Below are 57,671 nucleotides of genomic sequence, written 5' to 3'. Positions count from 1 at the left end.
GAAGACGCCTGCGTACAGGTCGAGCCTTTCGCACCGCCCGACCTGATTTTGCAAGACGAACTGCATCTCATCGAAGGTCCACTGGGTAGCATGGTGGGGATTTACGAGACAGCGGTAGACTATCTCTGTCAGCGTGTAGTGAATGGTAGCGTGGTGCGCCCTAAATACATCGCTTCCACCGCCACTGTCCGTCGGGCTGATCCCCAGGTTAAAGCACTGTTCAACCGTTCACTGGCGCAATTCCCACCCCCGGCACTCTCCGCCGATGATAGATTTTTCGCTGTTACTGGGGAAACGCATCCGCTTGACGCCACTCGACCGGGGCGGTTATACGTTGGTGTCTGTGCTCCGGGCAAAGGTGCGCAAACACCAATTGTGCGCATCTGGTCGGCTCTCTTGCAGTGTGCCGAAGATTTGCGCCTCAATGGAAGACCCGATAATGAGCTGGATCCATTCTGGACGCTGGTGGGATACTTTAACGCCTTGCGTGAACTAGCAGGTACTCTCTCTCTTTACCGGCAAGACATCCCTGAATGGCTGAAGCATCGGTCTTCCAATCGCCGAAATCTGGATGAATATCAGCGTGTGGAACTCTCCAGCCGCTCGAAGTCGACCGAATTACCTAATCTGCTGCGCAGACTGGAAACTGCACTACCTTCACCGTCCACACCGGATGCTGTTTTTGCGACATCGATGTTTGGAACCGGAGTGGATGTTGATCGGCTGAGCCTGATGGTAGTACACGGTCAGCCCAAAACAACCTCCGCATACATCCAGGCGACTGGACGGGTAGGACGCAGAACCTGTGGCCTGGTGATTACCTCCTTTCGCGCCACCCGTCCACGTGACCTCGATCACTATGAATTTTTTACGGGCTACCATCGTGGTCTGTACCGGCATGTCGAGCCGGTTACAGTTGCCCCTTTCTCGCCACGGGCCCGCGAACGTGCCCTGGGACCGGTAGCTGTCATTCTCCTGCGTCTGGCACGTCAGATTGGCGGGGTTGATCTGGATGAACTATGGCGCGTGGAACAGCGTATCAGCAGCAAATTTTTCTCAGGCGCACACCATATGCGAGACAAACGCTATGCTCCAGAGGTCAAAACTATTCCAGGTCTATTTGAAGAACGTGCGCAAAATCAGCCATCAGGCCGCCGACCTGCGCCTGGGGACACTGAACGGGAAGCAAATTCAGAACTCGACCGCTGGCGAATGATTGCCGAACAACACTCCGATCCAGACGAATTCGTTTACAGTGAACCGGCTGTGATTCGGGCACCACGACGCCATGTTGTTCTTGGCGACTCACAACATCTGGGACGGTTTGAAGTTGCTTTTGAGAATGCCCCTCAATCTTTGCGCGATATTGAAGAAACAACCATGTTCGAGGATTAAGCCATGCCACAAATTCGCCGTTCTCAGTTTTTGACCACATACGGACCCGGCGCAATCCTGGAAGGGATTAACGGCCCGCGTATCATCCTTTCAACAGAACTCTCTGATGTCTTTTCAGATATAGATAACCCGACACGCTTTGAAATCACCGATCAACGTCTTTCTCAGGGCTTGCTGGGAGGGGCAGGGATTTTGCGACTGCCTTCCAACGCGGAACTGGGCAAGCCAGAAACTAAAGCGTTGTATAAAACAAAAAGGTTTCCCGCATGGTCACTGTGCCCGATCCATAACATTCTTTACCGAAAAACACAGGACGACGATCGAATCTGTCCCCGGTGTCCCCGAGCGAAGAACAAATGGGAAGCATGGCGAATTGCCAGCCGGCAGGCCATTCGCTTTGTACGGGCATGTCCCGCCGGACATCTGGACGATGTTGACTGGATAGGAATTATCACACACACACAGGAAAACTGCTCTCCCTCTTTTCTGTTATGGCATGGCAGTGGTGCATTGAAAAATATCACGGTCGAATGTCCCGATTGCAAGGGGAAGATCAATCTAGGCGTCGCATACAGCCAGCCCTGGCCCTGTTCTGGGCGCTTCCCGGAAAAGGAGCCAGAAGGAGGCGGCGCATTCCGTCCCGGCTGCCAGTACGAATCCCGTATCATTCAGCGCGGAGCTGCCAATTTGCGCATCCCCGAAATTGTCTCTGCACTGGTTATACCACGGTGCGACACCAGCCTGCATCGCCTGTTACAAATCAGCGATATTTACGCCATCGTGTTAATGCATGAGACCCGTCCATTTGGGAGTAAGCAGGAGTTTATCAGAACGCTGGAAAGTCTGGTCAATCGTCAAAAACTGGAACCAGAAATACTTCGCCAGATCGAATCTTATTCTGAAGAAGAGATCTTCAGCGCTATTGGAGACATTCTCGGGCTGGCAATTTCCAAAACACCATATGAATTTCGTCGGGATGAATTTCATGCTTTGCTCCAGGCGGCAGAGCGTGGACATCCCCCTGCACCGCCGAAACGCCCTGGTGAAGTGCCTAATTTTGAGGTGCAGCTCAGTCAGGTACGTCGTAATGTAGTATGGAACCGGCTGCACTTTCGCGTCACCCCCGTCAGTCGCTTACGGGTCGTAATGGTGCAGCGAGGTTATCGGCGCATTCCGGCCGGTCAGTCAGCAGGAGCGCAAACTGTTGACACCGTTTTTGAATTATCTTCTACCCCTGGTCGTCGCTGGTACATCGGAGCAGAACTCTCCGGCGAAGGGATTTTCATTGACCTTGATCTAAAGACCAAACCTTACAACATGCCGGCTCTGAATGATGATGATGGTTGCGTGGCACAGTTATGGTGGCAGGCGTGGCAAAACCCGGATGAATACCTGGGAAACAGTTTGCTTGCCGGCGACAGCCATCAGCTTCATCCCACCTTCGTCTGGTGGCATACTCTAGCACATCGATTGATCAATGCCCTTTCAGTCGATTCGGGCTATTCCTCAGCCGCTATTCGTGAACGGATCTTTCTTGACGTGGATGAGCGAACAGGTCAGGCGAACGGAGGCATCCTGCTGTATACTGCTCAACCCGGTGGAGATGGCACACTGGGTGGATTGATTGCCCTGGTACCAGAATTCGAGCGAGTCCTGGAACGTGCTCTGCGCACACTGGACATCTGCTCGAACGATCCACTTTGTGGTGAGGAAAGGTTTGGCAGGGATCGCTACAATGGTGCAGCCTGTTATGCCTGCTCGCTGGTGTCTGAAACTTCCTGTGAACATCGGAATATGTCGCTTGACCGTAAATTACTTCTGGAAGGGTTACAATGAGCAAGATTCAGGTTGTTGTCAGTGGTCTGGGATGGATGGGAAGTGGAATCGGTTCAATAGAGTCGGCAATTGAGGAGCTGCTGGAAGAAGCTCGGGATGAAATTCTGCTGACAGCGTATGCTATCGGCAAAACTGATCGGATTTTCAAGCTGCTAGAAGTAGCGTTGTTACGGGGAGTACGTGTACGCATGATTGTCAATCGTCTGCCTGAACAACACGAATCAATTCAACACATCCTGAATGAGTTACAGAAGAAATACCGCCACTTTCAACTCTATCCGTTCAACCCTGGTAACGAACGCGGCGATCTGCACGCTAAAGTACTGGTAGTTGACCGGAAACGTGCCCTGGTTGGTTCTTCAAACCTTTCATACAACGGGCTGATTCTCAACCATGAAATGGCTGTTTTGATTGATGGTCAGGAAGCAGCGACAATTGGGGTAGCAATTGACAGACTGACTGGACATGCAGGGATCTAACTATCATCTCATGACATCCTGTAGAAAGAGGCGATGCCCGGTTGATCGTGTGAGTCAATCGGACACCTAAAACCGCTTCTGTCAGTGACCTGCCGTTCGGTATATTTCAAACGTTTCCGGTACGAAGTACAGTGGCAGCATAAACAGGGCACTCACCCACAATACAGGCACTCCATCCTGATCGCCCGAAGCAAGCCATCCAGCAACGTGCTCGCATATCTTCCCACCCCTTCCGACCACAATGTCCCACTTACCACATCACCACCCTACTCCCACACCGCACTTAGCCCTTTTTTCCTATTTCCCCCCTCTTCCCGCAATGATACGATCACATTGCCTGCGCCGACACCATTGCAACGGCCGGTGCCTGCACGATGACAATTTAGAATCTCGATGTTCAGACCTTTACCCACAAAGGATTAGAAACACCGCTATGAACATCACAACTCGTGCCCTCATCCTGCTCATCTCCCTGGTGACGCTAAGTGGAACAATAACTGCACATCTCCCGTACCTCAGCGCCCAAAGTTCACCAACGCAGATACACATACCACTAGTAATGAATCCAGGTTCTACCGGCAGCTCTTCCGGGGAGTGGAGTCAGCACGCTCACAATGCCCAGCACACCAGCTATACCGCGCAGGTTATGCCACCGCCCTGGCGGTTGCGCTGGATCTGGAATGGCGTCGATGCCAATGGTCGCGTGCGCAAAGTGACCAGCACCGGCTCGCTGCCGCGCAATGTGCAGCCGGTAACCGGCGGTGGACGGGTCTACATCGCTGCCGGCACTGATGGCGTCTTTGCCCTCAGTGAAAGCAGTGGGCAGCAACTCTGGCAGCGCAGCGGCATTGGGACTATCAACTCGACGGTCGCTTACGATCACGACACCCAATCAGTCTTTGTCGTCTCGGCCAATGGCACCCTCTACAAACTGCGTGCCAGTGATGGGGTGGTGCTGGGTCAATTTGCCACCGGTCAGAGCAGCACGCTATCGTTGCCGCCAGCTCTTCTGCCTGATCGAGTGCTCTTCGCGATGGGCAATTCGGTCTACGCAATCAACAAGCAGAAGATGCAGCAAATTTGGGTCTACAACGCCGGCGCGACCGTGGCCGTGCCTCCCGCCTACTCCCCTTCACGCGGTCTGGTCATTGTCGCTACCGAGCCAGACCTGTATGTACACGCTATTCGTAACAGCGACGGTGGACGGCAATGGCGTGTGCGCCCCGTGCATGCGAGTCGTTCCTTCGCCGACCCCACCAGATACCGGTACGGCTGGCCGGTCATCGCCGACGGCAGCGGGTATGTCTTGGTGAAAGTGCAACTGGACTGGCACACCCTCTGGCGCGAATGGCCGCAGACCAATAGCGCCATGCGGCAGATGCTGAGCCAGAATCCAGGTGATCAGGCGCTCTTCGTGCTTGATCTGGACGATGGAACTGTTCCTTTTATTGCTAATGTTGGTCACGGTGGCTACGGTGATAATGATTATATGCCGATGGGGCCACAACCCGTTGTCAAGCGGTTACCCAACGGCAAAGAGGTCGTCTATACTATCATTCGCGCCCGTCATGCCCACGACGCCCGCTGGGACTCCCACTTCGGCGAGATGGTGCTGGATAACACGACCGTGAGTGGGCTTAGCGGTGGTGATGTACGCTTTATCGCCTTCGACTGGCCGCCCGGTGAGGCCAATCCGTACCTGCTCACCGACGAACAGCCCAATGTTTCGATGGCGGGAGATATTCTCTTCGGTGGGCATTGGGAGGCCGGCTTTGCCCTGCGCATCCTGGATCGCTCGGACGCACGCGGTAGTTTCACCAACAAGATCACCAGCCAGCGCCTGCCCACGGTAGCCACCTCGCACGATAACCCGGGCACATGCTCTTTCAGCACTTCCCACTATTGCGCCAGTGGTCTCTACAACACCCGGCCCTACGACTTCGGCTTCTACATTTACTACAACCAGGGTACGGTATACGATAGGTACTGGAGTGAATACGCGACCTGGGTTGTCAGTAACGAGAATCTCTATTTCCGTAGCGCCGATGGCGCAATTGTAGCGCTGACCGCCGGGAATCCGACGAGTGGATGGAACAATACGCCGATGCCGACTGTTGCCGACGCCCCCCAAACCATCCCGGTGACCCACGAAGAGATCGTCATTCCACATACCGCCACGCGCGAATGGGCAGGACATACGGCCACGGTCACCGGTACGCTTCAGTATGTTGTCAACAACGGCAAGCAGGTGCTGCTCGGCTTCAGCAATCCCCACCAGGGAACCTTCAAAGCCATCATCCGCAAGGCGTACTGGTCACAATTCAGCGTCCCGCCGGAGCAGATGTACCACGTCGGCCAGCAGGTTGCCATCATGGGGCAAATATCCTGGTATCAGGGCGATCCGGCGATCTTTGTCACAACGCCAACCCAGATTCAGGTGTTGGATGCGGAGTGAGGGGGTAGCAGGTACAGATCGCGTATGACACTGCTAGGGGTCGGTGAAGGCAAAGCCTTCGCTGACCCCTTAGTAAAATCTGTGGAGGTTTTTCGGGCTGATAAGCAGGTGTCATCCATAACAGCAAGCACGGCACTGGATGAAATCGCCTCCAACCACCAGTTGCTGATACTCTGTACAACCTATGCACCACGACAAAGCATTGCGACGCTTGACACAATAACCTCAGATAGCTAATCACCCTGATCATTCTCTGGGTGATAGTCCTGCATTGGACAGCACCAACTGATAGATAGCACCTAACCGATGCTGCTTTTCATGGCAGATCATGCTACGCACAGCCACACATAAGTACAGCGAGCACTCGCCAGGTTGAAAAGTTATGTCAATACACAACCTCGATATATGTTTGTCAATCCTGGGAGTGACCAAAGCCGGGCGGTTGAAAAGGTGTAAAAGGCACTTTTCCAACTTCTATGCAACGATGCGCAATCGTCAGCGCCCTGGTAATGGCTGGTGTTATCACTATCACCAACGCCTGAGAAGACCCGTTCCGTACCGTCATAGGACAAGATTTTTCACCATCCCTGGTACTAAAAAGTGATTGACAAATGGTTGCACAACGCCCGGTAGTAGCAACGGCCCTGCAAGGTTATGCCGACGGGCACGAAAGAGTGCATTTTGATCCTGCTGCGCTTGCGATCTTTGCCAGCTATATGCGAGAACGGCCGGTACAAGCATAAACATTCGCAATCAGGGATACACGGCCAACGTCCGCCCGGCATTGGCCATATCACGAGCAGCAGTGTCACCGGTTCTATGGTAACTGTGCATCAATCACTCAGGTATGATCTTCTTTATAGTGCCTTGCATAACGGAAAGAGTGCATCAAGCGGATAGCGATGACTGCCCAGGCTGACGATCATCCTCCCAGATCACGGCAGGATACCAGGGAACGGAGCACACCTCGCCCTACCTGCTGTTGCGCATGGTTGAAACAGATTTCAGGTGGCTACCACCTCACTGTGCCACCTCCCCGCCACTACCACCGAATGTATGTTAAAGTAAAGCAGATCGCACCTGTTAACTCAAACGCACGTCAGGCAAATACCGTATCAACGGAGCAAACTCATGTCGTACCCATCGATACGCGAAATGCGTGAGGCACTCGAAGCCCAAACCCTCTCGCCATATGCCGCCAGAAGTGCTGATGCCGTGCGCGATGTTCCCGAACCCCCATGCCCCATCCGCACGGCATACCAACGCGACCGTGATCGGATTTTGCATTCCAAGCCATTCCGGCGCCTTAAGCATAAAACGCAGGTCTTTATCGCACCACTCGGCGATCATTACCGCACCCGGCTAACCCATACGCTTGAGGTGACGCAGATTTCACGAACGGTCGCCCGTGCGTTGCGGCTGAACGAAGATTTGACGGAAGCCATCGGTCTGGGGCATGACATTGGTCACGCTCCGTTCGGTCACGCTGGCGAAACGGCGTTGAGCCGCATCTGTCCCGGTCATTTTCGTCACAACGAGCAATCACGTCGCATTGTTGAAGTGCTCGAACAGAATGGCGCCGGCCTCAATCTGACGTTCGCTGTGCGCGAGGGGATACATTTCCACTCCAAAGCCCGGCGTGATATTACGGCAACTGCCTGGGGCACCGCCAGTACCCTCGAAGGCCAGATTATTAAGCTGTGTGATAGCGTGGCCTACATCAATCACGATATTGATGATGCGATCCGGGCCGGATTGCTGCGCAACGAAGACCTACCGGCTGAATGCGTGGCTGTGCTGGGCGACAGCCATAGTAAACGGATTGCGACTATGGTCAGCGATTTGATCTATCATAACTGGTGGGCCACCGGCGAAGGGTCGCCACCTGATCCGCCTGTGCTGACGATGAGTCAGCCCATTTTGACCGCAACCAATACGTTGCGCGAGTTTCTGTATCAGCACGTCTATCTTCGTCCTGAAGCCAAAGCCGAAGATGAGAAGGTGCGCTTTATTATTGAAACGCTTTACCAGCATTTCAGCCGCCATCCCGAAGAGATTCCCGCTGAACTACGCACTATTGTCGAGCAACGCGGTGAGCCTATCGAACGAGCGGTGGTTGATTATATCGCCGGGATGACAGATCGCTATGCGCTCGATACATTCAACCGCATTTTTGTCCCGCGTCTGTGGCACGTGCTGTAACGCCTCTGTGCAGTAATCTGCCGGGTTGAGGAAGGTTATGAGCGTTATTGATGATATTAAAGCCAATATCGACATCGTTGACCTGATCAACTCGATGGGGGTTGGCCTGCGACGCAGCGGGCGCAGTTTTGTCGGTTTCTGTCCGTTCCATCCCAATACGCGCACACCGGCCTTTCACGTCTACCCCGACACCCAGAGTTTCTATTGCTTCGGCTGCCACGCCTCCGGTACCGCCTTCGATTTTGTGATGCGTAAGCAGGGGTTGGACTTCAAGGGGGCGTTGGAGCTGCTGGCTGCAAGGGCCGGGATCAGGCTTGAACCGAAGAATGATGCCCAGCGCCAGGAAGATGCGCGGCGGGCACGGCTGCTTGAGATTAATGGTATCGCCGCTCGCTACTTCAACTATGTGCTGCTCAATCTCAGTCGCGGTGAACCTGGCCGTGATTACATCGCCAGGCGCGGGATTAACCAGGACGCAATTGATGCCTTTCAGATCGGCTATAGCCTCGATGACTGGAATCATCTCTTTTCCTATCTGCACGAAAAGAAGGGCTACAGTGTCGAAGACCTGATCACTGCCGGGTTGGTTATTCCCGGTGAACGTGGCCCCTACGACCGCTTTCGCAACCGGATTATCTTTCCGATCCGTAATATTCGCGGTGAGGTGATTGGCTTTGGCGGTCGGGCACTGGGTGACGCTCAACCCAAATATCTCAACACTCCAGAAACCCCGCTGTTCAAGAAGAGTGAGGTGCTATACGGGTTAGACCTGGCCCGCGACGCGATTCGGACGGCCAACCGGGCGATTGTGGTTGAGGGATATGTTGATGTGATTACCGCCCACCAGCACGGCTTTCGTAATGTGGTGGCACCCCTGGGAACAGCCCTGAGCAAAGCTCACATCAACCAGCTTAAACGGCTCACCGATCAGGTCTACCTGGCGCTTGACGCCGATGCTGCCGGTCAGAAAGCAACCCTTCGCGGTCTGGAAACCATCCGCACGACGAGCGAAGAGGAAGGCGAAGGTCGCATGGTGACCACGGCGCAGGGGATCGTTCGCCTGGAGAACGATGTGACCATCCGGATCATTCGCTTGCCGGCGGGACGTGATCCCGACGAGGTGATTGCTGCCGATCCCCAGCTCTGGCAAACCCTGGTCGATCAGGCCGCACCGGTGATGGATTTCTACCTTGAGGCATACACCGCCGGTCTCGACATGCACGATCCGACCCAACAACGGCAGGCGCTTGAGCGAATCATTCCCCTCCTGAGTGAGCTTGACGGCGCTGCCCAGCGGGTCTACGTTGCCCGGGTCGAACAGCTTACCGGTGTCCGCAGCGAGTTAATCGTTGATCTCATTCGGACCCGTCTGCAACCAACGCGACGGAGCGAGCGGAACCGCACATCACGGCCATCAGCACCACCGTTACCGGCAACATCTCCGGTAAGCACCACACCGCTCGATGAACACCGTCGCCATACCGAAGCCTACTTGCTGGCCCTGGCCCTGCGCTATCCCTCGGTGAATCTGGCCATCGAAAATCTGCTGGAGAACCTCAAAAAACAGCACCGCGACGCCGGTGCGCTCTTCGGGGCCGGTTTGGAAGACCTGCTTGAAGAACCGCTGCATCAGGCGATCTGGCAGGCGTATCTGGCCACACCGCTTGAGTTGCGGCCAACCGACCCAGAGAGTTTGCAATTCTGGGTAGACACGCTCGGCGAGCCATTAAGCAGCGAGGCCAAAGCCCTGCTCGAGGTTCTGAACCGTCGCCCTGACGATGTGCGTTTCAGGCACGAAGCCGAACAATGTGCCCGTCTGATCCGCAAGGCGCAAATTATGGCCCGCATCCGTCGCTACAAAGAGCGACTGGATGAATTGACTGATGAAGAAGAAATCCAACAGGTTTTGCAGCACATTCGCGATCTGAGCAGCTACGCCGAACAGATCACACGTCCACGCCAATCGAGCACGTTTCCCGATTTACGCAATCTGCTCGGCCAGTGAGGAGGGAGAAGATAGGAGGGAGAAGATAGGAGCGAGAAAATAGGAACGAGAAAATAGGAGCGAGAAAATAGGAGCGAGAAAATAGGAGCGAGAAAATAGGAGCGAGAAAATAGGAACGAGAAGAGAGGAACGAGAAGAGAGGAACGAGAAGAGAGGAACGAGAAGAGAGTCTCCCCACATGCAGTGGGATCACGTTTCGGAGAGGATACCATTTCCAGACAGAGGTGCCCGTGCCGCGTAGTTTGGCGTGCGGCAGCCACGCTGCCGCGCCAGCCGTACTCACCATCAGGGGTGAGATACAGCATTTACCCCCAGTCACGGGGACAGGGCGACAGTCACACTTCCACAGGATTATTGGTAATAAAAAGCGCACGCGGGAAAGGGGAGAGACACGCCCCCCAGCCCAACCCCGCTTGGGGCGGGGGTAGGCTCCTCCCCCCCAGCGGGGATACGCTCTTATCTCCTCCCCCCAGCGGCTATGCATTACCCACAACGCTATAGGTACCATCTGCGCTTCTCATCAGGGACTCTCGCCGCCTGCGCTCTCCCGGGCATCACTGCTCGGTACCAGCCCCGTCGTGATGCCGAAGCTATCCGGTTCATCCGCCCGTCGCCCCAGGGATCACCGACGGCACCTGGATGGACACCGTGGTGGCACACGGAGGTATCTTGCGGGATAGGTCAGGACTGGTGCTTCCCAGACAGGCGCTCATCCCCGCCGTGGGCGCTGCTGCACCCTGATCGGGCATCACCGGGTGCCAGCCAGCGACGATTGTCGTGCCGTGGATGACGGCAGCATCCCGTACCGGCAGTGGTAGGGGCGCACGGCCGTGCGCCCCTACCGGACACGGCCAAGGCGATCCCTGGTGGCCCGTGATACACCGATGCATCGTATCGGCTACCAGGTGACTTGTGGGTAATGCATAGCCCCAGCGGGGGGAGGCCGCTATGCATTACCCACAACGCTATAGGTACCATCTGCGCTTCTCATCAGGGACTATCGCCGCCTGTGCTCCCCCGGGCATCACTGCTCGGTACCAGCCCTGTCGTGATGCCGAAGCTATCCGGTTCATCCGCCCGTCGCCACAGGGATCACCGACGGCACCCGGATGGCCACCGTGGTGGCACACGGAGGTATCTTGCGGGATAGGTCAGGACTGGTGCTTTCCAGACAGGCGCTCATCCCCGCCGTGGGCGCTGCTGCACCCTGATCGGGCATCACCGGGTGCCAGCCAGCGACGATTGTCGTGCCGTGGATGACGGCAGCATCCCGTACCGGCAGTGGTAGGGGCGCACGGCCGTGCGCCCCTACCGGACACGGCCAAGGCGATCCCTGGTGGCCCGTGATACACCGATGCATCGTATCGGCTACTAGGTGACTTGTGGGTAATGCATAGCCGTTGGGGGGAGGAGAGAAGAGGGTATCCCCGCTGGGGGGAGGAGAGAAGAGGGTATCCCCGCTGGGGGGAGGAGACAAGAGCGTATCCCCGCTGGGGGGAGGAGACAAGAGCGTATCCCCGCTGGGGCTATGCATTACCCACATGTCACGCTGCGTTAGGTCGGGCTGCAAGCGCTCCCTGTGGAGGCATTCCATCCACCGTCGGCAGGGTCTGGCCATGACCGCTGGTACGCAGGCACGAACCTGGTGTAACAATACGTCTACGCGCAGGGATCGCATGCATGCCTGACCGACTCGATGACCATCACGAATACATCCACCATCCTCGTGACCAGCAGGGTCAACGGTATGCCACGAGCCGAATCGTGAGTACGGCTGGCGCGGCAGCATGGCTGCCGCACTCCAAACTGCGCGACACGCGCATGACGAGCGGATACGGCAATCAATCCAGCACGCGCCGGCACGGCTTGAGCAGCGAACTGCCCCGGGCCAGTCGCTCAAACCAGCACCAATAGCGATCATACCCGCTGATACGCACGTGGTTGACACCAGTTGTGGGTAATGTATAGCGGGGAGGGCAGACGTGTGAGCCAGGGCTTCCTGATAGGGTATACGTTGGGTTCGTTCATCTGTCCTGGCCGTTTGTGAATGCCGCCAGGGGTGGGAGCTTGCGCCTGGCTCCTCCCTCCAGCAATGGTACCGGCACCATGCGCGCCGGAGGCGCGCGCTCCTGGCTCTCGGCTGGGGAGCACGCCCGTCATCACGCCCCCGACCCGCTCCGGCACGCGGGCAATGCAGTATTCGAGTTATGGGTAATGCATAGCCGCTGGGGGGGAGGAGATATGAGTGTATCCCCGCTGGGGGGAGGAGAGAAGAGCGTCTCCCCGCTGGGGCTATGCATTGCCCACATGTCGCGCTGCGTTAGGTCGGGCTGCAAGCGCTCCCTGTGGAGGCATCCCCTCCACCGCCGGCAGATGCTGGCCGTGGCCGCTGGTGCGCAGGCTGGGCGTCTTCCCCATGGTCTGATCCAACGGCTACCTCCGCTGCTATCATCCGCTTTCCGTTCGTAACGTACGACCCACGCGACAGCAGGGTGACGCGATAGTGCCCAGGATCGCGCACAATGAGACAGGTTTGACTGATGAGCGAAGCGGTTGACAACCTGGGTATGGGTAAGGCATAGCGCTGCGCGGGAGCGGGGAGCGTAGCGGCTGCGATCACCTCTGAACAACTATCCATGGCACGCGATGCAAGACATTCCCGTCCACCGCATCCCGTGGATGGTCAGGTGAACGGCACAGGCACCGTCCGTAGGGGCGGGTTGAGAACCCGCCCCTCCACACTACCGGCACCAGCACGCTGTGGGGCAGGCGGTTGGCCTGTGCTCAGCCATCCCCATCATCAGGGGTACGTACCGGCACGGGTGTCCGCTGCAATCCGCGCCAGATCGTGAGTACGGCTGGTGCGGCAGCCACGCTGCCGCACGCCAAACTGCGCGACACGCACATGATGGGTGTGTAAGGCAACCCATCCGGCACGTGCCGACACGGCTGGCGCGGCGCGCTGCCATCGTGCCAGTCACCCACAACAGCACCTATGGCGATCATACCCGCTGATACACACGTGGTTGACACCAGGTATGGGTAATGCCTAGCGCCGGGGGCGGGAGAGGGGAGGGCAGACGTGTGAGCCAGGGCTTCCTGATAGGGTAGACGTTGGGTTCGTTCATCTGTCCTGGCCGTTTGTGAATGCCGCCAGGGGTGGGAGCTTGCGCCTGGCTCCTCCCTCCAGCACTGGTACCGGCACCGTGCGCGCCGGAGGCGCGCGTTCCCAGCTCCCGGCTGGGGATCACGCCCGTCATCACGCCCCCGACCCGCTCCGGCACGCGGGCAAGGCAGTATGCGAGGTATGGGTAATGCATAGCCCCAGCGGGGGGAGGCCGGGAGGGGGGCCGGAATTGCGGTGCGCGACAACCAGTATGGAACACGCCCACCATCCTCCCTCGCTCCTCTCCCACGAGGGAGAGGAGCGGGGGCAGGGGGGTGAGGTGAGGGGGGACCGGAATTGCGGTGCGCGACAACCAGTATGGAGCACGCCCATCCCCACTCCCCACTCCCCACTCCAACTTATCGTGCTGCTACGACCAGTGCAATCCCACTCGCCCGATAGTCCGGCCATTCCGCCTGCGGTGCGAAGCTGACAATAATCGCAGTGGATGTCAGCCGCACAACCCCGGCAATCGCGCTGCCATCAGAACGTTGACCGCTAAAGGCAATAAGCTGACTCCCATCGGGAAGCTGATAAGGCGACTCGGCATCAACCACCGTCACCCAATCGGCAACCGTCTGCGCCCAACCCGCCGCACTCAGCAACGAGGCATCGGCAACGGTTCGCCGCCCAATAAATCGCCCGTTGGCCGTCGCCATCAGATCAGATTCCTGCGCCAGCGGCAACAGTTCCCAATCAGCCGGAAACCGGATCGTCCCGCTTGCCGTCTGCGCGGTCACCAGATCGGCCGGTGCCCATACCAACGAACTGGCATAATCCACCGCGGTCGTCAGACGCCGTTGCGGGGTACCCTGGGGCAAGAGCTGCCAGATCTCTCCCATTCCCTCGTTCGCATACAGGGGATTGTTGGCATCGGCGGTTGGATTCCAGGCTGCCGGTGCCAGTACCGCCAGCGAACTGCCGTCAGGCGACCAGGCTGCGGCGACAATCCGCGGAATCCGGGCGATCAACTGACCGCGCAACGTCAGATCACCACCCGGCAAAAACTCAGTGCGCTCACCACGCAGTTCAACCAGATACAGCTTCCAGATGTCGTACCCGGTGAATCCGCGCGCATCACTAAAGTTGTACTCGATAATTGCTACCCGTTCTCCATCAGGCGCAAATGCCGGTGGCCGATGCCAGCCCGCCCCGGCCAGAACCGGCTCACCCCCACCTGCGCTACTATCGGCAATCATTGTCAGATTTATGTCAACCAGAGCCTGATAACCGAGAAACCGCTGATAAGCCAACTCTCGTGCATCGGGTGACCAGGCCGGCGCGTAGACGAGATAGCCCTGATCGGGCGATCCGTCTGCCGTCGCCGGATTCCATGCGTTAGCACCGGCCCGGTTCACCAACTGAATCGCGTTCGTCTGACCGGGGAAGGGAAGGAAGGCAGGTTGCATCGTTGGCGGCGTTGCATACGCCAGCCGCCGGCCATCCGAGGCAAAGACAGGATCACAGCCAGGGCCAATCGTGCGCTCGGTTGCGGAAGGAAGATCAACGATGTACACCGTAGCGGCTGCGCACCAGCGACTCCAACGCTCCCAATCAAACGGTAACACCGGTGCTTCAGATGCTGCCGCATAAGCAAACGACAACCCATCAGATGTCCAGCTCAGCCCGTAGGCAGTGCGGTTATTCACGACACTGCGCACGACACCACTCGCCCGATCCACAATACTGATACCCTGATCATTGGCGATGGCAATCTGCCGACCAGATGCATCAACCGCCCAATCACGCACCCCGCTTGCCAGAACTCGCTCCTGACCACTCGCCGGGTCAAGCGCAACCAGCGAGCCGTTACGCAGAAACATGATTTCGGCGGGATAGGCCGGCACGACCACATCCGGTTGCGCAATTGTCGTTGGCGTTGGCGGAACAGCCGTCGCAACCGGCGAGGCAGCCGCTACCGTTGGGGTGAGGGTTGGTACAGCGGTGGGCAGACTATTGGTTGGCGTGGTTACAACAATAGTTGGTGACGCGGATGGCAGCGGTGATGACTCTGGCGAAGGTGGCACCGTCGCCGCTGCACATCCGGCCAGGATAAACAAGCACAACAACCAGAGACGGTGCTGCATGAGCGATCTCCCTTCTACCCTGCAGAATACGCAACGTGTCTATCATCATCCATCCCGATCAGCAGACAGCCATCAGGAGTTCTTCTGCTATCCTGCATCGGGAGCAGATATGTCTTCACTTATCATGATGAACGAGAATGCGCAGCAGTTCCCACAACAACAAAGGGTATCGCGAGATGACTGCATCGCGATACCCCAGGTCTTCAGTGTCAAGCCCCAGCAGCTACTGTTGCGTCAACGTGGCGACATCAACCAGAATCTCAATCTTGCCTGCCGCCTCAGCCGAACTGCGCAGCTCTGCCACCCAGGGCAGGAAGGTCGCGCTAAATGCCTCCTGACCGGCCTGGGTCTCCAGGAGCGCCCGATCAGTAAACGAGCGCACTTCCGGGCCTTCGGTTACTTCAATGATATGCCAGCCAAAATCGGTTTGCACGAGGCGCAATTCACCGGGCTGCATGCTGAACACCGCTTCTTCAAACGGTTCCACGTAGACACCCCGCGGTGCCCATCCCAGATCACCACCCTGCGCTGCCGATCCCGGATCATCAGAACGTGCCCGGGCCAACGCGGCGAAATCAGCGCCACCCTGCAATTCGGCCAGGATCGCCTCGGCAGTTGCCTTCCGGCTCTCGGCCTCCTCCGGAGTCGCCGCTACCAGAATATGACGGGCGCGCACCTGCTCAGCCGTAGTGTGCTTGAGCAACATCTGCTCGATCAGATAATCACGGCGCAGCAGCCGACGCAATTCCTCTTCGTCAGCGATATTGTTATCCTGGAGAAAGGTCAGAAATTGCGCTTCATCACCTCCAGCCTGGGCGAGACGCAACTGCTCAACCTGACTGTCAATAGTCGCCTCATCAACCGTTGCCCCTTCGGCCAGGGCTGCCTGCACAACCAGCTCGACATCGATCATTTGGTCGATCAGGTTCTGTGGGTCAGCACCGGGCAAATAGAGCCGGTCAAAATCGCGCCGCAAGATAAACTCCTCACCGACTCGGGCAATTGCATCGTCGGGTGCCGGCACAGTACCACTCGTACCTCCAGCTTCCGGCGACGGCGGCGTTTGGGGATTACCCGTCGTCGGCGAACCGGCAACAGTCGGCCCAGATGGCGCACCACAGGCGGTTAACAGCAGACTGGCAACCAACCCCAACCACACCAGCCGACGAAAAAACGCATCAACACTCACAAATAGACTCCTCTCCACACCGGGTATCTGGCACATCACAATTGATATGCCGTCATACGGTCATCGTACCATATTTTGGGAGAGGGTATATGAAGAACTGTCAACAGTAGAAATCCACACCGTCAATCGACTGCGGAACGAGAGACGCCTGCACGATGAGCATATTCACGCTTTGGTAACTGTCTCAGATCGGTTTTGCGGACCACACCACAATAATCCCGCTTGAATCCAGGCAGCCACAACAGCCAGCCCTGTCATATGGCGAGAGTGGCCTGGCGCATTGCTGCATCCACCCGTACCCGGCCTTGCGGGAAGTCATCTCCAGACGTTAGAACAGATTCGTACGGGCAAAGCGGAAATAACAAACGGCAGGCATTGATCAACCGCAGATATACCCTGCCAGCCTGCGCAGTGACATTCCAGCTTCTACACCCTCCGCACCTATGCCTTTGATAACCCCTGCGGTAGCGTAGGGGCGACGCATGCGTCACCCCTGCAACCCGGCGGCGTGTACGCTATTCGCAAAGATCGGTACCGTTGATAGACGAATGGTGTCGCAAATAATGAACCCAGACGTCAACCTCCTTCCCTCACGACAGTTGTTACAACCCGACCACGATGGCAGCGCGAATGTGGCGTAATGCCTTAGACCCACCTGCGTATTTTTGCAACTTTATTAAGTGCGCAGCTCCAGCCGTGCTATCACGTGCTGGATGGGTTGCCTTACGTGCGCATCATGTGGGTGTCGCAGGGTTTGGATTGTGGCAGCCATGCTGCCGCGCCAGCCGTACACACGATCCGGCGCGTGGTACGGCGTTCCCCATCCTGGTCACGGGGATGCTGGATGTGTTCGTGACGACCATCGAGTCGGTCAGGTGTGAATGCGATACCTGCGCGTAGACGTGTTGTTGCACCAGATTCGTGCCTGTACACCAACCACCGGCCAGCACTTGACGGCGGTGGAGAGGATGCCTCCACGCAGGCTGGAAGCCTGCGCCACGGGGTGCCGACACGAGGAGCACTTGTAGCCCAGCCTAACGCAACGCGATATGTGGGTAATGTATAGCAGTTATGGGCAGGGATGACGCAACAACACACGTAGCCATTGTTCAGGTATGCCACCAGCGAGTCGCTGACGAGTTGCCGTCGGCGTAGGGGCGCCGTGCTATCACGTGCTGGATGGGTTGCCTTACGCGCACATCATGTGCGTGTCGCAGGGTTTGGCGTGCGGCAGCCATGCTGCCGCGCCAGCCGTGCTCACGATCCGGCGCGTGGTACGCCGTTCCCCATCCTGGTCACGGGGATGCTGGATGTGTTCGTGACGACCATCGAGTCGGTCAGGTGTGAATGCGATACCTGCGCGTAGACGTGTTGTTGCACCAGATTCGTGCCTGTACACCAACGGCCACAGCCAGCACTTGACGGCGGTGGAGAGGATGCCTCCACGCAGGCTGGAAGCCTGCGCCACGGGGTACCGACACGAGGAGCACTTGTAGCCCAGCCTAACGCAACGCGACATGTGGGTAATGTATAGCAGTTATGGGCAGGGATGACGCAACAACACACGTAGCCATTGTTCAGGTATGCCACCAGCGCGTCGCTGACGAGTTGCCGTCGGCGTAGGGGCACGGCATGCCATGCCCCTACTGGCGTCCTACGGTGCAGCATCTGGGTATAGCGGGAATGTGCATTGTTCCGGTATGATCCTCCTGCTGAAACGTTGGCGGGTGTGCCACGGGCGAGTCGCTAGTGGGTTGTCATCGGCGCAGGGCACGGCATGGCGTGTCGGCGTGCGTGTGGAGGTGTACCCCACGCATGTGGTCATCGGCGTAGGGGCGACGCATGCGTCGCCCCAACTGGCGTCCGGCAGTGTATCGTTCAGGTGCAGAGTCAGGGCATACTGGCCGGTGTGTCATGACTTTTGCCAGATTTGATATTACCTGCTATGTATCGGCGATAGGTTGATCATCGTACCCTCACCCACACAGCACCGAACCGGCCTGGCGCAAAAGCCACACTCGCACCTGCCAGATGGTGCTAACCGTGACCGGGGTTTCGGGTGAGGGATGGCGAAGGACAGGCCAACCAAAACATCTCACCCATTCCCCTCACCCCGCCACAGTGCTATCCGCCAAAGTATGGTAAGATGGCGCGCTAGTGAGGCAACGCAACGTTTGCTCAGGAAAGCATGCTGCCAGACAGCACAATAATGGAGGATGTACCATGGGCCTGATGGAGGGAAAAAAGGGCCTGATCCTTGGCGTAGCCAATGATCGCTCGATTGCCTGGGGGATTGCGCAGGCACTACACCGCGAGGGAGCTACTATCGGTTTCACGTACCTTGGTGAAGCACTTGAACGGCGGGTCCGTCCGCTGGCGGAAAGCCTCAACTCGCCGTTGATCGTGCCCTGTGACGTGTCCAAAGATGAAGACATTACCGCCTTGATCGAACAGGCACGTGAAACATTCGGACAGATTGATTTTCTCGTCCACGCTATTGCCTTCGCCAACAAAGAAGAGCTGAGTGGCACAATCCTGAACACAACCCGCGAAGGATTCCGCATCGCCCTTGAGATCAGCGCATACTCACTGATCGCGCTGGTCAAGGCCGCCGAACCGATCTTTGCCCCTGACGCCAGCGTCCTGACATTAACCTACCACGGTGCACGCCAGGTGATCGGCAGCTACAATGTGATGGGTGTCGCCAAAGCTGCGCTGGAAGCCAGCGTGCGCTATCTCGCTGCCGGTCTTGGCCCCCGTGGGATCAGAGTCAACGCGATCAGCGCCGGCCCGATTCGCACCCTGGCTGCCAGTGGCATTGCCAATTTCCGCAGCCTGCACAAACATTTCGCCGAATATGCTCCCCTGCGGCGCAATGTCACGATTGAAGATGTAGGAAATGCCGCCCTGTATCTCTGCTCACCGCTCGCAGCCGGCGTAACCGGCGAAATCCATTATGTTGATGCCGGCTTTAATGTGGTCGTGCCCGGTAGCGGTGAAGAGTAGCAGATCACCCGCCGGTATGCTACAATGAACGCAATGCGCGCACGACAATGCGGAGGAGAGCATGGTTGAGGTTGCAGTGGTATCGTCCGATAATACGACCGCTAGCCGGTTGGCCGATCTGATCTCGGCGCACGACTTCCGCGTGACGATTTGTACCCCAGATACGCTGCCCGCAGCGCTGCCGGCGCTGTTTGTTGTTGCAATGCCAGCATTGGCCTCACCCGAAGAACAGGTGATTGAACGCCTGCGGGCAGATGAAACAACCGCAAATGTGCCGATTGTGATTGTCAGTGGCTTGCCGATGAATGAGTTGCAGTCGGTACCTTACGCCAGTGATTGGACGATTGCCATCGTTCCTGAGCCGGTAGAGGCACCGGTTTTAATCGATACGATTAATTTCTTGTTGGGGCAGGGACAGTAGAACCTGTTTCAAAAACATTGGCTCATGTTCAAACTCGGTGCAATAGGGTACACTCATACTTGTCCTTGTGCCGCAATAAACCCCGATGATTGACCGTTTGCACCACTTTTGAACATGAGCCAAAACATTTACTATAAAGGTATCTCATTCATTGCCGACCGATTCCATGCATGATCGAGACGAGCACACCTGGCATTCGCGTGACCAGCCGGGTCAACGACCTGACACGTGCCAGATCGGGAGCATGGTTGGCGCGGCAGCATGGCTGCCGCACTCCAAACTTCGCGGCACGCGCATGATGAGCGAGCAAGGCAACCAATCCAGCGCATGATGGCACCGGAGATGGTTGTTAGAGCATGACAGTACAGCGTTTTATGAAATGAGTTCTAAGTAACTCACGTTGCCATCTATGCTGTGAGCAGGCCACGGCGGTTGACTGACAGGATGAACAGCACGATGTTGCATGTAACACTGTGTGGCGTAACCGCATGAACGGTTTGGGGAGCAGCCGGTTTTCACGGACGCGCTATGTTACGCTTCACGGTAGCAACTCAGGTTATGCCCATCCTCTGTGTCCTCCGCGTCTCTGTGGTGACAAGGGCAGCAACCTGATTTATGTAAAGTAACGACATAAGTAAAGAGGGGCAACCACTGCGGTTGCCCCTCGCTGCTATCACTGTCCTTTGCGTTATCCCCCAAGTGCAACCATTGATTGCTCGACCAGGGCAAACACCGGTGCCGGGATGAGACCAATCGCAATTGTGCCAATTGCTGCCACTACAATATCAATGGTTAGACCACGGTTGAGTTCGGGAGCCGGCTCACCCTCTGGCTCGGTCATGAACATGCGAATAATGACCCGCAGATAGAAGAACGCCGCAATCGCACTTGTCAAGACACCGACCAGAGCCAGCCAGGGCAGGCCACCTTCCCAGGCTGCGGTAAGGGCATAGAATTTTGCCATGAAGCCGGCAGTCGGTGGTACACCGGCCAGCGAGAACATAAAGATGGCCATGGCAACTGCCAGCAGCGGCTGCCGTTGATAGAGACCGGCAAAATCGTCAAGCCGCCACGCCTCTTCACCCTGGTGCTCAAGTGCGACCAGTACAGCGAACGCGCCCAAATTACTCAATGCATACACGAGAATGTAGAAGATGAAGGCTTCTGGTCCGCGCTGTTCGCCGGCAACCATCACACCGAGCATGACGTAGCCGGCATGCCCGATGCTGGAGTAGGCCAGCATGCGCTTGACGTTGGTCTGGGCAACTGCTCCCAGGTTACCCACCACCATCGTCAGCGCAGTCAGACCGGCCAGTACCGGTAGCCAGTATTCGTTCAGCGTCGGTAAGCCCTCGAACAACAGACGTACCAGCGCTGCCAGCGCACCACCTTTCGTGCCCACGCTCATAAATGCCGCCACCGGCGTTGGTGAACCCTGATACACATCCGGTGTCCACATGTGAAACGGCGCCAATGCCACTTTGAACGAGAAGGCAATCAGCACCATTGCTGCTCCACCCAGGAGCAGGGTCAAATTCAGATCACCCAACCCTCGTGAGGCTGCGTAGGCACCAATCTCGCTCAGGCGAGTTGAACCGGTAGCGCCAAAAATCAGGGCAATCCCGTACACAAAAAAACCGGCAGCGAACGCACCCAGCACCAGGTACTTCATCGCCGCCTCTTCCGAGGTCAGGCGCGGGTAGGCAAAACCGGTCAGAATGTAGAGCGTGATCGAGAGCGTCTCGATCCCCAAAAAGAGTACTATCAGATCGGTACCCTGGGCCAGGAGAATCATGCCACTGACCGCAAACATGATCAATGGATAGTATTCACCCTGCTCAATATCCTGGCGCGGCAGGTATTCGAGCGACATCGCGATACTGAGGATACCGATCAGCAAAAAGATCCAGGTCAGTGTCAGGGCGAAGGGGTCGAGCCGCAGCATTCCCCCGAATGTATTGCCCGTTACTCCCCAGAGCGGTAATCCTGCCAGACCCGCGACAATCAACCCGGCAATAGCCAGATAGCCGGTTAGCTTCTTGCGCCCGGTTGGGATAAAAAACACATCAACCAGCAATAAAGCGGTCGCCCACGTCACTACAATCAAGAGCGGCGCCATCAATGTAAGATCCACCGGCGGGATCGTCAATGAATCCATTCTTTCTCCTCCTCGCCTGGGCTACTGACATGAACACCTGCCAGCCTTATCGCCCGGCCACCTGCGCCATTAAATCGGCTACCAGCGCTGCTACACTGTGCTGCATTCCTGCAAAGAAGAGCGCCGGATAGATTCCGATCACCACAATCGGAATACTCAACAGAGCAAAGGCCGTTAACTCGCGGCGATTCAGGTCAGGCAGGCTGGCATTAGCCGGCTGCGAGACTTCACCCATAAAGACAGACCGAAAGAGTTTGAGCAGATAGGCTGCGGCCAGCACCACACCGCCTACCGCGAAGGCAACGTAGACCCATCCCAGCAGTGGCGACCGGAAGGCACCGGTAATAATCGTAAATTCGCCAACAAAACCGTTTAATCCCGGCAAGCCGGCCGATGAAAGCGCAACCAGCAAGCTAAACGCTGCATAGACCGGCATCACCTTCCACAATCCACCAAATTCGGCCAGGTCACGGGTGTGTCGGCGCTCGTAGAGCACACCAACCATCAAGAAGAGGGCACTGGTGCTGAGGCCATGGTTAACCATCTGCAATACTGCGCCGCTTATGCCTTCTGCGTTCAGTGCAAAGATGCCCAGCACCACAAAACCCATATGACTGACCGAAGAGTAAGCGACCAGCCTTTTCATGTCCGATTGCGCAAAGGCGACCGCGGCCCCGTAAATAATGCCAATAACGGCCAGGATCGCCAGTGCCGGCGCGGCCCACTGCGCCGCTGCCGGGAAGAGGGTCAGGTTGTAACGAATTATACCGTAGCCACCCAGCTTGAGCAGAACACCGGCCAGCACCACCGAACCGGCCGTTGGCGCCTCGACGTGTGCATCAGGTAGCCAGGTATGGAATGGCCAGAGCGGCACTTTTACCGCAAAGGCCAGGAAGAAAGCACCAAATAACAGTCGCTCTGTAACGGTATCGAGGGTAAACCGACCGGCCCGCATGTCGCTCACAAACTGACTGAAACTGAATGTACCGCGGAAATTGGGATCGCTTGCCGCAATCGCATCACGATGGAGAATGTGCAATGCGATTAAAGCCAGCAGCATGAGCACCGAGCCGGCAAACGTGTAGAGAAAGAATTTGCGTGCGGCATAAATGCGATTCTGGCTTCCCCAGATACCGATGAGGAACGTCATCGGAATGAGCGTAAACTCCCAGAAGAGGTAGAACAACAACAGATCCTGAGCAATAAAGACGCCGATCATGGCCGTCTGGAGAACGAGCAGCAGAATCTGGAAGTTACGCACATCTTTATGCACCGAGTCCCAGGTCGAGAGCACTACAATCGGGCCGAGGAAGGTGGTCAGCATCACCAGCCAGAGGCTAATGCCATCAATCCCCAGGCTGTACGTCGCGCCAACAATCGGGAGCCAGGGAAGTTCTTCGACAAATTGCATCACCGGTGGCGCACCAACGGCCGCAATCTGCATGGGATTTGTCTCGAAGCGCAACGGCAGCAGCAACGAGAGCAAGAAACCGATGATCATTGTTACCAGTGATACCCGGCGGGCCAGCTCGTCATTCGTGCGTGGTACAAACAAGAGCACCAACGCGCCGACGGTCGGTAGCCACAAAATGAGCGAGAGGAGTGGAAAGCCTAGCTGATTCATAATCCTCCCTCAATCGAGTCATATCGCAGAGCTGGCGTTAGCTGAGTGCTGCTATCGGCGACAACTATGGATACACAGTGCCGCCGATAACCATCACTGCCCATCAGATATGACTCATCGACAGTTCACAACCCACCGTTACTCTGCATTGTGTACCGGCACCAGGCGATCACACCGATACCGGATTCCACACTATCCCCGACTTCAGCCTGCCCCGCGTCCCTAGCGAGCAATCCAGAGCATAAATCCAAGCACGATCAGCACACCAACCGTAAAGACCAGTGCATAGGTGCGAACATAGCCGGTTTGGAAGGTACGCATCGCATTGGCCAGGCCACCAAAGAAGCGTCCAACTCCCATCACCAGACCATCAACACCCTGGGGATCAAACACACGGGCCAGAAAATCGGCCAATCGCTCAAAACCGGCAACCACTGTGCGCTGGTACAGCCGGTCGAGGTACCACGCCTCTTCCATGCCTTCCCAAATATCGCCACTGTAGCGATACGCCGGGTCTTTGCCACCAATCTTGATTTTGGCTGCATTGGTCGTGTAAATCCACCAGCCCAGATAGCCCATCCCGACTGCTCCCAGCGTCGCGATCAACGCCAGCCAGAGATTGAATTCACCGGCCTCCTCGTGCAACACCGGTTCGAGCCAGTCGGTGAGCCAGTGCAAGACCGGCAGGTTCATTGCCCCACCGATAACAGCACCTACCGCCAGTACAATCAGGGGCACCGTCATCACCTGGGGACTCTCGTGTGGGTGGTAGCCGGGATCACGCTGTTTGCCGAAGAAGATGAGCGCAACCTGACGCCCCATATAGAAAGCGGTGAGCAGCGAGGTGATAAACAGGATGATAAAGATCGGCGTATGACCGTGGGCAACTGCGTGGGCCAGAATCTCATCTTTACTCCAGAAGCCGGCCAACGGGAAGATACCGGCCAGCGCCAGCGCACCAATCAGATAGGTGCGGAAGGTGGTCGGCATGGCATCCTTCAAACCACCCATGCGTCGCATATCCTGAGTGTCGTGCGTGCCGTGAATAACCGAACCGGCTGCCAGGAAGAGCAGGGCCTTGAAGATGCCGTGGGTCAACAGGTGAAAAATAGCGGCGACATAGGCACCCATGCCGCAGGCAGCCACCATAAACCCCAATTGCGAGACTGTGCTGTAAGCCAGAACGCGCTTAATATCCCACTGCGCCATAGCTGCTGTACCGGCAATCAATGCCGTCAGCGCACCGATCCAGGCCACCCAACCTTGCGTCGTAAAGGAAGCGACGAAGAGTGGCTCGGTACGCGCCATTAGATAGACACCGCCGGTCACCATAGTGGCAGCGTGGATCAGGGCCGATACCGGCGTTGGGCCAGCCATCGCATCAGGCAACCAGACAAAGAGGGGAAACTGCGCACTCTTACCGGTCGCGCCGATCAGGAGCAGGAATGAGATGGCCGTACTGACAAAGATCGGTTGCCAGTCGGGGCCAATCCGCAAACCGGCAATGTCGCCAACCCGTTCGAGAAAACCCAGCCCCCCACCTTCGTCACTGTAGAAGTTGAGTGTGCCGAAGTATGTAAAGATTGCCAGCATCGCCAGAATGAAGGCAGCATCGCCAATGCGGTTAACGACAAATGCCTTCACCGCTGCCTCACCGGACGTCTTGCGCTCGAACCAGAACCCGATCAAGAGGAACGAACAGAGACCGACTCCCTCCCAACCGAGGAAGAGCAGCAGGAGGTTGTTCGCCATCACCAGGAAAAGCATCATGGTGACAAACAGATTGAGGTACGCAAAATAGCGCACCACCCGCGGATCACCATGCATATAGCCGATTGAATAAACATGAATGAGCGCTCCGACACCGGTAATCAGCAACGCCATCACCGCCGTCAGCGGATCAAACATGATTGCAAACGGCACCCGAAAGCTGCCGGTATTGATCCACTCCCAGGCAGTGCTGACAATCCGGCGCTCTTCTGGTGGCATACCGGCCAGAAATCCCACCGCGATCAACGTGATCACGAAGGCTGCCGCCACCATGCCACTCGCTACCAGTCCGGCCTGTCGTTCCTGACGAATAACAAAGACATTGAGCAGAAAACCAATAAATGGTAACAGCGGAATAAGCCAGATCAACAGTTCCATGGTTGGCTAGCCCTTCAATGTACTGACTTCATCCACGTCTGCCGTGCGTTTGGTGCGGAAGATGGATACCAGCAACGCCAGACCAACCGCCACCTCAGCAGCAGCAACTGTGATCACAAAGAAGACGATCACCTGTGCTTCCACGCCTAACCGTTCGCGGGCAAACGCCACTAAGGCCAGATTGGCAGCGTTCAGCATTAATTCAACGGCCATAAAAACGACAATCGCATTGCGCCGCAGGAGTACACCCAACACACCAATCGTAAATAAGATCGCGCTAAGCAACACGTAATACGAGGTGGGTACCATCAGATCTTCCTCCCGCGCTGATTCAATACCACCACACCAATCACGGCAATCAGCAAAATGAAGCCGGTCACCTCAAACGGAAGCAGGTAGTCGGTGAACAGCAGTGCGCCGAGCGTCTGCGGATCACTGAACTGCGCCAGAGCTTCACTCTCCGGCGGCGGGTTTGTCGCACCGCCTAAGCCCACCACCACCGAGATAACCAGGAGAGCCAGACCCAATAACAATGCCAACGGCTGCTGCCAGGGAATCTGATCAGGTGTATCTTCAACTTTTTCAGCGCCTAACAGCATCACGACGAAGAGGAACAACACCATAATCGCGCCGGCATAGACGGTGAGCTGAATAGCAAAAAGAAACGGTGCGTTTAATAACAAAAAGAGTACGGCAATTGCTGCAAAGTTTAACAGTAAGAACAATGCGCTATGTACCGCGTTGCGTGAGACCAGCATCGCAACTGCACCAATAATGGCGATCAGCGCGGTTATCAAAAACAGGATCAATTCCATACGCTACGCTCCGCTTGCCCGTAGGCGTCGAACAGTATCAGAACCGTATCGACCAGCATTTACAGATCAATCTTTGCCGGTGGACTTGGCTGGCGATTGAGTTGAGCCAGAATCGGTGGTGGATCGCCGTGTCCCTTATCTGGTGGCACCAGCAGCATCTCTTTTGTATAGATGGCAGCCCGACGGTCGTAGAAGCTCAACTCGTATTGATGCTCCAACACAATGGCATTGGTCGGGCAGGCATCCTCGCAGTAGCCACAGAAGATACAGCGCAACATATTGATCTCGTAGACGGCCGCATATCGCTCACCGGGTGAACGCGGATTCTGCGGATCGTTTTCCGCCGGTATCACCAGAATTGCGTCAGCCGGGCAAGCTGCGGCGCAGAGCGCACATCCAATACAACGCTCCTGACCGTTGGCGAAGCGCTTCAGTTCGTGACGGCCGCGAAAGCGCTCGCGTACCGGGCGTTTTACTTCCGGGTATTGTACCGTCACCGGCCGCTTGAACATGTAGCGCAGCGTCGTTCCTAAACCTTTGACCAGTTCTTTGATCATGAGCCATTCCCTTTCAGCAGGCAAACCTGTTCGACTGCCGTAACGGTTTCGCGTCAATGCAAGCAACGTACCCTTATCGCCACAAGGATGATACCGGGAACGAACAGTTGCTATTGTGAGATTGCTTTGCAGCCATCGTGCCTGTCTATCGCTGCCGGCAAACGGTACTACAGCATAGCAGGCTCATTCGATTGCTGTGATCAATTCCCCTGTGGTATCTGAATGTCGTTGACTAGTGTAACATTATCAACCGGCTTGGGTGTCCGATTGAAGCCAATGGCGATGGCAATTGTCAATGCACCTAACCCAAACAGTACCCACGAATGGACAACGCGATCCGGGATCAGCACAATAACCACAGCAGTGTAGACCAGATTGAGCAAACCAACCGGTAGGAGCCACTTCCAGCCCAAATCCATCAAGCGGTCGTAACGCAGGCGCGGCCAGGACGCACGTATCCAAACCGAGATGAACAGGAAGATGACCACTTTGAGCAGGAAAGCACCGAGCGAGACGATCCCAAACACGATGCTGCCCGCCACCGGCCCGGCCAGTGCCGTCACTCCACGACCAAGAATGTCGAGTCCGGGGAAGTGCCAGCCGCCAAAGAAGAAGGTGACGGCCAGGGCAGAAACGGCGATCAACTTGATATATTCGGCCATGAAGAAGAGCGCAAACTTCATCGAACCATACTCGGTGTTGTAACCACCGGTTAGCTCTTGCTCTGCTTCAACCAGATCAAACGGAGCCCGTACTACTTCCGCTGTAGCCGCAACCATATACAGTACAAAGCCGAGCAACTGCGGAATGATCCCCCACAACCAGCCCTGCTGTTGAGCGACGATCTCGTGGGTCGAGAAGGTGCCATACGTCATGACTACGCTGAGCACAGCACATCCCAACGCCAGTTCGTATGAAATAAGTTGCGCCGACGAGCGGATCCCGCCGAGCATTGAATATTTATTGTTTGAAGCCCAACCTGCCAGGGTAATGCCGTAAACGCCGATACTGGTCACGGCCAACACATACAGGACACCGATATTCAGATCGGTAATTTGCAGGATATTCCACAGATTGGTACGTGCCGGATCGTAACACGCCTGATAATCCCAGTTCAGATTTAGACACCCAAACGGGATGACAGCCCAGATAATCAGCGCCGGAATAACCGCCAGTGCTGGCGCGAGCAGATAAACCGGCTTGTCGGCCATTGCCGGCACAATATCCTCTTTGAAGAAGAGTTTGACCGCATCGGCAGCCGGTTGCAGAAATCCGGCCGGCCCGGCCCGGTTCGGTCCAACACGATTTTGCAGGCGCGCCAGAATCCGCCGCTCAAAAAGTGTCAGATAGGCAAAGGCAGTGGTTACAGCCAGCGTGATAATAAAACATTGGATAACGATAATCAGAATGGTGAGCCAATCCATAAGCGCTCCCTGTGTGCGTATCCGCCGAACAGGATGTTTCGGGCGGATACGCCTGTGCAGTTATTCCATCACCACCTTAGCCAGACTAACCCGTGTCCGTGGCCCGGTCTCAATGTCAGCAGCCATGACGTCGGCCAGACCAGCCGGCAACAGAACGATACCTGCCGGCAAGTCTGCCAATACCCGCGCCGGTATCACCAGTTCACCCGCTGCCGAAATCAGACGTACCCGATCACCGCTGTGAATATTCAGCTTTGCGGCATCCACGCTGCTGATCGCAGCATAGCCGGGCGGAATCAAACTCTGTAGCTTCGAGCCACGGAGATGGCGATCACCGTCATAGGCCAGTACCTGTTCGAGCAGCAGTAATGGCCGATCATCGGCAAAGCGTGTCACGGCACCGGTGAATGTCAGATGGAGTTGTCCTTTCCCTACCAGTGCAGGCAATACCAGACCAACACCCTCGGTATTGGTGTAGCTCGTCCCATCATAGTAGAAGGCATCGTCGAACTGGCGACCCCAGGTACCACCGGTACCGGTCGCAGCCAACGCAGCATGGGTAACACCGGTATAACCGGGCACCTGAGCGGCAATTTCAGCAGCGACATCAGCGGCTACGATATATGACCAGGACTCGGTTGTAACCGGAATCGGTCCATTTCGCCCGCCACCAATCGGTACCATCGCCAGTGCCTGCGCCACGGCAGCGACGATCTGCCAGTCAGGTCGAGCTTCACCAACCGGTGCACAGGCCTGCCGCGAACGTTGTACTCGCCGTTCGGCATTGGTATAGGTTCCTTCCCGTTCAGCCACGCTGGCTGCCGGCAAGACAACATCGGCAAATTCAGCACTGGCCGTCAGGAACAGGTCTTGCACAACCACAAATTCAGCCGCTTCGAGCGCTGCCCGCGCCGCAGGTAGCTTCGCTGCCGGATCGACCCCGGCCAGCCAGATTGCCCGTACCTTCCCCTCTTGAGCTGCGTTCCAGATACCGGTGGCATCAAGGCCACGCTGTTTACGCGGAGTGTAGCCGGGACCGGCATCAGGGCGGACACCCATCTCGATGGCACCACGGCTGTTACCACCCGGCAGCAGGGCGATGATGCCGTTATTGGCCGTGCCGGCACGCCCGCTCAGCAGCATCAGCGCAGCCAGCATTTCGGTGAGAGCCGAGCCAGCACTACGCGCTTCCCATCCGTAGACAATCAGGCTCTGGCCAGCGGACAGAAAATCTTTAGCCAACTGCGTCAACTCATCGCCGGTCAGATTGCAGGCTGCTGCCAGATCGCCAAGCGAAACTCGATCCAGCATTGAACGCACCTTATCCCAACCCGGTAAGCGTTCGAGCAGCGGTGAGTGCGCCCCCTGGGCAAGCGCAGCCTTGAGCAACCCCTGAGCGAAGGCCAGTTCTCCCTCTGGCGCGTAGCGCACCACCCGGCTCGCCGAGCGCTCAAGTTTCGTTGGTCGCAGACCGGCCACGACCAGCTTACCACCGCGTTGGGCAATTCCCCGCAGGCGAAGCATATAGAGTGGTGCTTCTTCTTCGGGATCAGCACCAACTACCAGCACCATCGTTCCGGCACCCAACTGACTCAGATCGGTTGCCGGACCAGGAGCAAGCCAGCCACCAATCTCATCAGGCGGCAGGGCAGTCGGCCCACCAATGCCGGTATCAATATTCTCGCTTCCCAGCTCACGGAGCAGTTTTTGGAAGAGATACAAATCTTCGTTGCTAAGCTGTGGCCCGGCCAGACCAGCCAGCGCCTGCCCACCGTGACGCGCTCGAATGATTGTCAACTGATCGGCCACAAACTCAAGCGCTTCGTCCCAGCTTACCGGCACCAGCGTACCATTGCGGCGCACCAGCGGTGTGGTAAGCCGATCAGGCGACTCAATAAAGCGATGACCGTAACGACCCTTATCACAGATCCAGATATCGTTTACCGCCACATTTTCGCGCGGCATCACCCGCATCAGCCGGTCGTGACGCATATCAAGGCTCAGGTTACAACCAACCGGGCACAGCGTACAGACCACCGGCTTGCTTTGCAATTCCCACACGCGAGCTTTAAACCGGAAATCGCTGCTGGTCAGAGCGCCGACCGGACAAATATCGGTCGTATTACCGGAAAACTTACTATTGAACGGCGGATCCGACTTCGAGATAATCATCCAGTTGCGGCCACGGTTATCGAAGCCAAGCACCGGATCGTCGGCAATTTCATCCTGGAAACGCACACAACGACCGCAGAGAATACAGCGTTCACGGTCGAGATAGATGAGATCGCCCAGCTTGACCGGCTTCTCGAAATGCACTTTATCGTTGTAGTCGAAGCGCGAGACGGCCGGACCCCAGCCCATCGTCAGATTCTGCAACGGGCATTCGCCACCCTTATCACAGACCGGACAATCGAGCGGGTGAGAGGTGAGGAGGAACTCAAGAATGCCACGCTGGGCAAATTTCACCTCTTCGGTGGTGGTCTTGACGACCATCCCCGGACTGACCGGTGTTGTGCAGGCGGTCTGCAACTTTGGCATCATCGCGATCACCGGCTGGCCATTGGCATCGACCACCGGCTGACGGGTAGCCGGATCAACCTTCGGCGTCCCAACCTGCACCAGACACATACGACACATGCCTACCGGCTTCAGGCGGGGATGGTAACAAAAGACCGGGATGGCAATCCCTGCCTGACGGGCAGCATCAACAATATTGGTACCAGCAGGTACAGTTACCTGCACTCCATCAATGGTAAGCGTCACATCTGGCATTGCACGTTACCCTGTTCTACGACGCACACCGACACACTGCGGCGTACTGACGATCTGTCTAGCGATGGACGGCGAGCGGAATATGATGACCGTTACGGCTGCTACTCCGCTTGACCAGTGCTTCAAACTCGTGGGGGAAGAGCTGCAATGCACTCTTGATCGGCATAACTGCACTCTCGCCGAGCAGGCAGAAGCAATTACCGGCCATCTGGCGATAAATGCTGTGCAGGGTATCAATATCGGCAGCGGTGGCATGCCCCTCTTCGACCATACGGTGGAGCGTGCGGACCAGCCAATGGGTACCTTCACGGCACGGCGTACACTTGCCGCAGCTCTCGTGCTTGAAGAACTCGTCCATTTTATACGCGACATGCGGTGCCGAAACGGTATCGTTCAGGACGATCACAGCACCTGAACCGAGCATCGAACCGGCAGCCGCGACACTTTCGTAATCGAGCGGCACATCGAGATGATCGGCGGTCAACCATGGCGCAGAAGCACCACCGGGAATGATAATCTTTACCGGACGGCCGCCCTTCATCCCACCGCCGTACTCCGGCGACTCGATCAGCTCGCGGAGCGGAACGCCAAACGGTAATTCATAGTTTCCCGGGCGGTTGACATGGCCGCTGAGTGAGAAGCACTTGGTACCGGGACTCTTTTCGGTGCCATGCGAACGGTACCAGGCCACCCCCTTCTCGACGATCCGCGGCACATTGGCCAGCGTCTCAACATTGTTGATAATCGTCGGTTTGCCATACAGACCGGCAACCGCTGGGAAGGGCGGTTTCAGACGCGGCTGACCAATCTTGCCCTCCAGCGACTCCATCAGAGCCGTCTCTTCGCCACAGATGTAGGCGCCGGCACCGCGATGCACGTAAATATCGAGATCAAACCCCGTGCCAAAGATATTTTTGCCTAGAAAACCGGCTTCGTAGGCCTGGGCAATGGCCCGTTCCAGGGTGCGGGCAGCAGCGGCAAATTCACCGCGCATGTAGATATAGGCAGTGTTAGCCTCAATCGCATAGGCCGACAATGCTACCCCTTCAATTAATTGATGGGGATTTTTATCAATAATCTGATGATTGTTGAACGTCCCTGGTTCAGACTCATCGCAATTGCAGAGCAGATAACGCGGGTAGACACCTTTGGGCAGGAAACCCCACTTTATCCCGGTGGGAAAGCCGGCCCCACCGCGACCACGCAGACCGGAGTCCTTCACCATCTGTACAATATCGGCTGGAGTCTTCTCGGTCAGAGCGTAGCGATAAGCTTCCCACCCACCATGACGGCGATAAACGGCAAAGTCGGAAATGTCGGGAATATCGAGTTCCCGCATCACAATATGTTCACTCAGCCCCATCGAACCCAACTTTCTAGCGCACCAAATGGCGAACATCCCGGCGCATCATCACAGCGGCGAGGCCTTCCGGGTTTCCGGGCGATCAATACCAGACTCAGCCTCTGGTACCACCGCCGGCGGTGGCGTAACCTCAGTGACCGGTGGTTCGGTCACAAACTCACGTGGCCGGTAAGGTGAAAACCGTTCAATCTGAACCAGACGACCATCACGGGTAAATTCATAATCTTCAGCGAAACGACCACTCACCCCCCGCTTGCGTGCTTCGGCGGCACGTGCGCGCAGGTTGTTGAGCAACACTTCGACCCGTTCGGGAGTGACATCGTACACATAATCAAGATTGGCCTGCAACACCGGTGCCCGATCACATGCCGCCAGACACTTGACGCGCTGGAGGGTAAACATCCCATCGGCAGTCGTCTCTTCCTCACGAATGCCGAGCGCCTGTTTCAAGGCGGAAATCAACTCCTCGGCACCACAGAAACAACAGGGAACGTCATCACAGACCTGCAACACCCAGGTACCCACCGGGCGATCATAGAAGAGGGTATAAAAGCCAACCACCTCGTAGACATCGGTTGGCGGCAGATCAAGGATGGTCGCCACTTCCCGAATTGCCTCATCGGTCAGATAGCCGTAGGTATCCTGAGCGAGATACAGCAACGGCAACACTGCACTACGCTTACTGGCGTAGCGCGCCACGATTGCCTCAATCTCAGCCTGATGTGTTTCGAGCAGAGTCACGTTTTCCTCCGCAGTATGATAGTCGGTTAGCGATCAACCTCGCCCAACACCGGATCGAGGCTGGCAATTAACGCGACCAGATCGGCAACCATCCGGCCCTTCGCCATATGAGCCAGACTCTGCAAATTGATAAACGACGGCGCCCGGAAGTGAACACGCCACGGTTTCGGGCTACCATCACTCACCACATAACAGCCCAGAATACCACGCGGCGACTCGATGCTCACGTAGGCATCACCCCGTGGCGGCTTGAAACCTTCTGTCCACAACTTGAAGTGATGGATAAGCGACTCCATGCTCTCGGTAATCTCGCGCTTTGGCGGTGGGGCAACCTTTCGATTCGAGGTCACAACCGGGCCAGGCCCCAACTCACGCAAACGCTCGGTCGCCTGCTGCACAATCTTCACACTCTGGCGCATCTCGGCGATACGCACTCGATAGCGGTCGTAAATATCGCCATTCTTGCCAACCGGTATCTCAAACGAGTAGGTCTCATAGCCGCTGTAGGGCATCGCCTTGCGCACATCATACGCAACGCCGGTAGCCCGTAGATTGGCACCGGTCAGGCCCAGCGCAATCGCCGATTGCGCATCAATGACACCAACACCAACGGTTCGTTCGAGCCAGAGCGGGTTGGCAGTGAGCAAATCCTCGTACTCATCAATCCGTGATGGCATAACAGCGAGGAACTGCTCGACCGTCGGGATAAAATCGGATGGCAGATCGTAGGCCAGGCCACCGATCCGAAAATAGCTGGTCATCATGCGCGCCCCAGAGACCAGCTCAAAAATATCGAGAATCTGCTCGCGCTCGCGGAAAGCGTAAAGGAAGACACTCATCGCCGCCAGATCGAGGGCGTGAGTGCCGAGCCAGACCAGGTGCGATGAAATACGTTGCAACTCGGTGAGCAAGACCCGTGCAATCTGAGCACGCTCTGGAATCTCAACATCGAGCAGCTTTTCAACTGCCAGAGCATAACACAGATTATTGGAAAGCGGAGCCAGATAGTCCATCCGGTCGGTCAACACAACCGCCTTCTGGTAGGTCTTGCTCTCCATCGTCTTTTCAATGCCGGTATGGAGGTAGCCAACGTCAGGCGCGACATTCACCACCACCTCACCGTCAAGTTCCAGCACAAGCCGCAGCACACCGTGGGTACTGGGATGATGCGGCCCCATATTCAGCACCATCGTCTCGGTGCGTCCAGCCACAGCCGGCTCAATGATCTGCTGCGGTGTGGGTACAGTGATCGGTTCGGTCATACGCGGCTACTCCCTCACGAACGGCTTACGAGCGTAAATACGTTCCTGATTGAACGTAAACGCAATCTCTTCATCGCCAAGCGGATGATCCTTGCGGAGCGGATGGCCGACCCAATCGTCCGGCAACAAAATGCGGGTCAGCGACGGATGGCCGTCAAACCGGATGCCAAGCAGATCGAACGTCTCGCGTTCCTGATAATTGGCCGTCGGGAAGAGTGGCGTCAGCGACGGCACCGTTGGTTCAGGCTCATCACAACCGACTTTCAAACACACACGATGACGATGGCGCATACTGGTCAGATGCGCGACCACTTCAAAGCGCGGCTTGCGTCCGAGGTAATCAACCCCGCAAAGATTTTCCAGGAACGTATAGGCAAGATCAGGGTCATCGCGCAAAAACTGAGCCGCAGCCAGATAGCCCTTGGGCGTGAAGGTCAGACTCAGATCGCCGCGAAACTCATTGACAGCCAGAATCTCGGCCGCAAACCGTTCACGTAATGCAGCAAGCACCGTTTGATTATCCATACTACTTCACCTGCACAAGCGGCTGATCAATGCGGATGGGAGATTCCTTCTTGCCACTGATCTTCTCGCGCATCACCTTTTGATGCAGCATCATAATGCCGTCGATCAACGCTTCAGGGCGGGGCGGACAACCGGCGACATAGACATCAACCGGAACCACCTCATCAACCCCCTGAACGATGGCGTAGTTGTTAAAGATACCACCACAGGCGGCGCAATCACCCATCGCAATCACCCACTTGGGTTCGGGCATCTGATCGTACAGGCGACGCACAACCGGCGCCATCTTCCGCGACACACGCCCGGCAACAATCATCAGATCGGCCTGGCGGGGCGAAGCGCGGTTCAATTCCATGCCAAAGCGCGAGAGGTCGTAATTGCTCGCCTGCGCGCCCATCATCTCGATGGCACAGCAAGCTAGACCAAAAAGCAAGGGCCACATCGCATTTGTCCGGCCCCAATTAACAACCGTCTCGAGCGTTGTAGTCACAATCCCAAGATTACCAGCCTTCTCCTCTATTCCCATCGCAACGCCCCTTTCTTCCATTCATAGACAAAGCCGACGAGCAGCACCAGGAAAAAGACTCCCATGGCGGCAAGACCGGCAGGGCCGAGCTGACGAAACACCAGTGCGAACGGGTAAAAGAACACCACTTCAATATCGAAGACGATGAAGAGCATCGCTACCACATAAAATTTCACCGGAATGCGTCGGATTGCCGGCCCAACCGGATCCATACCCGACTCGTAGGGCGCCAGCTTGCGTGGCGTGCTGCGACGCGGGCCGAGCAGGGCAGACAACGTGATCACGAACGCAGCAATGAAAACAGCGATGAGAAACAAGATCAGTACCGGAACATATGACTCAAGCATAGACGGCCTCTCAGCGTGCAATCGCAGAACCTACCGACGCGGATGGCGGTGTCAAAGGAATTATACCTGTCTTCAAGGTTGTGTCAATCAGCACGAACTATGAAAATTCTTCGTGCAACAAATCGCAAAAACCTTTGCAAGTAATGACATGAGATGGATGCAGATCGACCGGCAATAATCATGATGCCAGATATGCATGAATTCAGTGCAGGAGGTGGGCAGATGTTGGGCAGCAGAACGGGATTATATCGCATGGTAATAGTGGTCAAGACAGCGATTGTCGGCTATAATACAGGCCGCAATCTATTGTAAGGCATGTTTAAGGAGAGTAACCATGAAACCGACGCCAGCAGGCGAAGCCATTCAAATCAGCAACGGGCGCTTGCAAGTACCCGATCATCCAATTATTCCATTCGTAGAAGGTGACGGTACCGGACGTGACATCTGGCGGGCAAGTGTACGTGTCTTCGACGCGGCGGTTGCACTGGCTTACGGCGGAAAGCGTAAGATCGAGTGGCTTGAGGTGTTGGCAGGCGAAAAAGCCTTCCACGAGACGGGTAACTGGCTCCCCGACGAGACAATTGAGACGTTTCAGAAGTACCTGGTCGGGATCAAAGGCCCATTGACAACCCCGGTCGGCGGTGGCATTCGCTCGTTGAACGTTGCCTTGCGCAAGCATCTCGATCTCTACGTCTGTCAGCGGCCGGTTCGCCATTTTGCCGGTGTTCCTTCGCCGGTCAAGCACCCGGAGAAGGTTGATATGGTTATCTTCCGTGAGAACACGGAGGATGTTTACACCGGCATCGAGTATCGCGGCGGTAGCGAAGAAGCGGCGAAGATCATCGCATTTTTGCAGCGTGAATTCCCGAAGGATTTCGACAAGATTCGCTTCGGCACGCCTGAAAAGACTGATGAATTCCGCCAACTGATCGGCGAAGAACCGGAAGGAAAGATTGAGGTTGGCATCGGTATCAAGCCAATCAGCCGCATTGGTACCGAGCGCATCATGGCAGCGGCTATTCAGTACGCCATTACCTACAAGCGCAAGAGCATCACCCTGATGCACAAGGGTAACATCCAGAAATTCACCGAGGGCGCTTTCCGCGATTGGGCCTATGAATATGCTGAGCGGGCCTTTGGTGATTATGTCTATACGTGGGCACAATGGGAGCGCACGAAGGCTGCGCGGGGTGAAGCAGCGGCGAATGCCGAGCAGAAAGAGGCGCTGGCCGCCGGTAAGATTCTGGTCAAGGACGCAATTGCCGACATTATCTTCCAGCAGGTTCTGACCCGCCCCGATGAGTTTGATGTGATTGTTGCGCCGAACCTCAACGGCGACTACCTCTCTGACGCCCTCGCGGCCCAGGTCGGTGGCATCGGGATCGCCCCTGGCGGTAACATCAATTACGTCACCGGTCACGCTATCTTCGAGGCTACCCACGGTACGGCACCAAAATATGCCGATCTTGACAAGGTCAACCCCGGCTCAGTCATTCTGTCGGGTGAGATGATGCTGCGCTATATGGGCTGGACGGAAGCCGCCGATCTGATTATTGCCGGCCTCGAGCGCACCATTGCCGACAAGACGGTGACATACGACTTTGCCCGTCTGATGGAGGGCGCGCGCGAGGTGAAGACCTCGGAGTTTGCCAGCCTGATCATTGCCAACATGGAGAAGATCGTTGCCGGCGATGTGCCGCATCCCACCCCGACCTTCGGCCCGGAGATTCTGCGCCGTGCCGATGGCCGTGTTTACCCGCACGGCAGTGTTGGTGCGGTGATGACACGGGCGGTGGTGGCGGTACCGGCGGAAGCCTCGCTCCGCGAGACATCGATCTATATGCGTGGACGTGGCATCCATTCGGTGATTGTCAAACCCGACGCCAGCGGCGAATGGGGCATTATGACTATGCGTGACGTGTTGAAGAAGGTCGTGCGCGAGGGCCGGGCCATCGATGGTTTGACCGTCGGTGATCTGACGAGCCGGCCATTGCTGAGTGTTAGCCCGGATACGCCGATTACCGAATGCGCAGCGTTGATGGTCGAGCGCAATATTCGCCGGCTGGCGGTATTTGAGAATGGCGAGCCGGTTGGGATTATCTCTGAGACTGACATCTTCAGCCACGTGGCGGAGTAGGCCGGATATAACAGGGGTAATGTTCGGGCAGCCTGGATGTCATTAGAGCGCATCCGCAGTATTCTGACAGGCGGGGTAGGTGAAGGCAATAGCTTCACCTACCCTCCTTCCTTTTCTCTACAGATGTGCTTGTAGCAGGTATGTCAGTGCATACGTTGCCGGGCAGAACTCGTGGGTAAGATGTAAGTAGAACTCATTTCATAAAAGCTGTGCTATCGTGCTACTGTCGCCCAAGTGCATGAACGCTTGGCAATCACCCCTGTCCTGTTGGCAGAGAGCAGCTCCAGTCGTGACATCACGCACTGGAGGGTTGCCTTGCCCGCTCGTCACGCGCTTGTCGCAACGTTTGGAGTGCGGCAGCCATGCTGCCGCAGCAGCCGTGCTTACGATCCTGCGCGTGGTACGCCGTTGACCCTCATTGTCGCGGTCGCGGCTATGCATTACCCATGACTGGTGTCAACCACGTGCGTATCAGCGGGTATGATCGCTAGGGGTGCTGTTGTGGGCGACTAGCCCGGTGGCAGTGCACCGCTCCAGCCGTGCCAGCACGTGCTGGATGGATTGCCGTACCCGCTCGTCATGCCGTGTCGCGCAGTTTGGAGTGCGGCAGCCATGCTGCCGCACTGGAGGTTGGCTGTTTCGTGGACGCAGGAGGGATGACGAGAGTCGGGAGCAGATGCTGGTGACTCTCGGTTGCGTGCTGGTGGATGGGTCGTTTGGGGGGTGAGAAGGCCGCTGGCCCCCCTACGCCCTGGCCGCCGCGCGTGCGGCGTTGGTCAGGGCGATGATCGTGTGCTCTTTTTTTCAGCCAATCGTCCGTGGACGTCGTCCAAAGCGACCGACATTCCGCCGTGCCCCACAGGGCGGCCCGGTAGCTGCGCCACAACGTGGTGAAACGCCACCGCTGTGCGCCCCGCCACCAGCGTTCTGGTCGGGTGGGCCCACGGATCCATCCCCACGTGCGGCGTGCGTGCACCCACCTCGTGCCGGGAAGGGTCAGCCTGCGTCGCGGAGTCTGCGTGCTGTCGATCCCGACCACAGCGGGGTCGTAGTTGGAACTCCGCTTCAGCGTCTCACGAACGAGACCCGCGGTCAGGGTCGCTTCGTCGAACCGTGACCGACTGACCAGGCGGGAGCACGCCGTCCCGTCCGTGTCGGGCTTGCCGAGCGCGAGCAGCACCTGGGTGACGGTGTGCCTGGCAAACGCAACCAGCTCGCCAACCAGCAGCGCCACCGCCCGCCGGAATGTCCGCTCCTGGCGACATGCCGGGCGGTGGGCCGCGATGATCTGCATCAGGGTGGCGAGTACCACCGGAACCATGGCCGTGGGGGTGGGGGACTGCTTCCTGGGCATCGCGTGCCTCCTGGCTGCTAGTCGTGGTCATAACCTTGTACGATACCATATACCATGCTGGTACCCGCATGGCACGTCCCTCCCAGAAAGGGCCAAAGTCCAGTGCGGCAGCATGGCTGCCGCACGCCATACTTGCGCTGACCGCATTGCCGGACGAGCACTCGCGGCAGCATGGCTGCCGCACGCCATACTTGCGCTGACCGCATTGCCGGACGAGCACTCGCGGCAGCATGGCTGCCGCACGCCATACTTGCGCTGACCGCATTGCCGGACGAGCATTCGCGGCAGCATGGCTGCCGCACTCCAAAAACGGCAATCATTTCGCTGCCAGGGCATTTTTGGCGTACACGTTGTTCGCGTGGCCGGTGTGAGATGCGTTCGGCGGTGAGGAGGGGGGGGCGGCAGGGTGGCCGGTACACGCCATCCTGCGCTGACCGCATTGCCGGACGAGCATTCGCGGCAGCATGGCTGCCGCACTCCAAAAACGGCAATCATTTCGCTGCCAGGGCATTTTTGGCGTACACGTTGTTCGCGTGGCCGGTGTGAGATGCGTTCGGCGGTGAGGAGGGGGGGGCGGCAGGGTGGCCGGTACACGCCATCCTGCGCTGACCCGCCTGCCGGACGAGCACTCGCGGCAGCATGGCTGCCGCACTCCAAAAACGGCAATCATTTCGCTGCCAGGGCATTTTTGGCGTACACGTTGTTCGCGTGGCCGGTGTGAGATGCGTTCGGCGGTGAGGAGGGGGGCGGCAGGGTGGCCGGTACACGCCATCCTGCGCTGACCGCATTGCCGGACGAGCACTCGCGGCAGCATGGCTGCCGCACGCCATACTTGCGCTGACCGCATTGCCGGACGAGCATTCGCGGCAGCATGGCTGCCGCACTCCAAAAACGGCAATCATTTCGCTGCCAGGGCATTTTTGGCGTACACGTTGTTCGCGTGGCCGGTGTGAGATGCGTTCGGCGGTGAGGAGGGGGGGGCGGCAGGGTGGCCGGTACACGCCATCCTGCGCTGACCGCATTGCCGGACGAGCACTCGCGGCAGCATGGCTGCCGCACTCCAAAAACGGCAATCATTTCGCTGCCAGGGCATTTTTGGCGTACACGTTGTTCGCGTGGCCGGTGTGAGATGCGTTCGGCGGTGAGGAGGGGGGGGGCGGCAGGGTGGCCGGTACACGCCATCCTGCGCTGACCGCATTGCCGGACGAGCACTCGCGGCAGCATGGCTGCCGCACGCCATACTTGCGCTGACCGCATTGCCGGACGAGCATTCGCGGCAGCATGGCTGCCGCGCTCCAAAAACGGCAATCATTTCGCTGCCAGGGCATTTTTGGCGTACACGTTGTTCGCGTGGCCGGTGTGAGATGCGTTCGGCGGTGAGGAGGGGGGGCGGCAGGGTGGCCGGTACACGCCATCCTGCGCTGACCGCATTGCCGGACGAGCACTCGCGGCAGCATGGCTGCCGCACTCCAAAAACGGCAATCATTTCGCTGCCAGGGCATTTTTGGCGTACACGTTGTTCGCGTGGCCGGTGTGAGATGCGTTCGGCGGTGAGGAGGGGGGGGGCGGCAGGGTGGCCGGTACACGCCATCCTGCGCTGACCCGCCTGCCGGACGAGCACTCGCGGCAGCATGGCTGCCGCACTCCAAAAACGGCAATCATTTCGCTGCCAGGGCATTTTTGGCGTACACGTTGTTCGCGTGGCCGGTGTGAGATGCGTTCGGCGGTGAGGAGGGGGGGCGGCAGGGTGGCCGGTACACGCCATCCTGCGCTGACCGCATTGCCGGACGAGCACTCGCGGCAGCATGGCTGCCGCACGCCATACTTGCGCTGACCGCATTGCCGGACGAGCATTCGCGGCAGCATGGCTGCCGCACTCCAAAAACGGCAATCATTTCGCTGCCAGGGTATTTTTGGCGTACACGTTGTTCGCGTGGCCGGTGTGAGATGCGTTCGGCGGTGAGGAGGGGGGGCGGCAGGGTGGCCGGTACACGCCATCCTGCGCTGACCGCATTGCCGGACGAGCATTCGCGGCAGCATGGCTGCCGCACTCCAAAAACGGCAATCATTTCGCTGCCAGGGCATTTTTGGCGTACACGTTGTTCGCGTGGCCGGTGTGAGATGCGTTCGGCGGTGAGGAGGGGGGCGGCAGGGTGGCCGGTACACGCCATCCTGCGCTGACCGCATTGCCGGACGAGCACTCGCGGCAGCATGGCTGCCGCACGCCATACTTGCGCTGACCGCATTGCCGGACGAGCATTCGCGGCAGCATGGCTGCCGCACTCCAAAAACGGCAATCATTTCGCTGCCAGGGCATTTTTGGCGTACACGTTGTTCGCGTGGCCGGTGTGAGATGCGTTCGGCGGTGAGGAGGGGGGGCGGCAGGGTGGCCGGTACACGCCATCCTGCGCTGACCCGCCTGCCGGACGAGCACTCGCGGCAGCATGGCTGCCGCACTCCAAAAACGGCAATCATTTCGCTGCCAGGGCATTTTTGGCGTACACGTTGTTCGCGTGGCCGGTGTGAGATGCGTTCGGCGGTGAGGAGGGGGGCGGCACACGCCATACTCTACTGACCGGCTATCTGGCTGTCACGGGTGGTAAGATAGTGTTCGTGCATCAGGAGTCAGGTGATATACTCTGATTGTCGAACAAGTATGCACCCCTGAACTGTGCAGGTTGACAAGCCGATGTTATGGAACAAGATACCAGCATGATCACGTGGCATCACAGTCCAGCACACCTCTTTGTGCCAAATGCGTTTTACATCGTCACGGCTTCTACGCTATGCCATCAGCCCTTGTTCAACTCACCACAGAAATTGCATATCCTGCAAAGTACTCTCTTCGAGATTATGCAAGCATACAATTGGCGATTACAAGCATGGGCTGTATTCTCCAATCACTACCACTTTATTGCTCAGTCGCCTGAAGATAGCAGCTCGTTAAAGCCCCTTATCCAACGGTTTCATTCTCAAACTGCACGAGCGATTAATGTTTTGGATGGGAGTAAAGGTCGCAAGGTCTGGTTTCAATACTGGGATACTTGTCTAACCTATGAACAAAGTTACCTGGCACGCCTGAATTATGTTCACAACAACCCTGTCAAACACGGGCTAGTCGCGAGTGCCGAGCAGTATCCCTTCTGTTCAGCTACATGGTTTAACGAACGTGCTCCAGATGCATTGCGAAGGAAACTAGCAACGATACCGTATGACAACATCGATGTACCAGAGGTACATTGTTGTTGATGTGATCCAGGAGAAATAGTCTCAGCCAAAGCCTGATATGGACGTTGGTCCTTGAACGGTATCGTTGCCTATCTCAGCATCGCTGCTGCATCCACCGTGCCAAGTAGCACATCTGCGTCGTCGGCCCCGATGTCTGAGACGGTGGGCATCGCTGCAGGGCACCCGTGCTGCCTCACGAATGCACGTAGCGCCAGTTTGGCGTGCAGCAGCATGGCTGCCACACGCCAAAGACGGCAATCACGGCGTGGCAGGTGGTGCATGGCGGGCAGGTTGTTTGTGTGGACGGAGGACGGTGGGTGCAGCAGCATGGCTGCCGCACGCCATACTTGCGCTGACCGCATTGCCGGACGAGCATTCGCGGCAGCATGGCTGCCGCACGCCATACTTGCGCTGACCGCATTGCCGGACGAGCACTCGCGGCAGCATGGCTGCCGCACTCCAAAAACGGCAATCATTTCGCTGCCAGGGCATTTTTGGCGTACACGTTGTTCGCGTGGCCGGTGTGAGATGCGTTCGGCGGTGAGGAGGGGGGGCGGCAGGGTGGCCGGTACACGCCATCCTGCGCTGACCCGCCTGCCGGACGAGCACTCGCGGCAGCATGGCTGCCGCACTCCAAAAACGGCAATCATTTCGCTGCCAGGGCATTTTTGGCGTACACGTTGTTCGCGTGGCCGGTGTGAGATGCGTTCGGCGGTGAGGAGGTGGGTACAGCAAGGTGGCTAGCACAGGCCATCCTGCACTGACCGGCCTGGCGGAGGAGCACTCGCGGCAGCATGGCTGCCGCACGCCATATTGGGCCAACCGCATTGCCGGGTGGGCACGGGGGAAAGAAAGGGCATCGAGCACTTTATGTGGTGTGCTCGATGCACGAAGAGATGAGTACGATTTTTTTTGAACTCCTAGAGATCGGCAAAGGCCGAGCCAATAATCGCGATTGCTTCTTCGATCCGCTCGCTGCTCTGGAAGCTGAAGGCGAGGCGCATTGCATTATCGCCACGCTCTCGTTCGACGAAGCAGGCGGTGCCGGCCAGAAATTCTGCTCCACGGGCCCGCGAGGCTTCGAGTAAGGCACGGGCACTTACCCCCTTTGGCAACTGGACCCAGATGAAGAAGCCACCAGCGGGCATGACGAAGCTGGCTTCTGCCGGAAAATGGCGCCGAATGGCCGCTGCCATTGTTGCACACTTGACTGCGTAGTGCTGGCGAAGGGTGGCGATGTGCCGTTCGAGGCGACCATCGGCACAGAAGCGGGCAACAAGCCGGGTGATGAAGGGGCCGGTGGTGCCTTCGGCCTTCACCATCAGCAGGCGGTCGATGATCTCGCGGCGGGCATGCACCCACCCAATCCGTAAACCAGGAGCCAGGATTTTGGAGTAGGTACCCACCCGAATGACCCAACCATCTTGATCAAGGGCAGCCAGTGAAGGCAATGGTTCGCCAGCGAAGCGGAGATCAATGTAGGCATCGTCTTCAACGACCGGTACCCCGTATTCCGCTGCCAGATCAACCAATTGCCGACGACGGGGCAGAGTCATGGTCACGCCGGTTGGGTTGTGGAAGGTGGGAATGGTGTAGATAAATTTCGGTCGCTGACCATTTGCCGCCAGGTCGCGCAAGGTGTCGGCCAGCATCTCAACGTTCATACCTTCCTCATCGACCGGGATGCTGATCAGACGCGCACCCGACTGAACAAAACGCCGCACTGCACCGAGAAAGCTGGGTGCTTCAATGATTACGATGTCACCCGGCTCTACGAATATCTCCGGCAGAAGCGCCAGAATCTGCCCGGAGCCGTAGCCAACCAGGACATGTTCGGGTTGGGCGGCCACACCTTCAGCCTGTAAGCGAGCCACAATCTGATCGGTCAGACCAGGATAAGACATCGCATAGTTCAGTGACTCGGCAGCTTCGTAAGCCAGTACTTCGGCTGCGGCAGCCATCAGCTCGGCACGGGGAAAGAGTATCGGATCGGCCAGCCCATACGACAGGCTGATCAGGGGACGCACCGGTTCACCGGCAGCACCAAACAGGGGCGGCACTACATCGCGCACCCGGCTGGCGAAGAGTGCTTCGAGGCGGTCGGTCGTTGAGGTCATGCAGGCGTTCTCCTCTTTAACTATAGCGATTGGTACAACAGGTATCTGCTCGTTGTTTTCAGAATAACATGGATAGTGTGTACTGGACTAATACCCGGCCTGTTTGTCCACAACATTGATCATTGGCTGTTGTTGGAGAAACGCTCGTAGATTGGTAGCGAAGAGATCAAGGGTACGCGACCGGATGTGCGGCGAACTCCAGGATACGTGAGGAGTAACAAAGACGTTCGGTAGCGTCCAGAACGGGCTATCCGGGGGTAGTGGTTCCTGCGCAAACACATCGAGGCCGGCACCGGCAATCCGCCGTTCGCGCAGCGCCTCAATCAATGCTGCTTCGTCGATGATTTCACCGCGGGCAATGTTGATCAGATAGGCATCAGGCTTCATCAGCGCCAGCTCTGCTCTGCCAAACATGTGGCGTGTTGCCGGTGTGAGCGGGGTGGCAATGACAACAAAATCGGCTGCCGGAAGTAATGATCGCCATTCACCCTCACCAACAACGCGCTCGACGCCTGGGGTTGGGCGTGGGGTGCGGCGCGATCCCCATACCCGCATCCCGAAGGCACTGGCACGTTCGGCAATGGCCTGTCCGATCTGGCCCAGGCCGATGATCAGCATCGTGCTGCCGGCCAGCTCTCGCAATTGCAGGTCCTGGTCGCGCCAGCGATGGGCAGCCTGCAACTGGTGCAGATGAAGGGCCTGTTTGACATGACTCAGGGCAAAGAGCATGACAAACTCGCTGATCGGGATGGCATGCACGCCGGCTGAATTGGTCACGATAATATCACGTTCCAGCACTTCGGGAATGAGCGAGCCGTCTACGCCGGCACGGGGAATGTGCAGCCAGCGCAACGCCGGCATCTGTCGCACCAGACGTGCCAGTTGTTCACTGGTAAAAAACCAGCGTAGAAGGACCTCGGCATCGTCGATAGGGGCTTCTGGTTGACCATCACGGTCGTACCAGACGATTGTGGCATCGGGGGCAACCGCAGCAATGCGCGGGAGAAGTTCATCACGTAGCAGGCCCGGCAAGACAAGCTTCATAAGAATGTGCTCCTGTATGGATGAAGCCTTAAACGGGATCGATTTAGTTGCTATTGTACCTGAGACCGGTTATTACCTGATCAGTCAAAAGATGGGTATGGAAGAGCACGCAGCGGTCGCAGAGGGGTTTCTTCGCCACCCAACTTGCGCAGAATCCCGAATCAGCCTATAGTGGTAGCATTCGCCGGGCAACGGTGGTTTCCCGGCTTGTGTGTTGTTATGTAAACAAAACAAGGAGTATATTGAGATGGCTGCCGGAACAACCTCTGATTTGCGCAACGGAATTGTGATTCGTTACAACAACGACCTGTACCAGGTGGTTGAATTTCAGCACGTGGCGCCGGGTAACTGGCGGGCGTTTGTCCGCATGAAGCTTAAGAGCCTGACGACCGGGAAAGTGATTGAAGATCGGGTACGCGCCGGCGCGGAAATCGACATCGTGCGGATCGAGCGACGACCGATGCAGTATCTCTACCGCGAGGGTGATAGCTTCATCTTCATGGATAACGACACCTTCGACCAGATTCCGGTTTCGGCGGATCTGGTTGGTGACGCGGTGCGCTTTATGAAGGAGAACGAGACGGTCGATCTGGTCTACGACGCGGAGAAAGATACGATTATTGGCGTCGAATTGCCGATTTTCGTCAACCTGAAGGTCGTCGAGACGACCGTTGCCGTGCGCGGCGACACTGCGACCAATGTGACCAAGCCGGCGACCCTGGAGACCGGTGCCGTGATTGAAGTGCCGGCATTTATTAACGAAGGTGATGTGTTGAAGATCGACACCCGCACCGGTGAGTATATTACGCGGGTGTAGTGCGGTAAGCAGGGGGGGCGATCTGTCTGAGATCAAATCTGCCTGACACTGCACCTCTTGCGGGTTATCAGAGCCGTACAGGAGTGCGGCCAGGCGAGCGACACGCCCCCACCCTAACCCGCCCCCGCTGGGGGCGGGAACTCCAGTGCAGATGGCTCCCACTGTCACGAGTTTGTTCAGGATTGCAATAGCCTGCTGGAAGCAGACACGATGGGCTGTGTCTATTGGAAGTGATTCGGAGGCACGCTCCTTTAGGGGAATACCAACACGTACGCACTACGGTGTAGCGCTCAAGGGTGCAACGTGAGGGAGATGACTGGTAGCGTGCAATAACTTCTACTAGACCAGACTTGATGTGATATGCTGTGCAGGGGCACAACACCCCTTGCACAGCGTGACTCAGCAGATCATAAAGGTCAGTACGAACGCAAAACGTGCGCATGTCGGGGATTTGCGACATGCGCACGTGTCATTGTGCCTACCGGATTGGATTAGAAGTCATCGTCCGGCATCGGTGGCGTACCGTTCTTCTTCTTCGGTTCGGGTGCATCGACGATCAGGGCCTCGGTGGTCAGCACCATCCCGGCAACGCTGATCGCATTTTCGAGAGCGGAGCGCACTACCTTCGCCGGGTCGATAATGCCGGCCTGCATCAGATCGACGTAGGTACCGGTCATCACATCGTAGCCGTAGTGGTTGTTGTTATGCTTCCGCTGCTCGTTGCGAACATTCTCGACCACCACTGAACCATCTTCACCGGCATTGGTGGCGAGCTGGCGCAGTGGCTCTTCGAGCGCCCGCCGCAAGACATTGAGCGCCATCCGCTCTTCTTCAAACTGGGTCGTGACATTATCAAGCGCCGGGATCGCATTCAGCAGGGCAACACCACCACCGGGCACGATGCCCTCTTCGACCGCAGCCCTGGTTGCGTTGAGCGCATCTTCAACGCGAGCTTTGCGCTCTTTCATGGCCGGTTCGGTCGGTGCGCCAACCTTAATGACGGCGACACCACCCGACAACTTCGCCACCCGCTCTTGCAGCTTCTCGCGGTCGTAATCGGAGGTTGTGGTTTCAATCTGCTGCTTGAGCTGGGCAATCCGGGCCTGAATGGCCTGCTTGTCGCCGTGACCTTCAACGATAACGGTGTTATCTTTGTCGGCCTTGACCCGGCGGGCACGACCAAGGTCTTGCAGGGTCGCGCTTTCGAGCTTGCGACCGATCTCCTCCGAGATGACGGTACCACCGGTGAGGATAGCAATGTCCTGGAGCATGGCTTTGCGCCGATCACCGAAGCCGGGCGCTTTCACGGCCAGGGCATTGAGCGTGCCACGCAGCTTGTTAACGACCAGGGTCGCCAGCGCTTCACCATCAACATCCTCGGCGATGACCAGCAGATCCTTCTTCCCGCTGCTCAGCACTGCCTCGAGGATCGGCAACAGATCTTTGATCGCGCTGATCTTCTTGTCGGTGATCAGAATGTATGGCTCATCGAGCACTGCCTCCATGCGGGCAGAGTCGGTGATGAAGTAGGGCGAGATATAGCCGCGGTCGAATTGCATACCTTCGACCAGCTCGTGCTCGAGATGCGTGCTCTTCCCTTCTTCAACCGTTACGACACCATCGCGGCCAATCTTGTCCATCACCGTAGCCAGCAGTTCACCGACTTCGGCATCCTGGGCCGAGATGGTAGCGACATTCCGAATCTCATCACGGGTTTTGAGCGTAATCGCCTGCTCTTTGATACGAGCCACCAGCGCCTGACCACCCTTATCGAGGCCGCGTTTGAGCAGCATCGGATTGGCACCGGCTGCAACCAGCTTCAAGCCTTCGTTGATGATGGCCTGGGCCAGAACGGTTGCCGTCGTCGTACCGTCACCAGCAACATCATTCGTCTTGACTGCGGCCTGCTTGAGCAACTGCACGCCGAGGTTGGCAAACGGATCTTTCAGTTCAATCTCTTTGGCAACGCTCACACCATCGTGGGTTACCGTCGGGGCACCCCACTTCTTGTCGAGCGCAACATTGCGGCCACGTGGGCCAAGGGTCGTCTTGACAGCCAGAGCCAGCGTATCAATACCGTGTTTCAGCGCTGTACGAGCTTGCTGATCAAAGATCAGTTGCTTCGCCATACTGCTTACTCCCCTTCAATGATACCGAGAATATCCTTCTCCTGGAGAATCAGGTATTCCTCATCGTCAATCTTAAATTCCGTACCGGCATATTTGGCGTAGAGCACGTGCTGACCGACCTTAACACTCATCGGGATCAGTTTGCCGTCATCAGCACGGCGACCTGGACCCACCGCAATCACTTCACCCTCCATCGGGCGCTCTTTGCTTGCGGTATCGGGCAGGAAAATGCCGCCTTTCGTCTTCTCTTCACGCGGCTTTGGTTTGACTACAACCCGATCATTCAACGGTTTGACGTGCACAGACGACCTCCTCATTATTCAGGGTTGGGGGTAGTGTCCAGGCACTACCCCACCTTGCCTAATGAGCGGCCTGACCAGCACCACTCGCCGCAGCCATCGTCGTGCGCGACTGCCGGCGCAGGAGGGCGAAGGCCAGACCGGCCAACACGAGGATCAGGCCAATCCAGAAGGTTTGTGGCTGCGGAAGGGCGATACCGAGAGCACGGTCGAGCGTGTAGGCACCGGGTTCCCACAGCCCCATTACCGCGGCCAGGACAAGGAGAACGATATTGTATTCACTGCCCCCATTGCTAATCCACAGTCCGTGTGACCAGTGGACGAGAGCGATTGCCGCGATCATAACGGCAATGATTGCCAGTGAGCCAAGCGGATGGAAGAGGCCGAGGGCAAAGAGAAGACCGCCGCCAAACTCAGCCAGACCGGCCATTAGTGCCCAGAAACGTGGTGCACGTATTCCCATACCTGCCAGCCAATCGGCGGTTGCCCGCAGGCCATGACCACCGAACCAGCCGAACAGCTTCTGGGCACCGTGCCCCATCATGAGCAGCCCAACAACCAGTTGCAGGATGAGCAGACCCAGATCCATCGTCATGGCACACCACCTCCTTGATCGTCAACGTACATCGGCGCAGCGCTCTGCGTCGGGCCGATGCAGCGATGATGATGCAAAAGGTGTACGTCTTTGTAGATAAAAAACCGATGTTAGATAGTCATCAGCGCTGTGTTAGCAATATATTAGAAGTGTGAAGGAGAGATACCGACGAAGTCGGCGAGCCGGCGACGCGCGCTCCCAGGGTCAAGGCGAGGCCTATGCATTACCCATAACTCGAATACTGCATAGCTCGCATGCGGGAGTGGGGGTGATCGCCGGCGAGTCGGCGGGTTACAACCCTGCCTCACTTCCTTGAAGCCCCTGCGGGGTTGGCCTGCCCGCGGGGAGCAGGTGCCATGCGCACACATGAGTAGCCGCAGCGGGGCCACCACGTCGTGAGGGAGGGCATCAGCCCGCACGACCGCAGGGCTGACCTGCCGGCGGGGAGCAGGACGTTGCGGAACCCATGACTGCCTGGTGTGCGTGATGAACGATGCGCCGTTTCCAGCACGATGTGCTATGAGGGGGCATACCGACTGCCTGGTGACATGTGGGTAATGCATAGCAAGGCGAGCCGGCGGTGCACGTTCCCGGGGTCAATGAGATCAATTCTACACACCCAATATTGCCGGCGTAGATCATGCGTATAGACAACGTACCATTATGTGAGATTGCCAACCGCGAAACAGGATCACCGCGTAGCAGCCAACCCAATACGTGGATACCGGTAGAAATGAAAGCCTACGATTACGTTAAGCTCAAAACGGTTTATGACAAACTTTTCATTAAACGAATAAATAATTTTTCATCTATTGATCTCAACAATTTGATTAGCCAACCGTTAACCTCTTGAAACTTTACGGAGTTTCTATTACAATAAACATCGTTCGTGGTAGGTCAGCAAAGAACAAATATTCAGGGTACACGGCATAGCCTGTACCTGGGGGATTTCTGTTCTGTTTTCCGGGTAAGGAGGTGAGATCGTACTGTCATGACGCCATACAAGGGAGTATGCCGCTGTCTCGTTTTTGTGTAATCAAGGGGGGCACATGAGTCGTCTATTTTCACGCAACTATCTGGTTGCATTGACGTTGCTACTGTCGCTCGTACTGGCTGGAATTTTACCGTTACGTCCTGTAGAAGCGCAACCGCGCCCTGATCGCCCAACGCCCGGAACGCCGTTAACCATCGAACCCCTCACTGCAAGTAGCCGTGAAGATGTGGCTGTCAACAAAAATCTAGCCCTTTCACGCGACGGCACCCTCGCCAGCGTCTTCCTCAAGATCGACTCACCATCACTCGCCTCGTTTATGGCGCAGAATGGTATCACTGACATCAACGCCCCCGCAGCCCAGGACTATCTGCGTCAACTGAACGCCGAACTTGATGCGCTGATCGCCCAGGCGCAACAGCGCATCCCCGGTCTGATTGTCACGCACCGTTTTGATCTGATCATCGGCGGTGTTTCGGTGGCCGCTCCGGTCAGTCATCTCGACCAATTGCGTCGGTTACCTAATGTGGTTGAGGTGATTAACGACCGGATTGAGCGCATCGAGACCTACCGCACCCCTGCGTTCATTGGGGCAACCACGGCATGGAATCGTGGCGGTGGTTCGGCATTTGCCGGTGAAGGCGTGATCTTTGGCGTCCTCGACAGTGGTGTCTGGCCCGAACATCCGTCATTCTCCGACCCCGATCCGCTCGGCAAACCCTACGCTCCCCCACCACCCGCGCCGGGTAATCCTGGTGGTCTCCGCGCCTGTAATTTCGGCAGTGCGACACCCGGTGATGCGCCGTTCACCTGCAATAACAAGCTGATCGGTTCGTACCGCTTTATGAGTGCCTACGATTTCTTTGTCGGCACTCAACCATACGAGTTCCGCTCTGGTCGCGATGATGATGGACACGGTACCCATACTGCTTCAACGGCAGCCGGTAACCGTGGCGTTCCGGCCAGTGATGGCAGCCGGGTATTCGGAACCATCTCCGGCATCGCGCCACGGGCATACATCGTAAACTACAAAGTGTGTGGTGAGCTGGGATGCTTTACGACCGACTCGGCAGCCGCTGTTCAGCAGGCAATCCGCGATGGTGTACACGTGATCAACTTCTCGATCAGCGGTGGTACCAATCCGTACAGCGACATCGCCTCACTTGCATTTCTTGACGCCTACAATGCCGGGATTCTGGTGTCGGCATCGGCAGGCAACTCCGGCCCGGCACCCGATACGGTCAACCACCGCGAACCGTGGGTAGCGACGGTTGGTGCCAGCACCTCAGATCGGTCGTACCTCAGTACATTGACGGTACAGGGCAGCAGCGGAACCTTCACTGCGGTTGGCGCTTCGAGTGGCGCCGGCATTTCGACGCCTGCGCCGGTTGTCGTCAACACCACCGACCCGCTGTGTCTCAACCCAGCAGCAGCCGGCACTTTCACCGGCCAGATCGTTGTGTGCGAACGAGGAATCATTGCCCGCGTTGCGAAGAGCGCGAATGTGGCAGCCGGTGGCGCTATCGGTATGATCCTCTACAATCCAACACCGAGCAGCCTTGACGCCGACTTCCACTCAATTCCGACAGTACACATCCAGAACACCGATGGCAGCGCATTGCTGGCCTTCCTGACTGCCAACCCCGGTGCCACGGCGACCTTCACCCCTGGCGCACCCGGCCCGATCCAGGGAGATGTGATGGCCGGCTTCAGTTCGCGCGGTGGTCCTGGTCAGACCCTCGGTATCAGCAAGCCTGACGTGACTGCACCCGGTGTCAACATTCTGGCCGGCTATACAGCAATTGAATACGGGCAGGCGGTACCACAGTTCGCCTTCCTGAGCGGTACGTCGATGTCCAGCCCGCACAATGCCGGTGCTGCAATCCTGCTCAAGTGGCTCAACCCAACCTGGACGCCCGGTCAGATCAAATCAGCGCTGATGACCAGTGCGAAAGCTGCCGGTGTCTATAAAGAGGACGGTGTTACTCGCTTTACGCCATTCGATGCCGGTTCAGGCCGCATTGATTTGCGCAAAGCCTGGGACCCCGGCCTGACATTCGACGAGACCGGTGCCAATTATCTGGCATTGCAGAATGAACTGTGGAAGGCCAATTATCCCAGCCTGTACGTACCGAGAATGCCGGGATTGATCACCGTCAGCCGCACGGTACGTGAAGTGTCGGGGTACAACAGCTTCTACAAGAGCACCATTTCGTACCAGGCCGGCCAACCACGCGACTTCAAGGTCATTGTACCGAAGGAGTTCTTCGTTCCGGCAAACGGTACGTACACCTTCAATATCACGGTTGATGCCCGTGATGTGCCGTTAGGACAGGTACGGCATGCCGTGGTCATCTTCACCGAACGGAACGGCTGTCAGGTTCGTTTCCCTGTCACGATTGTACGTGGCGAGCCTGATATTCGGATGGAGAAGCAGTGCGATCCGGCGACCCTGGCCTTGCGCGGGACAACCGACTGCACCATCTCGATCACCAATACCACCTTCAACGACGTCACAGTGACGCTCAACGATACCATGCCGAAACAGTTGAAACTGGTGAGCGGGAGTGTCACCGGTGGTGCCACCGAAACGAGCAACGGCCTGACCTTCAGTGGAACCCTCACCGGCGCATCGCCACCCAACATTAGCGCGGGTCGTTTGACCTTCAACGGATATCTGTCGCTTGCCAGCCTCGGTGCGTCCCCGAATGTGAGCCTCGGTGACGAGACGATTGCCAACTTCACCCTGAGTCGCCCGTTTGTCTTCGGTGGGCAAACGTACAACACTATCGGCATGGTCAGCAACGGGTATGCTGTGATCGGTGGCGGTACGGCGGCAGATGTGCAATATATCAACCGTACCTTCCCCAACCCTGCCCGCCCGAACAATACGCTGGGTGCGTTCTGGACCGACCTCGACGGTAGCGCTGGAGGTGGCTACTACGCTTACCTTGTTGGATTTGGACCATGCAGCAATCCGGCGAATGCCTGCTGGCTGATTCTGGAGTGGGAAAACGCACCGAACTGGGGTGACGGTGAATTGAACACCTTCCAGATCTGGATCGGATTGAACGGCGTCGAAGACATTACCTACTCCTACGGTCCGACCCTCTCTGATGGCGATAGCGGCTATGTCACCGTCGGCGCCGAGAATGCGTTCGGTAATCGCGGGGCGAATATCTACAGCAACGACGGCTTCGGCCCGATTGTGGGTACTATACCAACCGCGAACTCGAACGATGTTTACATCGCAACCACCCCCGGCACACCGGGACAGACCATCACCATTGGCTTCCGCGCCCAGGGTGTACGCCTCGGACGCTGGACGAACTACGCCGAACTGACCAGTCCATCCTTCTTCGGCACGTACATTGATCCGTTCAGTGGTGAGGTTGTCCGACCGTAGCGGCAATCATTGCGCGATAGCTTAAGGATGGGGCGACATCGATATCGCCCCATCCTTATGTTACGAAGTACAGTCGTATTCAACCACTCAACTCAAACCCTCGCAACGTCCCGCCCCGGATCAGCAAGCGAGCACACATACACGTATCAATATCTACGGCGCCTGCCGTGGCGGCAATGGCCGCTGCGACTGCGGGCCGAACTGCGCATCGCACAGGAAGAGTGGTTGGCGGCCATCACCGTGGTAGTTGTAGAGTTGATCGCCAACCCGAAGCTGCACGAACACGCCATCAATGAGCACCTGGATGTACGCCATGCCCGGTCGCGGACATCCGAGTGAGCCATCCGGCCAGGTGACAGCGGCAACCTGGGCCACCTCGATCACAGACACATCCACCCCCAGGCGCTGGGCCAGGTCTTGTTTTGCCTGATCAATGAGGCGGGCCAGGTTCGGATCGTAGGGGGGTGTCAGTGGTTGGGCATTGGCCGGCATCGGTGATGTTCCACCCTGATCTGACGGCGGCATAGGGGTCTCCTTTACTGGTGGTACGGCAGGCAGTGGTGTTGCCACCGTTGGTGGTAATACAACCGTTGCCCCAACGGTTGGTAGCACAACTGGGGCCGGTGGTGGTTGAGCAGTTTCTTCCGACAATATGGTTGCTGTCGGTGCTGGCAGGGATGCATCGCGCGTCGCCGCCGGCGGCTGCGTGCGAAATGGCTGACCGGGCGGCGGCAAGGGCTGCGCAGGCAGAGAGCCGGTTGCCGTCCCACAGGCTACCAAAAGAAACACTCCGATCAAGATGACAAGCAATGCTCGCATAAGCAGTCCTTTGCAGTTCAGACGTGGTGCTTTACTGGTATGACGCACACCCACAGCAATTCGTTCCATTCAGGGCAGCCGTATCCGAGGCTGTATAATATGCATCTACTATCAAACAGGAGAACTGCTATGCCACGTGTTTGTGTCTTCGACGTGAATGAGACCTTGCTCGACCTGCGTGCCCTCGATCCTATGTTTGAGCAGGCGTTTGGCGACCCTGGCGTGCGGCACGAGTGGTTTCAGCAGGTGATTCACCTGGCAATGGTGGTCACCATTACGGGAAGCTATGTTCCATTCGCGCAGATTGGCGATGCCGCACTGACAATGACAGCCGCACGCCGTGGTGTAAAGCTGAGCAGTAGCGGTCGGCAACAGATTCTGGCTGGTATGCGGCAACTGCCTCCGCATCCCGATGTACAACCGGCACTCGAACGCTTGCAGGCCAACGGGATCAGGCTGGCAACACTCACGAATTCAAATGTCGAACTGGCCGAGGCTCAACTTGCTTTTGCCGGCCTGCGTGACTTCTTTGAGGTGCGTCTGTCGGTCGAGGAAGTTCGCCGTTTGAAACCGGCGCCGGAGGTGTATCAGATGGCGGCTCATCGGCTGGGTGTGGCAATGGATCAGGTACGGTTGATTGCCGCCCATGCCTGGGACGTAGCAGGAGCCTTGCGTGCCGGTTGTGCCGCTGCTTTTGTCGCCCGTCCAGGTATGGTACTCGACCCATTGGCTCCACCGCCGGATGTGGTAGGACATGATCTGGCCGCGGTTGCAGATCAAATCCTGGTCATAGAGAGGCAGGCGGCATAACACGCTCATCTATGTTGTGAGTGATCAAACGCGGGTGAACTTATTATGACATTGACAGCGAATTTTTCTATGAATGGTCTCACGCAAGAGGCGTTCGGCAGGTTTGGGTAATAGTCAATCCTCGCGTGTTACGTGACGGGAGCGGGAAAAAGATGGACGCGACACCTGGGGGTCACGTGCTTGTTACCATGTCAACCCTCGAAGCAGTAGATACCGAACGGTGCCAGACGCAATTCTTCACCGATACCGCGCCGTTCCCGACTCAACGGTGAAATTTCGAGCAGATCACGCCCAATAGGCTGGGGGGCAATGAATCGGCCCGGTAACGCGCCCAGATTGATCACGCCGATCAAGCGCCGTTGTTCAAACTCACGATAGATAATCATAATGTCGCCAGTAGCGGCCGTAAGGTCCTGGTAAGCCACTGTCCCATAGCGAAGCGCCGGCTCTTTACGCCATAAAGCCAACAGGCGCGGTAAGACAGTGCGATCTGCGATCTCCTGACCATTCCAGATCGCCGGTGTCAGACCACTAAACAGCATCACTGCCCAGAGCGTCTGACCAAGCCGTGAACCGCGTAAGCCATCGGCTAACGGATTGCAATCGGCAGTATCGAAAGATTCAAGAAACCCAATCCGATAGGTATCAGGATAGAGTTCGGCATAATCTCTCTGATATGCCGACCACTCAGCAGGGGTAATCCGGCGCATCGCCAGATGGACGAGCATATGGTGGCTGGGATAATCGAACCATCCCCCGGCAAATTGGGCAGACCGTGGCCCGGAGAGAGTAGAGATCATGGCAAGCTCTGGCCGGGCTGTCGCAATCTCTTGTAGGGTCTGCACCATCAAAGCAGAACCGGTACTCGCCCGTAGCGATGCCCGCCGTATCCAGGCCGGCGCTGCGCTGTATGGGGCCACTGCCCGTATCCCATCCAGGGCAAAGTGATCAACCTGGCCAATCACCCATTGTTGCCAGTACAGACGCCAGTCGCTGCGTAGCCAGTCGAAATGGTAGCCACCGGTAGCAAGAGCAACACCGGGATGGCGCGCCACTGCCGGTACATCTGCCGGTGTCCCAATCACAAATGCCCCTGACTCATCACGGACAAACCATTCCGGGTGTTCGTTAAGGTAACGAGAATCGGGAGCACAACCCTGCATGGCAACATCTACCAAGACCCGCATGCCGTGCTGGTGAGCTGCTGCAACAAGCTGTTGGATCGTCTCGTGATCACCACACGCCGGATCGATCTGTTCGAGATCGCCGATTAGATGCGGGCGATCACCAACCGTATGCCACGGTAACAAACATAGCGTATCGACCCCAAGCGTTGTCAGTTCAGGTAAACGGTGGCGCAACCCATCAGCACCACCGTGCTGTCGCAGATCGGCGACATAGATGATTGCATCACGCAGCCAT

The 57,671-nt window shown here is 57.3% G+C and carries 38 protein-coding genes (2 of these 38 only partly in view); 15 read left to right on the top strand and 23 right to left on the bottom strand.

Annotated features, from left to right (window positions below; all coding sequences use genetic code 11):
• The 7 genes from drmA to CAUR_RS21265 form a co-directional block, all read left to right on the top strand.
• A protein-coding gene (drmA, locus tag CAUR_RS15345; protein WP_012258771.1) for a DISARM system helicase DrmA crosses the window boundary here: on the top strand, nt 1-1,395 show its end. The gene continues 2,649 nt to the left of window position 1, outside the view; only the last 1,395 of its 4,044 coding nucleotides appear in the window; the start codon falls outside the window, past its left edge; it ends in the stop codon at nt 1,393-1,395.
• A 3-nt stretch (nt 1,396-1,398) separates the two neighbouring features.
• Nucleotides 1,399-3,231 (top strand): DUF1998 domain-containing protein, encoded by a 1,833-nt coding sequence (gene drmB / locus CAUR_RS15340; protein WP_012258770.1) that lies wholly within the window; start codon nt 1,399-1,401, stop codon nt 3,229-3,231.
• Entirely contained in the window at nt 3,228-3,710 is a 483-nt protein-coding gene (locus tag CAUR_RS15335) for a phospholipase D family protein (protein ID WP_012258769.1), read from the top strand. Before drmB ends, CAUR_RS15335 begins: the two co-directional genes overlap by 4 nt.
• A 433-nt stretch (nt 3,711-4,143) precedes the next feature.
• Entirely contained in the window at nt 4,144-6,165 is a 2,022-nt protein-coding gene (locus CAUR_RS15330) for an outer membrane protein assembly factor BamB family protein (protein WP_012258768.1), read from the top strand.
• A gap of 1,131 nt (nt 6,166-7,296) precedes the next feature.
• On the top strand, nt 7,297-8,367 hold the full coding sequence (locus CAUR_RS15325) for a deoxyguanosinetriphosphate triphosphohydrolase (RefSeq protein WP_012258767.1): 1,071 nt from the start codon (nt 7,297-7,299) through the stop codon (nt 8,365-8,367).
• Between the two features lie 37 nt (nt 8,368-8,404).
• Nucleotides 8,405-10,372 carry a DNA primase gene (gene dnaG, locus CAUR_RS15320; RefSeq protein WP_012258766.1) on the top strand — a complete coding sequence of 656 codons (1,968 nt, stop codon included), beginning with the start codon at nt 8,405-8,407 and terminating at the stop codon, nt 10,370-10,372.
• Between the two features lie 1,680 nt (nt 10,373-12,052).
• On the top strand, nt 12,053-12,286 hold the full coding sequence (locus CAUR_RS21265; protein WP_044233678.1) for a hypothetical protein: 234 nt from the start codon (nt 12,053-12,055) through the stop codon (nt 12,284-12,286).
• Nucleotides 12,287-13,897: 1,611 nt separating this feature from the next.
• Here CAUR_RS21265 and CAUR_RS15310 read toward each other — a convergent pair.
• Complete coding sequence (locus tag CAUR_RS15310; protein WP_012258765.1) at nt 13,898-15,625, bottom strand: TolB-like translocation protein; 1,728 nt, start codon at nt 15,623-15,625, stop codon at nt 13,898-13,900.
• Nucleotides 15,626-15,848: 223 nt separating this feature from the next.
• Nucleotides 15,849-16,814 (bottom strand): peptidylprolyl isomerase, encoded by a 966-nt coding sequence (locus CAUR_RS15305; RefSeq protein ID WP_012258764.1) that lies wholly within the window; start codon nt 16,812-16,814, stop codon nt 15,849-15,851.
• A 2,223-nt stretch (nt 16,815-19,037) separates the two neighbouring features.
• Here CAUR_RS15305 and CAUR_RS15300 point away from each other — a divergent pair.
• On the top strand, nt 19,038-19,820 hold the full coding sequence (locus tag CAUR_RS15300) for an enoyl-ACP reductase FabI (protein ID WP_012258763.1): 783 nt from the start codon (nt 19,038-19,040) through the stop codon (nt 19,818-19,820).
• Nucleotides 19,821-19,881: 61 nt separating this feature from the next.
• The gene (locus tag CAUR_RS15295) at nt 19,882-20,241 is read left to right on the top strand and encodes a PleD family two-component system response regulator (protein WP_012258762.1); all 360 of its coding nucleotides are present in this window, start codon (nt 19,882-19,884) and stop codon (nt 20,239-20,241) included.
• Nucleotides 20,242-20,929: 688 nt separating this feature from the next.
• Here CAUR_RS15295 and CAUR_RS15290 read toward each other — a convergent pair.
• From CAUR_RS15290 to CAUR_RS15225, 14 genes are all read right to left on the bottom strand, one after another.
• Complete coding sequence (locus CAUR_RS15290; RefSeq protein WP_012258761.1) at nt 20,930-22,399, bottom strand: NADH-quinone oxidoreductase subunit N; 1,470 nt, start codon at nt 22,397-22,399, stop codon at nt 20,930-20,932.
• A 46-nt stretch (nt 22,400-22,445) separates the two neighbouring features.
• Entirely contained in the window at nt 22,446-24,023 is a 1,578-nt protein-coding gene (locus CAUR_RS15285; RefSeq protein WP_012258760.1) for a complex I subunit 4 family protein, read from the bottom strand.
• 222 nt (nt 24,024-24,245) lie between these two features.
• Nucleotides 24,246-26,171: an NADH-quinone oxidoreductase subunit L gene (gene nuoL / locus CAUR_RS15280; RefSeq protein ID WP_012258759.1), complete on the bottom strand. Its 1,926-nt coding sequence runs from the start codon at nt 26,169-26,171 to the stop codon at nt 24,246-24,248.
• A 6-nt stretch (nt 26,172-26,177) separates the two neighbouring features.
• Nucleotides 26,178-26,480, bottom strand: a complete 303-nt coding sequence (gene nuoK, locus CAUR_RS15275; protein ID WP_012258758.1) for an NADH-quinone oxidoreductase subunit NuoK — start codon at nt 26,478-26,480, stop codon at nt 26,178-26,180.
• Complete coding sequence (locus CAUR_RS15270) at nt 26,480-26,986, bottom strand: NADH-quinone oxidoreductase subunit J family protein (protein WP_012258757.1); 507 nt, start codon at nt 26,984-26,986, stop codon at nt 26,480-26,482. The genes nuoK and CAUR_RS15270 overlap by 1 nt, the downstream gene beginning before the upstream one ends.
• Nucleotides 26,987-27,045: 59 nt before the next feature.
• Nucleotides 27,046-27,543 (bottom strand): NADH-quinone oxidoreductase subunit NuoI, encoded by a 498-nt coding sequence (nuoI, locus tag CAUR_RS15265; RefSeq protein WP_012258756.1) that lies wholly within the window; start codon nt 27,541-27,543, stop codon nt 27,046-27,048.
• Between the two features lie 200 nt (nt 27,544-27,743).
• The gene (nuoH, locus tag CAUR_RS15260; protein WP_012258755.1) at nt 27,744-28,967 is read right to left on the bottom strand and encodes an NADH-quinone oxidoreductase subunit NuoH; all 1,224 of its coding nucleotides are present in this window, start codon (nt 28,965-28,967) and stop codon (nt 27,744-27,746) included.
• A 60-nt stretch (nt 28,968-29,027) separates the two neighbouring features.
• On the bottom strand, nt 29,028-31,739 hold the full coding sequence (gene nuoG, locus CAUR_RS15255) for an NADH-quinone oxidoreductase subunit NuoG (protein WP_012258754.1): 2,712 nt from the start codon (nt 31,737-31,739) through the stop codon (nt 29,028-29,030).
• Between the two features lie 58 nt (nt 31,740-31,797).
• Nucleotides 31,798-33,102, bottom strand: coding sequence for an NADH-quinone oxidoreductase subunit NuoF (nuoF, locus tag CAUR_RS15250; RefSeq protein ID WP_015909320.1), 1,305 nt, complete (start codon nt 33,100-33,102; stop codon nt 31,798-31,800).
• Nucleotides 33,103-33,150: 48 nt separating this feature from the next.
• Nucleotides 33,151-33,843, bottom strand: a complete 693-nt coding sequence (gene nuoE / locus CAUR_RS15245; protein ID WP_012258752.1) for an NADH-quinone oxidoreductase subunit NuoE — start codon at nt 33,841-33,843, stop codon at nt 33,151-33,153.
• A gap of 26 nt (nt 33,844-33,869) precedes the next feature.
• A complete protein-coding gene (gene nuoD, locus CAUR_RS15240; protein ID WP_012258751.1) occupies nt 33,870-35,105 on the bottom strand; it encodes an NADH dehydrogenase (quinone) subunit D in 1,236 nt (411 codons plus the stop codon).
• Between the two features lie 6 nt (nt 35,106-35,111).
• Entirely contained in the window at nt 35,112-35,630 is a 519-nt protein-coding gene (locus tag CAUR_RS15235; protein ID WP_012258750.1) for an NADH-quinone oxidoreductase subunit C, read from the bottom strand.
• Between the two features lies 1 nt (nt 35,631).
• Complete coding sequence (locus CAUR_RS15230; protein WP_012258749.1) at nt 35,632-36,156, bottom strand: NADH-quinone oxidoreductase subunit B; 525 nt, start codon at nt 36,154-36,156, stop codon at nt 35,632-35,634.
• Complete coding sequence (locus tag CAUR_RS15225; protein ID WP_012258748.1) at nt 36,147-36,503, bottom strand: NADH-quinone oxidoreductase subunit A; 357 nt, start codon at nt 36,501-36,503, stop codon at nt 36,147-36,149. Before CAUR_RS15225 ends, CAUR_RS15230 begins: the two co-directional genes overlap by 10 nt.
• Before the next feature lie 334 nt (nt 36,504-36,837).
• On the opposite strand from CAUR_RS15225, the gene icd reads away from it, so the two are divergent.
• Both icd and CAUR_RS15205 read left to right on the top strand, forming a co-directional pair.
• Nucleotides 36,838-38,640, top strand: coding sequence for an NADP-dependent isocitrate dehydrogenase (icd, locus tag CAUR_RS15220; protein WP_012258747.1), 1,803 nt, complete (start codon nt 36,838-36,840; stop codon nt 38,638-38,640).
• 4,048 nt (nt 38,641-42,688) lie between these two features.
• Entirely contained in the window at nt 42,689-43,243 is a 555-nt protein-coding gene (locus CAUR_RS15205) for an REP-associated tyrosine transposase (RefSeq protein ID WP_012258745.1), read from the top strand.
• A gap of 899 nt (nt 43,244-44,142) precedes the next feature.
• On the opposite strand, the gene CAUR_RS15200 is transcribed toward CAUR_RS15205, so the two are convergent.
• Both CAUR_RS15200 and CAUR_RS15195 read right to left on the bottom strand, forming a co-directional pair.
• Nucleotides 44,143-45,339, bottom strand: coding sequence for an aminotransferase-like domain-containing protein (locus tag CAUR_RS15200; RefSeq protein WP_012258743.1), 1,197 nt, complete (start codon nt 45,337-45,339; stop codon nt 44,143-44,145).
• A gap of 87 nt (nt 45,340-45,426) precedes the next feature.
• Nucleotides 45,427-46,383, bottom strand: coding sequence for a D-2-hydroxyacid dehydrogenase (locus CAUR_RS15195; RefSeq protein WP_012258742.1), 957 nt, complete (start codon nt 46,381-46,383; stop codon nt 45,427-45,429).
• Nucleotides 46,384-46,399: 16 nt separating this feature from the next.
• On the opposite strand from CAUR_RS15195, the gene CAUR_RS15190 reads away from it, so the two are divergent.
• Nucleotides 46,400-46,555, top strand: a complete 156-nt coding sequence (locus tag CAUR_RS15190) for a hypothetical protein (RefSeq protein ID WP_157866460.1) — start codon at nt 46,400-46,402, stop codon at nt 46,553-46,555.
• Nucleotides 46,556-46,630: 75 nt separating this feature from the next.
• Nucleotides 46,631-47,200, top strand: a complete 570-nt coding sequence (gene efp / locus CAUR_RS15185; protein WP_012258741.1) for an elongation factor P — start codon at nt 46,631-46,633, stop codon at nt 47,198-47,200.
• 491 nt (nt 47,201-47,691) lie between these two features.
• Here efp and groL read toward each other — a convergent pair whose 3' ends face one another.
• From groL to CAUR_RS15170, 3 genes are read right to left on the bottom strand one after another with little or no spacing between them, the layout of a single operon-like run.
• Entirely contained in the window at nt 47,692-49,329 is a 1,638-nt protein-coding gene (gene groL / locus CAUR_RS15180) for a chaperonin GroEL (RefSeq protein ID WP_012258740.1), read from the bottom strand.
• A 5-nt stretch (nt 49,330-49,334) separates the two neighbouring features.
• On the bottom strand, nt 49,335-49,631 hold the full coding sequence (gene groES, locus CAUR_RS15175) for a co-chaperone GroES (protein ID WP_012258739.1): 297 nt from the start codon (nt 49,629-49,631) through the stop codon (nt 49,335-49,337).
• Nucleotides 49,632-49,689: 58 nt separating this feature from the next.
• The gene (locus CAUR_RS15170) at nt 49,690-50,223 is read right to left on the bottom strand and encodes a DoxX family protein (RefSeq protein WP_012258738.1); all 534 of its coding nucleotides are present in this window, start codon (nt 50,221-50,223) and stop codon (nt 49,690-49,692) included.
• Between the two features lie 1,049 nt (nt 50,224-51,272).
• Here CAUR_RS15170 and CAUR_RS15165 point away from each other — a divergent pair.
• A complete protein-coding gene (locus tag CAUR_RS15165) occupies nt 51,273-54,620 on the top strand; it encodes a S8 family serine peptidase (protein WP_012258737.1) in 3,348 nt (1,115 codons plus the stop codon).
• Between the two features lie 153 nt (nt 54,621-54,773).
• On the opposite strand, the gene CAUR_RS15160 is transcribed toward CAUR_RS15165, so the two are convergent.
• Entirely contained in the window at nt 54,774-55,439 is a 666-nt protein-coding gene (locus CAUR_RS15160; RefSeq protein ID WP_012258736.1) for a RodZ family helix-turn-helix domain-containing protein, read from the bottom strand.
• Nucleotides 55,440-55,568: 129 nt separating this feature from the next.
• Here CAUR_RS15160 and CAUR_RS15155 point away from each other — a divergent pair, with 129 nt between their 5' ends.
• Nucleotides 55,569-56,249, top strand: a complete 681-nt coding sequence (locus CAUR_RS15155) for a haloacid dehalogenase type II (protein ID WP_012258735.1) — start codon at nt 55,569-55,571, stop codon at nt 56,247-56,249.
• A gap of 191 nt (nt 56,250-56,440) precedes the next feature.
• Here the strand turns inward: CAUR_RS15155 and CAUR_RS15150 are convergent, their stop codons facing one another.
• Nucleotides 56,441-57,671: the 3' portion of an alpha-amylase family glycosyl hydrolase gene (locus CAUR_RS15150; RefSeq protein ID WP_012258734.1), read on the bottom strand. It continues 830 nt past the right edge of the window; only the last 1,231 of its 2,061 coding nucleotides appear in the window; the start codon falls outside the window, past its right edge — the gene reads right to left on this strand; the stop codon is at nt 56,441-56,443.

Origin of the sequence: Chloroflexus aurantiacus J-10-fl, from assembly GCF_000018865.1 — a bacterium.
GTDB lineage: Bacteria > Chloroflexota > Chloroflexia > Chloroflexales > Chloroflexaceae > Chloroflexus > Chloroflexus aurantiacus.
The sequence above is the reverse complement of the archived record's forward strand: the minus strand, read 5'-3'. Positions and strand labels throughout refer to the sequence as shown.

Coding starts and splice junctions, on each gene's coding strand:
- nuoF (WP_015909320.1), bottom strand. CDS start 33,102: ATGGGGCTGAGTGAACATATTGTGATGCGGGAACTCGATATTCCCGAC.
- CAUR_RS15310 (WP_012258765.1), bottom strand. CDS start 15,625: ATGCAGCACCGTCTCTGGTTGTTGTGCTTGTTTATCCTGGCCGGATGT.
- dnaG (WP_012258766.1), top strand. CDS start 8,405: ATGAGCGTTATTGATGATATTAAAGCCAATATCGACATCGTTGACCTG.
- CAUR_RS21265 (WP_044233678.1), top strand. CDS start 12,053: ATGCCTGACCGACTCGATGACCATCACGAATACATCCACCATCCTCGT.
- efp (WP_012258741.1), top strand. CDS start 46,631: ATGGCTGCCGGAACAACCTCTGATTTGCGCAACGGAATTGTGATTCGT.
- nuoK (WP_012258758.1), bottom strand. CDS start 26,480: ATGGTACCCACCTCGTATTACGTGTTGCTTAGCGCGATCTTATTTACG.
- CAUR_RS15300 (WP_012258763.1), top strand. CDS start 19,038: ATGGGCCTGATGGAGGGAAAAAAGGGCCTGATCCTTGGCGTAGCCAAT.
- CAUR_RS15195 (WP_012258742.1), bottom strand. CDS start 46,383: ATGAAGCTTGTCTTGCCGGGCCTGCTACGTGATGAACTTCTCCCGCGC.
- CAUR_RS15235 (WP_012258750.1), bottom strand. CDS start 35,630: ATGGATAATCAAACGGTGCTTGCTGCATTACGTGAACGGTTTGCGGCC.
- CAUR_RS15285 (WP_012258760.1), bottom strand. CDS start 24,023: ATGAATCAGCTAGGCTTTCCACTCCTCTCGCTCATTTTGTGGCTACCG.
- CAUR_RS15230 (WP_012258749.1), bottom strand. CDS start 36,156: ATGGGAATAGAGGAGAAGGCTGGTAATCTTGGGATTGTGACTACAACG.
- nuoH (WP_012258755.1), bottom strand. CDS start 28,967: ATGGATTGGCTCACCATTCTGATTATCGTTATCCAATGTTTTATTATC.
- groL (WP_012258740.1), bottom strand. CDS start 49,329: ATGGCGAAGCAACTGATCTTTGATCAGCAAGCTCGTACAGCGCTGAAA.
- CAUR_RS15160 (WP_012258736.1), bottom strand. CDS start 55,439: ATGCGAGCATTGCTTGTCATCTTGATCGGAGTGTTTCTTTTGGTAGCC.
- CAUR_RS15290 (WP_012258761.1), bottom strand. CDS start 22,399: ATGGATTCATTGACGATCCCGCCGGTGGATCTTACATTGATGGCGCCG.
- CAUR_RS15155 (WP_012258735.1), top strand. CDS start 55,569: ATGCCACGTGTTTGTGTCTTCGACGTGAATGAGACCTTGCTCGACCTG.
- CAUR_RS15170 (WP_012258738.1), bottom strand. CDS start 50,223: ATGACGATGGATCTGGGTCTGCTCATCCTGCAACTGGTTGTTGGGCTG.
- icd (WP_012258747.1), top strand. CDS start 36,838: ATGAAACCGACGCCAGCAGGCGAAGCCATTCAAATCAGCAACGGGCGC.
- nuoD (WP_012258751.1), bottom strand. CDS start 35,105: ATGACCGAACCGATCACTGTACCCACACCGCAGCAGATCATTGAGCCG.
- CAUR_RS15205 (WP_012258745.1), top strand. CDS start 42,689: ATGGAACAAGATACCAGCATGATCACGTGGCATCACAGTCCAGCACAC.
- nuoL (WP_012258759.1), bottom strand. CDS start 26,171: ATGGAACTGTTGATCTGGCTTATTCCGCTGTTACCATTTATTGGTTTT.
- CAUR_RS15325 (WP_012258767.1), top strand. CDS start 7,297: ATGTCGTACCCATCGATACGCGAAATGCGTGAGGCACTCGAAGCCCAA.
- CAUR_RS15190 (WP_157866460.1), top strand. CDS start 46,400: ATGGATGAAGCCTTAAACGGGATCGATTTAGTTGCTATTGTACCTGAG.
- CAUR_RS15165 (WP_012258737.1), top strand. CDS start 51,273: ATGAGTCGTCTATTTTCACGCAACTATCTGGTTGCATTGACGTTGCTA.
- nuoG (WP_012258754.1), bottom strand. CDS start 31,739: ATGCCAGATGTGACGCTTACCATTGATGGAGTGCAGGTAACTGTACCT.
- nuoI (WP_012258756.1), bottom strand. CDS start 27,543: ATGATCAAAGAACTGGTCAAAGGTTTAGGAACGACGCTGCGCTACATG.
- CAUR_RS15225 (WP_012258748.1), bottom strand. CDS start 36,503: ATGCTTGAGTCATATGTTCCGGTACTGATCTTGTTTCTCATCGCTGTT.
- CAUR_RS15270 (WP_012258757.1), bottom strand. CDS start 26,986: ATGGAATTGATCCTGTTTTTGATAACCGCGCTGATCGCCATTATTGGT.
- CAUR_RS15295 (WP_012258762.1), top strand. CDS start 19,882: ATGGTTGAGGTTGCAGTGGTATCGTCCGATAATACGACCGCTAGCCGG.
- CAUR_RS15335 (WP_012258769.1), top strand. CDS start 3,228: ATGAGCAAGATTCAGGTTGTTGTCAGTGGTCTGGGATGGATGGGAAGT.
- drmB (WP_012258770.1), top strand. CDS start 1,399: ATGCCACAAATTCGCCGTTCTCAGTTTTTGACCACATACGGACCCGGC.
- CAUR_RS15200 (WP_012258743.1), bottom strand. CDS start 45,339: ATGACCTCAACGACCGACCGCCTCGAAGCACTCTTCGCCAGCCGGGTG.
- CAUR_RS15330 (WP_012258768.1), top strand. CDS start 4,144: ATGAACATCACAACTCGTGCCCTCATCCTGCTCATCTCCCTGGTGACG.